Annotated in this window: 56 protein-coding genes and 1 pseudogene (2 of these 57 cut by a window edge); 30 read left to right on the top strand and 27 right to left on the bottom strand. The window is 69.7% G+C overall.

Going from position 1 to position 56548, the window contains the following annotated elements:
- From NB3_RS36605 to NB3_RS20055, 3 genes are all read left to right on the top strand, one after another.
- Positions 1-2631, top strand: the 3' portion of a protein-coding gene (locus NB3_RS36605; protein WP_157111894.1) for a cation-translocating P-type ATPase. The gene continues 1980 nt to the left of window position 1, outside the view; only the last 2631 of its 4611 coding nucleotides appear in the window; its start codon lies off the left edge, out of view; its stop codon occupies positions 2629-2631.
- A gap of 133 nt (positions 2632-2764) precedes the next feature.
- The gene (locus tag NB3_RS20060; RefSeq protein ID WP_067805519.1) at positions 2765-3325 is read left to right on the top strand and encodes a hemerythrin domain-containing protein; all 561 of its coding nucleotides are present in this window, start codon (positions 2765-2767) and stop codon (positions 3323-3325) included.
- A gap of 38 nt (positions 3326-3363) precedes the next feature.
- Positions 3364-4203: an SDR family oxidoreductase gene (locus NB3_RS20055; protein WP_067805516.1), complete on the top strand. Its 840-nt coding sequence runs from the start codon at positions 3364-3366 to the stop codon at positions 4201-4203.
- A gap of 66 nt (positions 4204-4269) precedes the next feature.
- On the opposite strand, the gene NB3_RS20050 is transcribed toward NB3_RS20055, so the two are convergent.
- From NB3_RS20050 to NB3_RS20045, 3 genes are read right to left on the bottom strand one after another with little or no spacing between them, the layout of a single operon-like run.
- On the bottom strand, positions 4270-4500 hold the full coding sequence (locus tag NB3_RS20050) for a DUF6480 family protein (protein WP_067805514.1): 231 nt from the start codon (positions 4498-4500) through the stop codon (positions 4270-4272).
- A 9-nt stretch (positions 4501-4509) separates the two neighbouring features.
- Complete coding sequence (locus NB3_RS35195) at positions 4510-4626, bottom strand: LPXTG cell wall anchor domain-containing protein (RefSeq protein ID WP_157111893.1); 117 nt, start codon at positions 4624-4626, stop codon at positions 4510-4512.
- A 58-nt stretch (positions 4627-4684) separates the two neighbouring features.
- Positions 4685-5065, bottom strand: coding sequence for an inorganic diphosphatase (locus NB3_RS20045; RefSeq protein ID WP_157111892.1), 381 nt, complete (start codon positions 5063-5065; stop codon positions 4685-4687).
- Positions 5066-5252: 187 nt separating this feature from the next.
- Between NB3_RS20045 and NB3_RS20040 the strand changes: the two genes are divergently transcribed.
- From NB3_RS20040 to NB3_RS20030, 3 genes are all read left to right on the top strand, one after another.
- Complete coding sequence (locus NB3_RS20040) at positions 5253-5876, top strand: antibiotic biosynthesis monooxygenase family protein (RefSeq protein WP_218020607.1); 624 nt, start codon at positions 5253-5255, stop codon at positions 5874-5876.
- 146 nt (positions 5877-6022) lie between these two features.
- Positions 6023-6802 (top strand): helix-turn-helix domain-containing protein, encoded by a 780-nt coding sequence (locus tag NB3_RS20035; protein ID WP_067805507.1) that lies wholly within the window; start codon positions 6023-6025, stop codon positions 6800-6802.
- Positions 6799-7650, top strand: coding sequence for a fructosamine kinase family protein (locus tag NB3_RS20030; RefSeq protein WP_067805505.1), 852 nt, complete (start codon positions 6799-6801; stop codon positions 7648-7650). The genes NB3_RS20035 and NB3_RS20030 overlap by 4 nt, the downstream gene beginning before the upstream one ends.
- Here NB3_RS20030 and NB3_RS20025 read toward each other — a convergent pair.
- Together NB3_RS20025 and NB3_RS20020 are read right to left on the bottom strand one after the other, a co-directional pair.
- On the bottom strand, positions 7640-8515 hold the full coding sequence (locus tag NB3_RS20025) for a TIGR03619 family F420-dependent LLM class oxidoreductase (RefSeq protein WP_067805500.1): 876 nt from the start codon (positions 8513-8515) through the stop codon (positions 7640-7642). The genes NB3_RS20030 and NB3_RS20025 overlap by 11 nt on opposite strands.
- A gap of 133 nt (positions 8516-8648) precedes the next feature.
- Positions 8649-9152: a VOC family protein gene (locus NB3_RS20020; RefSeq protein WP_067805496.1), complete on the bottom strand. Its 504-nt coding sequence runs from the start codon at positions 9150-9152 to the stop codon at positions 8649-8651.
- Positions 9153-9317: 165 nt separating this feature from the next.
- On the opposite strand from NB3_RS20020, the gene NB3_RS35850 reads away from it, so the two are divergent.
- Positions 9318-9956, top strand: coding sequence for a TetR family transcriptional regulator (locus NB3_RS35850; RefSeq protein WP_067805494.1), 639 nt, complete (start codon positions 9318-9320; stop codon positions 9954-9956).
- Between the two features lie 13 nt (positions 9957-9969).
- On the opposite strand, the gene NB3_RS20010 is transcribed toward NB3_RS35850, so the two are convergent.
- Positions 9970-10221 (bottom strand): hypothetical protein, encoded by a 252-nt coding sequence (locus tag NB3_RS20010; protein ID WP_067805489.1) that lies wholly within the window; start codon positions 10219-10221, stop codon positions 9970-9972.
- A 238-nt stretch (positions 10222-10459) separates the two neighbouring features.
- Between NB3_RS20010 and NB3_RS20005 the strand changes: the two genes are divergently transcribed.
- Positions 10460-10639, top strand: a complete 180-nt coding sequence (locus NB3_RS20005; protein ID WP_067805486.1) for a hypothetical protein — start codon at positions 10460-10462, stop codon at positions 10637-10639.
- Between the two features lie 100 nt (positions 10640-10739).
- Positions 10740-12038 (top strand): NtaA/DmoA family FMN-dependent monooxygenase, encoded by a 1299-nt coding sequence (locus NB3_RS20000; RefSeq protein WP_067805484.1) that lies wholly within the window; start codon positions 10740-10742, stop codon positions 12036-12038.
- Between the two features lie 23 nt (positions 12039-12061).
- Here the strand turns inward: NB3_RS20000 and NB3_RS19995 are convergent, their stop codons facing one another.
- Entirely contained in the window at positions 12062-12391 is a 330-nt protein-coding gene (locus NB3_RS19995) for a winged helix-turn-helix transcriptional regulator (RefSeq protein ID WP_244891988.1), read from the bottom strand.
- A 63-nt stretch (positions 12392-12454) separates the two neighbouring features.
- Between NB3_RS19995 and NB3_RS19990 the strand changes: the two genes are divergently transcribed.
- A complete protein-coding gene (locus tag NB3_RS19990; RefSeq protein WP_067805479.1) occupies positions 12455-12856 on the top strand; it encodes a VOC family protein in 402 nt (133 codons plus the stop codon).
- Here the strand turns inward: NB3_RS19990 and NB3_RS19985 are convergent.
- A complete protein-coding gene (locus tag NB3_RS19985) occupies positions 12846-13658 on the bottom strand; it encodes a hypothetical protein (protein WP_157111891.1) in 813 nt (270 codons plus the stop codon). The genes NB3_RS19990 and NB3_RS19985 overlap by 11 nt on opposite strands.
- 542 nt (positions 13659-14200) lie before the next feature.
- Positions 14201-15520, bottom strand: a complete 1320-nt coding sequence (locus NB3_RS19980; RefSeq protein WP_067805474.1) for a family 1 glycosylhydrolase — start codon at positions 15518-15520, stop codon at positions 14201-14203.
- A gap of 344 nt (positions 15521-15864) precedes the next feature.
- Between NB3_RS19980 and NB3_RS19975 the strand changes: the two genes are divergently transcribed.
- Positions 15865-16956 (top strand): hypothetical protein, encoded by a 1092-nt coding sequence (locus tag NB3_RS19975; RefSeq protein WP_067805472.1) that lies wholly within the window; start codon positions 15865-15867, stop codon positions 16954-16956.
- Positions 16957-17002: 46 nt separating this feature from the next.
- Here NB3_RS19975 and NB3_RS19970 read toward each other — a convergent pair whose 3' ends face one another.
- The 3 genes from NB3_RS19970 to NB3_RS19960 form a co-directional block, all read right to left on the bottom strand.
- On the bottom strand, positions 17003-18250 hold the full coding sequence (locus NB3_RS19970) for an esterase/lipase family protein (RefSeq protein WP_067805467.1): 1248 nt from the start codon (positions 18248-18250) through the stop codon (positions 17003-17005).
- Between the two features lie 38 nt (positions 18251-18288).
- Positions 18289-19287 (bottom strand): SMP-30/gluconolactonase/LRE family protein, encoded by a 999-nt coding sequence (locus NB3_RS19965; protein ID WP_244891987.1) that lies wholly within the window; start codon positions 19285-19287, stop codon positions 18289-18291.
- A 270-nt stretch (positions 19288-19557) separates the two neighbouring features.
- Positions 19558-20274, bottom strand: a complete 717-nt coding sequence (locus NB3_RS19960) for a metal-dependent hydrolase (protein WP_067805462.1) — start codon at positions 20272-20274, stop codon at positions 19558-19560.
- A 660-nt stretch (positions 20275-20934) separates the two neighbouring features.
- On the opposite strand from NB3_RS19960, the gene NB3_RS19955 reads away from it, so the two are divergent.
- The 4 genes from NB3_RS19955 (at position 20935) to NB3_RS19940 (ending at position 26323) form a co-directional block, all read left to right on the top strand.
- A complete protein-coding gene (locus NB3_RS19955; protein WP_067805648.1) occupies positions 20935-21975 on the top strand; it encodes a hypothetical protein in 1041 nt (346 codons plus the stop codon).
- Between the two features lie 566 nt (positions 21976-22541).
- On the top strand, positions 22542-23129 hold the full coding sequence (gene yczE / locus NB3_RS19950) for a membrane protein YczE (RefSeq protein WP_244891991.1): 588 nt from the start codon (positions 22542-22544) through the stop codon (positions 23127-23129).
- A gap of 356 nt (positions 23130-23485) precedes the next feature.
- Entirely contained in the window at positions 23486-24043 is a 558-nt protein-coding gene (locus NB3_RS19945) for a GNAT family N-acetyltransferase (protein ID WP_067805642.1), read from the top strand.
- A 66-nt stretch (positions 24044-24109) separates the two neighbouring features.
- Positions 24110-26323 (top strand): molybdopterin oxidoreductase family protein, encoded by a 2214-nt coding sequence (locus NB3_RS19940; RefSeq protein WP_067805459.1) that lies wholly within the window; start codon positions 24110-24112, stop codon positions 26321-26323.
- Positions 26324-26501: 178 nt separating this feature from the next.
- Here NB3_RS19940 and NB3_RS19935 read toward each other — a convergent pair whose 3' ends face one another.
- Entirely contained in the window at positions 26502-27113 is a 612-nt protein-coding gene (locus NB3_RS19935; RefSeq protein WP_244891986.1) for a TetR/AcrR family transcriptional regulator, read from the bottom strand.
- A 138-nt stretch (positions 27114-27251) separates the two neighbouring features.
- Here NB3_RS19935 and NB3_RS19930 point away from each other — a divergent pair, with 138 nt between their 5' ends.
- On the top strand, positions 27252-28385 hold the full coding sequence (locus NB3_RS19930; RefSeq protein ID WP_067805453.1) for an FAD-dependent oxidoreductase: 1134 nt from the start codon (positions 27252-27254) through the stop codon (positions 28383-28385).
- Between the two features lie 31 nt (positions 28386-28416).
- Here the strand turns inward: NB3_RS19930 and NB3_RS36600 are convergent, their stop codons facing one another.
- Both NB3_RS36600 and NB3_RS19920 read right to left on the bottom strand, forming a co-directional pair.
- Positions 28417-29388, bottom strand: a complete 972-nt coding sequence (locus NB3_RS36600) for an enoyl-CoA hydratase/isomerase family protein (protein ID WP_067805449.1) — start codon at positions 29386-29388, stop codon at positions 28417-28419.
- Between the two features lie 163 nt (positions 29389-29551).
- Positions 29552-30454, bottom strand: a complete 903-nt coding sequence (locus NB3_RS19920; protein WP_067805447.1) for an alpha/beta fold hydrolase — start codon at positions 30452-30454, stop codon at positions 29552-29554.
- A gap of 128 nt (positions 30455-30582) precedes the next feature.
- On the opposite strand from NB3_RS19920, the gene NB3_RS19915 reads away from it, so the two are divergent.
- Positions 30583-32439, top strand: coding sequence for a Na+/H+ antiporter (locus NB3_RS19915; RefSeq protein WP_067805444.1), 1857 nt, complete (start codon positions 30583-30585; stop codon positions 32437-32439).
- 1 nt (position 32440) lies between these two features.
- Here the strand turns inward: NB3_RS19915 and NB3_RS19910 are convergent, their stop codons facing one another.
- Positions 32441-32989 carry a TetR/AcrR family transcriptional regulator gene (locus tag NB3_RS19910; RefSeq protein ID WP_067805441.1) on the bottom strand — a complete coding sequence of 183 codons (549 nt, stop codon included), beginning with the start codon at positions 32987-32989 and terminating at the stop codon, positions 32441-32443.
- A gap of 175 nt (positions 32990-33164) precedes the next feature.
- On the opposite strand from NB3_RS19910, the pseudogene NB3_RS36850 reads away from it, so the two are divergent.
- Positions 33165-33353 (top strand): annotated as a pseudogene (locus tag NB3_RS36850) (TetR family transcriptional regulator); the annotation flags it as partial.
- A 104-nt stretch (positions 33354-33457) separates the two neighbouring features.
- Here NB3_RS36850 and NB3_RS19905 read toward each other — a convergent pair.
- The 6 genes from NB3_RS19905 to NB3_RS19880 form a co-directional block, all read right to left on the bottom strand.
- Complete coding sequence (locus tag NB3_RS19905; RefSeq protein ID WP_157111889.1) at positions 33458-34519, bottom strand: MBL fold metallo-hydrolase; 1062 nt, start codon at positions 34517-34519, stop codon at positions 33458-33460.
- Positions 34520-34562: 43 nt separating this feature from the next.
- Positions 34563-35801 carry a cysteine--1-D-myo-inosityl 2-amino-2-deoxy-alpha-D-glucopyranoside ligase gene (gene mshC, locus NB3_RS19900; RefSeq protein ID WP_067805439.1) on the bottom strand — a complete coding sequence of 413 codons (1239 nt, stop codon included), beginning with the start codon at positions 35799-35801 and terminating at the stop codon, positions 34563-34565.
- Between the two features lie 196 nt (positions 35802-35997).
- Positions 35998-36807 (bottom strand): SCO1664 family protein, encoded by an 810-nt coding sequence (locus NB3_RS19895; RefSeq protein WP_067805435.1) that lies wholly within the window; start codon positions 36805-36807, stop codon positions 35998-36000.
- A 4-nt stretch (positions 36808-36811) separates the two neighbouring features.
- On the bottom strand, positions 36812-37396 hold the full coding sequence (locus NB3_RS19890; protein WP_039798216.1) for a DUF3090 domain-containing protein: 585 nt from the start codon (positions 37394-37396) through the stop codon (positions 36812-36814).
- 71 nt (positions 37397-37467) lie between these two features.
- Positions 37468-38226: a histidine phosphatase family protein gene (locus NB3_RS19885; protein ID WP_067805432.1), complete on the bottom strand. Its 759-nt coding sequence runs from the start codon at positions 38224-38226 to the stop codon at positions 37468-37470.
- Positions 38227-38242: 16 nt separating this feature from the next.
- Positions 38243-39172, bottom strand: coding sequence for an undecaprenyl-diphosphate phosphatase (locus NB3_RS19880; protein ID WP_067805429.1), 930 nt, complete (start codon positions 39170-39172; stop codon positions 38243-38245).
- Between the two features lie 271 nt (positions 39173-39443).
- Between NB3_RS19880 and NB3_RS19875 the strand changes: the two genes are divergently transcribed.
- The 4 genes from NB3_RS19875 to NB3_RS19860 all read left to right on the top strand — a co-directional run bounded on the left by NB3_RS19875 (position 39444) and on the right by NB3_RS19860 (position 43471).
- Positions 39444-40403 (top strand): aldo/keto reductase, encoded by a 960-nt coding sequence (locus tag NB3_RS19875; protein WP_067805426.1) that lies wholly within the window; start codon positions 39444-39446, stop codon positions 40401-40403.
- 20 nt (positions 40404-40423) lie between these two features.
- Positions 40424-41476: a heme/hemin ABC transporter substrate-binding protein gene (locus NB3_RS19870; RefSeq protein WP_084823495.1), complete on the top strand. Its 1053-nt coding sequence runs from the start codon at positions 40424-40426 to the stop codon at positions 41474-41476.
- A complete protein-coding gene (locus tag NB3_RS19865) occupies positions 41473-42558 on the top strand; it encodes a FecCD family ABC transporter permease (protein WP_067805423.1) in 1086 nt (361 codons plus the stop codon). Before NB3_RS19870 ends, NB3_RS19865 begins: the two co-directional genes overlap by 4 nt.
- A 94-nt stretch (positions 42559-42652) precedes the next feature.
- Positions 42653-43471 carry a heme ABC transporter ATP-binding protein gene (locus NB3_RS19860; protein WP_067805633.1) on the top strand — a complete coding sequence of 273 codons (819 nt, stop codon included), beginning with the start codon at positions 42653-42655 and terminating at the stop codon, positions 43469-43471.
- A gap of 204 nt (positions 43472-43675) precedes the next feature.
- Here NB3_RS19860 and NB3_RS19855 read toward each other — a convergent pair whose 3' ends face one another.
- Positions 43676-44497 carry an SDR family NAD(P)-dependent oxidoreductase gene (locus NB3_RS19855; protein WP_067805420.1) on the bottom strand — a complete coding sequence of 274 codons (822 nt, stop codon included), beginning with the start codon at positions 44495-44497 and terminating at the stop codon, positions 43676-43678.
- A gap of 68 nt (positions 44498-44565) precedes the next feature.
- Between NB3_RS19855 and NB3_RS19850 the strand changes: the two genes are divergently transcribed.
- Positions 44566-45159, top strand: a complete 594-nt coding sequence (locus NB3_RS19850; protein ID WP_067805417.1) for a TetR/AcrR family transcriptional regulator — start codon at positions 44566-44568, stop codon at positions 45157-45159.
- 541 nt (positions 45160-45700) lie between these two features.
- A complete protein-coding gene (locus NB3_RS19845; protein WP_067805413.1) occupies positions 45701-46186 on the top strand; it encodes a hypothetical protein in 486 nt (161 codons plus the stop codon).
- Between the two features lie 398 nt (positions 46187-46584).
- Here the strand turns inward: NB3_RS19845 and NB3_RS19840 are convergent, their stop codons facing one another.
- Genes NB3_RS19840 through NB3_RS19830 form a run of 3 tightly spaced genes read right to left on the bottom strand, consistent with a single transcriptional unit; the run spans position 46585 to position 49586 of the window.
- Complete coding sequence (locus NB3_RS19840; protein WP_244891985.1) at positions 46585-48738, bottom strand: MMPL family transporter; 2154 nt, start codon at positions 48736-48738, stop codon at positions 46585-46587.
- On the bottom strand, positions 48690-49223 hold the full coding sequence (locus NB3_RS19835) for a WKL family lipoprotein (RefSeq protein WP_067805410.1): 534 nt from the start codon (positions 49221-49223) through the stop codon (positions 48690-48692). The genes NB3_RS19840 and NB3_RS19835 overlap by 49 nt, the downstream gene beginning before the upstream one ends.
- A 6-nt stretch (positions 49224-49229) precedes the next feature.
- Positions 49230-49586, bottom strand: coding sequence for a hypothetical protein (locus tag NB3_RS19830; RefSeq protein ID WP_067805407.1), 357 nt, complete (start codon positions 49584-49586; stop codon positions 49230-49232).
- Between the two features lie 154 nt (positions 49587-49740).
- Between NB3_RS19830 and NB3_RS19825 the strand changes: the two genes are divergently transcribed.
- Genes NB3_RS19825 through NB3_RS19815 form a run of 3 tightly spaced genes read left to right on the top strand, consistent with a single transcriptional unit; the run spans position 49741 to position 52134 of the window.
- A complete protein-coding gene (locus NB3_RS19825) occupies positions 49741-50754 on the top strand; it encodes a YncE family protein (protein WP_067805405.1) in 1014 nt (337 codons plus the stop codon).
- The gene (locus NB3_RS36695) at positions 50754-51053 is read left to right on the top strand and encodes a DUF5703 family protein (RefSeq protein ID WP_228827832.1); all 300 of its coding nucleotides are present in this window, start codon (positions 50754-50756) and stop codon (positions 51051-51053) included. The genes NB3_RS19825 and NB3_RS36695 overlap by 1 nt, the downstream gene beginning before the upstream one ends.
- A gap of 4 nt (positions 51054-51057) precedes the next feature.
- Positions 51058-52134, top strand: coding sequence for a quinone-dependent dihydroorotate dehydrogenase (locus NB3_RS19815; RefSeq protein WP_067805402.1), 1077 nt, complete (start codon positions 51058-51060; stop codon positions 52132-52134).
- 6 nt (positions 52135-52140) lie between these two features.
- On the opposite strand, the gene NB3_RS19810 is transcribed toward NB3_RS19815, so the two are convergent.
- The gene (locus NB3_RS19810) at positions 52141-52530 is read right to left on the bottom strand and encodes a hypothetical protein (RefSeq protein WP_067805399.1); all 390 of its coding nucleotides are present in this window, start codon (positions 52528-52530) and stop codon (positions 52141-52143) included.
- Positions 52531-53201: 671 nt separating this feature from the next.
- Between NB3_RS19810 and NB3_RS19805 the strand changes: the two genes are divergently transcribed.
- The 3 genes from NB3_RS19805 to NB3_RS19795 all read left to right on the top strand — a co-directional run.
- The gene (locus tag NB3_RS19805; RefSeq protein WP_244891984.1) at positions 53202-54746 is read left to right on the top strand and encodes a carbohydrate kinase family protein; all 1545 of its coding nucleotides are present in this window, start codon (positions 53202-53204) and stop codon (positions 54744-54746) included.
- The gene (locus tag NB3_RS19800) at positions 54743-55474 is read left to right on the top strand and encodes a GTP cyclohydrolase II (RefSeq protein ID WP_067805396.1); all 732 of its coding nucleotides are present in this window, start codon (positions 54743-54745) and stop codon (positions 55472-55474) included. Before NB3_RS19805 ends, NB3_RS19800 begins: the two co-directional genes overlap by 4 nt.
- Positions 55475-55666: 192 nt before the next feature.
- Positions 55667-56548: the start of an AMP-dependent synthetase/ligase gene (locus NB3_RS19795; protein WP_067805393.1), read on the top strand. 951 nt of this gene lie beyond the right edge of the window; only the first 882 of its 1833 coding nucleotides appear in the window; it begins with the start codon at positions 55667-55669; its stop codon lies beyond the right edge, outside the window.

Genomic DNA, 56548 nt, shown 5'->3' with positions numbered 1-56548 from the left:
TGCGGACGCACCGCGCCGCCCGCCACGCTCGCGCCGCTGCTGCCCTGGCATGCCCTCGAACCCGACGAGGTGCTCAGCCGGTTGCCGCGACCGGTCCCGGTGACCGAACGCGCTCGGCCCGGCGGGGTCACCCGCATCCCCGGCGTGCGCGTCGTCGCGTCGGCGGCGTCGTTCGCCGGTCAGCTGCGCCGCGAACTCGCCGACCCGCTCACTCCGATCCTGGGGGTCGGCGCGGTCGCCACCGCGGTGCTCGGCGCGCCCTCGGACGCGGTGCTGCTGTCGTCGGTGCTCGGCGTCAACGCGCTGGTCTCCGCCTGGCAGCGGCAGCGCGCCGAGAATGCGCTGCACCGGCTGTTCGAGGGGGAACAGCTCAGCGCCCGCGTGATCGATCGCGCCGAACTCGACACCGCCGAGCCACGCGAACACCATGTGCCCGCCGGTGTCCTCGCGCTCGGCGACGTGATCGTGCTGCGCGCCGGGGAGGTCGTCCCCGCCGACGCCAGGCTGCTGCGCGCCGACGACCTCGAAATGGACGAATCCGGCCTCACCGGCGAATCGATCACCGTCGAGAAACAGGTCGCGGCCACCCCGGGCCAGGCGCTGGCCGAGCGCGCCTGCATGGTCTTCGAAGGCAGCACCGTGGTCAACGGCACCGGGCGAGCCATCGTCGTCGCCGTCGGCGACGACACCCAGGCCGGCCGCGCCGCCGCCGGGGCCATCCCGCCGGAGAAGGGCGGCGTGCAAGCGCAGTTGCGCCGCCTGACCGACCGCGCCCTGCCGTTGACCTTGAGCGGCGGCGGCATCGTCACCGGACTGGGCATGCTGCGGGGCAGGCCGCTGCGCACCGCGATCGCCGACGGCGTCGCGGTCGCGGTCGCCGCGGTCCCCGAAGGTCTGCCGCTGGTGGCCACCGTCGCGCAGCTCGCCGCCGCCCGCAGGCTGTCGCGGCACGGCGTGCTGGTGCGCGCCAGCCGCACCGTGGAGGCGCTGGGCCGGGTGGACACCCTGTGCTTCGACAAGACCGGCACCCTCACCGAAGGCCGGCTGCGCCTGACCACCCTCGCCGATCTCGACGAGCAGTGGGCTCCGGACGCCGCCTGCGAGCACGCCCGCCGCCTGCTGCGCGCCGCGGCCCGCGCCTGCCCCGACCCCGCCGAGGGCCCACCCGCGCACGCCACCGACCGCGCGGTGGTCGAGGCGGCGGAGGCGCTGGGTGACGACCCCCGCCACTGGGATGCGATCGAGGAGATCCCGTTCGAATCCAACCGCGGCTACGCCGCCACCCTCGGCCACACCGCCCGCAAACTGCGGTTGATCGTGAAGGGCGCGCCCGAAGTGGTGCTGTCGCGCTGCACCGGCGTGCGGATCGACGACACCGACCGACCTTTCGACGAACGCATGCGCGAACGCGCCGAACAGGCGGTCCGCGGTCTCGCCGAGCAAGGGCTGCGGGTGTTGGTGGTGGCCCGCCGCGACCTGTCCGCCGCACCCGACGACGTCGAGGCGGCGGTCGCCGAACTCAGCCTGCTCGGGTTCATCGGCCTCGCCGACGCCCCGCGCCCGCAGACGGTGCCGCTGGTCACCGCGCTGCGGCGCAACGACATCAGCGTCCGCATGATCACCGGTGACCACCCGGTCACCGCGGCGGCGGTGGCCCGCCAGCTCGGCATCGAGGCGGGACAGGTGGTGACGGGCGCGGATCTGGACCGTCTCGACGAGACCGCGCGCGCGGAACTGATCGAACAGAGCACGGTCTTCGCCCGCGTGAGCCCGGAGCAGAAGGTGCGCATCGTGGCGGCGCTGCGCCGCGCAGGCCACGTGGTCGGCATGACCGGCGACGGCAGCAACGATGCCGCCGCGATCCGCACCGCCGACGTCGGAATCGGTTTGGCCGCACAGGGTTCGGTCGCCGCACGCAACGCCGCCGACATGGTGCTCACCCATCCCGACCCCTTGGTGCTGCTGCACGCCCTCGTCGAAGGCCGCGGCATGTGGCAGCGGGTCGGCGACGCCGTCGGCGTGCTGGTCGGCGGCAACGCCGGGGAGGTGGCCTTCACGCTCTACGGCACCGCCGTCAGCGGCCAGGCGCCGCTGGGCACCCGGCAGTTCCTGCTGGTGAACATGCTCACCGACATGTTCCCCGCGATGGCACTGGCCCTCTCGCGCGAAGGGGACGCGGTCGATCCGGACGACGCCGACGACCCGCAGGCCCAGGCGCAGCGGGCCGCCGAGCGGCTGGCCGAACTGCCGCCCGCGCGGCTGGGTCCCGACCTGCTGCGCACCCTCGGTGTCCGCGGTGTCGCCACGGCCACCAGCGCCTCGGTGGCCTGGACCCTGGGCCGGATGACCGGCACGCAGCGGCGCGCCGCCACCATCGGCCTGGTCGCGCTCATCGGCACCCAGCTGGGCCAGACGCTGGTCTCCGGCTACCGCAGCCCACTGGTGTGGGTCACCACGGCCGCCAGCGGCGCGGTGCTCGGCGCGATCGTGATGACGCCGGGACTGTGCGGATACTTCGGTTGCCGCCCGCTGGATCCGGTCGGCTGGGGGATCGCGACCACCTGCGCGACCACCGCGACCGCCGCCGCGGTGCTGCTGCCACGGCTGCTACCCCCGCGCGAAGCCCAGTAAGGGCGCGCTGATTGGCCTCCGGCTGCCCGGGTATCCGCCCGGCGACAGGGTCAGGCGACCCCGAGTGATCGCCCCGGGCCACGAAAGCGACAGCAAGGCAAGGCATTCCACAGCGACAGAAACGAGTGTTGCGATGACCGACCAGGATGTCGTCGACCTGCTCACCGCACAGCACGAGGAGATTCGCACCCTGCTGGCGCGACTGCAGGCCGGTCACGACGGGAGACAGGATCTGTTCACCGATCTGGTGCGCTTGCTGGCCGTGCACGAGAGCGCCGAGGAAGAGGTCGTGCATCCGGTCGCCGGACGCGCCCGTTTCGGCGCCGACGCCGACATCGTGCAGCCGCGGCTGGAGGAGGAGAACGCGGCCAAACGCGCGCTGGCCGACCTCTACGACCTCGGGGTGGACCATCCCGACTTCGACGCCCGGTTCACCCGCTTCGCCGACGCCGTGCGGGAGCACGCCGCCCACGAGGAGGCCGAGGAGTTCGCCCTGCTGCGTGCGCAGTTCTCCAGCAGCCAGCTGCAGCGGATGGCCGGGTCGCTGCGCGCCGCCGAGGCCGTGGCGCCGACCAGGCCGCACCCGCACGCGGGGGAGTCCGCGCTGGCGAATCTGGTGGCAGGCCCGCCGTTGGCGCTGTTCGACCGGGCCCGCGACGCGGTGCGCGACTGGCGGCAGCAGCAGGACACCTGACCCATCCCCAGCCCCGAACGGAGAAGGAGAGGACCGACATGGGGTTTCCCGAACAGCAGCAGAAAGTCCCCGGTATCCAGGCCAGGATGACTCCGGTACCGGACTGCGGTGAGGACAGCTACCGCGGCTCCGGCAAACTCACCGGCAAGGCCGCAGTGATCACCGGCGCCGACAGCGGCATCGGACGGGCGGTGGCGATCGCCTACGCGCGCGAAGGCGCCGACGTGCTGATCTCCTACCTCGACGAGGACGAGGACGCGAAGGAGGTCGCCGACCTGGTGACCCAGGCCGGACGCAAAGCCGTGCTCGTGCCCGGCGACCTGTCCGAGGCCGCGCACTGCCGCGCGGTCATCGATCGAGCGGTGCGGGAATTCGGCAAGATCGACGTCCTGGTCAGCAACGCCGCGTTCCAGATGACGCACGAGACCTTGGAAGAGATCAGCGACGAGGAGTTCGAGCACACCGTCAAGCTGAACATCAACGCCTACTTCTACCTGGTGAAGGCGGCGCTGCCGCACATGCCGCCGGGGTCATCGATCATCGGCAGCTCCTCGGTGAACTCCGACATGCCCTCACCCACCCTTGCTCCGTACGCGGCGACCAAGGCCGCCATCGCGAACTTCTCCGCCAGCCTCGCGCAGTTGCTGGGCGAGCGCGGGATCCGGGTCAACAGCGTCGCGCCGGGACCGATCTGGACTCCGCTGATCCCGTCCACCATGCCGGTGGAGAAGGTCACACAGTTCGGCGACGACACCCCGCTGGGCCGCGCGGGCCAACCGGCCGAACTGGCGCCCACCTACGTCATGCTGGCCTCCGACGACGGCAGCTACGTCTCCGGCGCTCGCATCGCCGTCACCGGGGGCAGGCCGATCCTGTGACCCGCGGCGCGCGATGACCCGCGGTCGGCCGATCCAGCGGATCGGCCGACCGTCGGTGGCGGCGGGTCACAGCATCGACACCACGAGCCCGACCGCGACGGCCACGAACAGCAGGATCACCAGTGCGCCGATGAGCATCGCCACCACGCCGGTGACCGGGAAGTGGTGCCGGGTGCTCGGCTCCGGCGCGGACAACCCGGAGGTCTGCGGCGTGTCCGGTGGTGTGGAGCCGGGGGCGACGCCGCCGCCGGGTTCCAGGTCAGGGGTTTTCGCGGGATCGGGATCCATCGCGCTCATAGCCGCTCCCTACTCGCCGTCGTTTCCGGGGACCTCGGGTGCGCCGGGCCGTTTACCGGACCTCTTGCGATACAGGATCACCGCGCCGACCAGCACCGCGAGTCCGAGAATCACCAACAGTTCCATGGCAGGGGCCTACCCGGTATCGCCCTGCCCAATCGAGCTGCGCGCGGGTGCGCGCCGGTCATCCGCCGATGATCACGTAGTGACCGGCGGTCTCCTGGAACTCGACCGCCTCGGCGATCGCCGTGTCGTCCGGCGCCGGGCTGCCGCTCGGGACGACGAGCAGTTTGTCGTCGTCGTCGTACCACCGGTGGATGATCCCGACGCAGCGTCCGCGGGCGAAGTCCAGCGGTTCGGACGGTCCGAGAAAGTACCCGTCCAGTTCCTGGCCGTCGGGAGCGCGGGTGAGCGGAACGTAACCGTAGTTGACCAGATAGCGGAACCCGCACCGCGGATGCCGGCTGCCGTACGGGCGGTCGATGACGAGATCCACTGTGCGGCCCAGGAATAGGCGCGCCAAGCGTAGCGACTCGGAATCCTCCACCTTGATCAGGTCGGTCACCGACTCAGGCTACGACCGTTCTCCGGCGCCGTCACGGGCGCGAACCGAAGCAGCGCTGACCGGACACCGGAGCGCCGGCGTAGCCGGGCGGTAACCGAGGCATTGCGTGCGGGCGTGGGCCGGAGGAAGGTGAGTATGTCCGGTGGCGCCACCGGGGCGCCACCCCGAGTAGGGCGGGAGGTGGCCCGTGTACGCACGTTCCAGCACAATCGCGGCCCAGCCGTCATCGATGGACGACGGGATCGCATATCTGCGCGATGAACTGATGCCGAATCTGCCGCAGCTGGAAGGATGGGTCGGACTGTCGTTGCTGGTGAACCGGTCGACGGGACGGTGCATCGCTTCGACCTCGTGGGAGTCGCAGCAGGCGTTGAATGCCAGCAGAGGACGCGTGCAGCAACTGCGCGACGGCCTGGCCCGGCAGCTCGGCGGCACGGTGGAGCGCGTCGAGGAATGGGACATCGCGGTGATGCACCGTGACCATCCGGCCGACGACACCGCGTGCGCGCGGTGCAGCTGGGTGCAGGTCGATCCGGCACAGGTCGAGCGCCTGATCGACACCTTCCGGATGGAAGTACTGCCGCAGATCGAGACGCTCGACGGATTCTGCAGCGCCAGCCTGTTCGTCGACCGGGACAGCGGCCGCGGAGTGGGCGCGATGGTCTGGGCGAGTCGCGAGGCGATGGACGCCACCCGCGAGCACAGCAATCGGATCAGGAGCGCGGCTACCCAGCGGGTGGGCGCCAATGTGCTCGAGGTCGGGGAGTTCGACTTGGCGTTCGCGCACCTGCGCGTTCCCGAAATGGCCTGACCGCACCCGAGACAGGGCCGGAGCAGCTCGGGCCGGGACCCCGCAGGAGGGCGACGACCCGGCGCGGCGGTGGAGGTTCGCAAGTATCAGCGGCCATTACCCGAGAGGTAATGGCCGCCCCGGTCGGCCGTTCGTAGGATCGGGTCGTGACTACCCCAACGGCAGGTGACCTGCTGCGACATTGGCGCTTGGAACGCAGGCTGAGCCAGCTGGAGCTGGCCGGACGGGCCGACACCTCGGCGCGGCATCTGAGCTTCATCGAAACCGGGCGCGCCACCCCGAGCCGCACCATGATCGTGCACCTGTCCGAACACCTGGAGATCCCGTTGCGCGAACGCAACCGCGTCCTGCTCGCGGCGGGCTACGCGCCCGCCTACGCGCAACCCGGTCTGGACACCCCGGCCATGGACGCCGTGCGCGGCGCCATGCGCCAGATCCTCGCCGGTCACGCGCCTTACCCTGCGCTGGCCATCGACCAGAACTGGACGATGATCGACGCCAACAGCGGCGTGGCCGTGCTCATCGCGGGAGTCGATCCGGCCCTGACGAAACCGCCGGTGAACGCGCTGCGGCTGAGCCTGCACCCCGACGGCATGGCAGGCCGCATCCGCAACCTGCCCGAGTGGCGCGGCCACATCTTCGCCCGCCTGTCCCGTCAGGCGGAGGTCACCGGCTCCAGGGACCTGGCCGACCTGCTCGAGGAACTGCGGTCCTACCCCGGCGGCGAAGTGGAACTGTCCGTCCCCGAACCCGACCAGGCGGTGGTCCCGCTGCGGATCGACCACGACGGCGCCGAGTTGTCGTTGCTCAGCGTCACCACGGTGTTCGGCACCCCGATGAACGTCACCGTCGCCGAACTGGCCATCGAGTCGTTCTTCCCCGCCGACGAGGACACCATGAAACGGCTCACCGCGGGCGCCAGGTGAGCAGCGCGGCCCAGCTGTCCGCGCTGCTCGCGGCGCCCGTGCGCGCCGTGACCGATCTCGGAGCCAGCCACGCGTGGACCCTGCACCGCGCCGAAACCGCCGACGGCCGAACGTTTTTCGTGAAAGCCTCGGCCGATCCGGCGCCCGTCTTCGTGGCCGAGGCGGCGGGCCTGTCCTGGCTGCGTGCCGCCGCGCCCGGCCCGGCCCAGGCCCTGCTGCCGGAGGTCGTGGCCGCCGACGACCGCACGCTGGTGCTGCCCTGGCTCGAGGAGACCGGTCCCAGTCCCGCGGCCGCCGAGCGCTTCGGCCGTGACCTGGCCGCGCTGCACGCCGCCGGCGCCGAGTCGTTCGGCGCGCCGTGGGAGGGCTGGATCGCACGCCTGCCGCTGCCCAACACCCCGGCCGACGGACCGTGGTCGCGCTGGTACGCCGAGCAGCGTCTCGCGCCCTACCTCGCTCGGGGGGCCGACTCGCTCGGCGCGGACGGCATCCGCCTGGTCGAGCGCGTCATCGATCGCATCGATGAGCTGGCAGGCCCCGCCGAACCACCGGCCCCCATCCACGGCGACCTGTGGTCGGGCAATATCGTCTGGACGCGCGAGCGGGCGATGCTCGTCGACCCCGCCGCGCACGCGGGCCACCGCGAGACCGATCTGGCCATGCTCGCCCTCTTCGGCGCACCGCACCTGGACCGCATCCGCGCCGCCTACCAGGAAACCCATTCGCTCGCCGACGGATGGCGCACCCGCACGCCGCTGCACCAGCTGCATCCACTGCTGGTGCACGTCGCGCTGTTCGGCGCGACCTACCGAGCGCGGACCCTCGCCGCGCTCGGCCTCACCCGTTGACCCTCGCGATGACCTTCTCCGCGAAGCGGGACAGGTTGGCGATCTTGGTCTCCAACGGCTCGGTGTCCTGCTCGGTGGTGTACGGCAGCCGGAACCCGACGATCACATCGGTGACCCCTTTGTCCTCGAGGCGTTTGATCCCGTCGACGGTGAATCCGTCCAGCGAGATGACGTGCACCTCGAAGTCCTCGCGGGTGCCGTACTCCGCGCGCAACGCGTCCAATTCGCCCAGCAGCCGGTCCAGTTCGGCGCCGTCGCCACCGGCGTGCATCCACCCGTCGCCGCGCTGCGCGGCCCGGCGCAACGCGGGCCTGCTGTGCCCGCCGACGAGGATCGGCACCGGCTCGGTCGGCACCGGGCTGATCTTGATCGGCGGGATGTCGTAGAACTGCCCGTGGTATTCGAAGTACCCACCGGCCGAGAGCCCGCGCACGATGTCGATGCACTCGTCCATCCGCGCGCCGCGCTTGTCGAACGGCACGCCCATGATCTCGAAGTCGTCCGGCCACGGGCTGATGCCGACACCGAGCCCGAACCGGTTGCCGCTGAGCGCGGCCACCGACGCGGCCTGCTTGGCCACCAGCACCGGCGGCCGGATCGGCAGCTTCAGCACGAACGGCGTGAAACGCAGCGTGGTGGTCACCGCCGCCATCGCCGCGCTGAGCACGAACGCCTCGACGAACGGTTTGTCCTCGAGGAATTCCCGGCTGCCGTCGGGGGTGTAGGGGTACTTCGCGTCGGATTCCTTCGGATACGCCACGCTGTCGGCCACCGCCATGGAGGTGTAGCCCGCTTCCTCGGCGGCCTTGGCAAGAGTTAGATAGTACGACGGATCGGTCATCGTCTCCGCGTAGGTGAAACGCATGGTGCTCGCCTTCCTGGCGCGTCGAGCGCGCCGCACGGGTCCCGGCGCCGGTAGGGCCGAGACGTGAGGGGAACCGGCGCAGGCGCCGCCGAACCGCCCTCGACGGTGCCGAGGACGGCGTAGCGTTCACCGCCTACCGCCATGGGTTGGTGAAGCCTTCCGGAATCAAGTGGTCGAACAGCGCCTTCATCTCGGGGGACAACCGCAGCAGTTCGACGTGCGAGCCGATCGGCCCGCCGTCGAGATAGGCGAACTCCATCCCGACGCCGTCGAACCTGCCGCGCGCGGTGATCTCGATACCCGCCGCGGCGGCTTCGGCCAGCGCGGCGTCGTAGTCATCGGGCACCCAGGCGGCGTGATGCAGTCCGGGGCCGCAACGGTCCACATGCTCGGCATACAGGCTCGCCCCGCCGCGCGGCTCGATCAATTCCACCTGCTGGCCGCCCGCATAGCCGAGCGCCACACCGATCGTGTAGTCGGCCGGTGCGCCGCGCAGTTCGGCGGCATCGGAACCGAAGTGGACCTCCGGGATGGTGAACCACTCGCCGACCCCGTACCGGGTGGTGAACACCTCGCAAGCCGACGCCAGATCCTCCACCACCCAGCACAGCTGGAAGATCGGACCGCTGGTGATCATCGGCGGCCCCCGAGCCCGATCGGCCCGCGCCACCCCCGGCGGGCGGCGACCACCGCGCCGCCGAGACCGGACCCGGCGCCGGTGACCACCGCCACATCATCCACGCCGTTCAATTAAGCATCTGTGTTTAACATCGTCAATACTCGTGTTCAGTACAGTGACCCTATGCCGAGCGACGAATCGCGCACCGCCCTGCTCGACGCCGCCGAACGCCTGATCGCCCAACGCGGCGCCGACGTGCCGCTGCGCGACATCGCCGCCGCCGCGGGCCAGCGCAACAACTCCGCCGTCCACTACTACTTCGACTCACGCACCGGACTCATCGAGGCCATCGTCGAACGGCGGATGAACTGGCTCGAACAGCGGCGCATGCAACTGCTCGCCGCCCACGAAGCCGACGGCCGCGCCAACGACGTGCACACCCTCGTCGCCATGCTCGCCACCCCGATCCTCGAATTGCTCGGCCACGACCGGGTGACCCATCTGGGCCGGTTCCTGGAAGTGGTGCGCACCCATCCCGTCGTCGCGGACCCGCACCGCCTCGCCGGGGCCGACCGCGCCGCGGTCCGCATCATCACCACCCGCCTCGACGCCGCCCTCACCGGCCTGCCACGGCGACTGCGCAGACAACGCCTGGAAACCATGGCCACCGTCATGTTCGCGTTGATCGCCGACTACGAGCGCACCCTGGAAGCGGGCGTGCGCACCCCGCATCCCGCGGACGCGGCGGAGATCGTCGACATGATCGTCGCCATGCTCACCGTGCCCGTCCCCGAGCACATCACCGCGGCGCCGGGGCACTGAAACCGGTACCCCTTCAACCCGGCGTCCGCTGTGCGCCGGGAACCGCGGCCAGCTGCCGATGCGCTTGTGGCGGCGCGATGTCCGGGAATCTGCGATGCAGCCGGTCGATATAGCCGCGCACCACGCACAATTCGCTGAACAGCTCGTGCCGCGCGGCGGGATCGCGGCGGTGAGCGGATTCGATATCCCGCGCCAACGTCCGGGCTCGCCGGGTCAACAACTCCACGAAGACCCGAGCCTGGGCGAGGTCGGCTTCTTGTTCCATTCGGCTGGCCGATCTGTCGTTCGATTCCACTGTCGGTCGCCCAGAGCTCCCCGTGCCGCGGTCCTCAGCCGATCGGAGCGAACATGATGCTAACCGAGCCCCGCTCTTTCGGGTGCCGAAATGGAACCGGCTACCGGCTACCGCGTGGCGACCGGCCCTGCCGCTCGCCGCCCGACCACCGCCCGGGGCGAAGCGGCGCGCCGGGCCACCGGACGCCACCGGCGCGTAGGGTGATCGCATGGGCGTGATCGGGGAGCTGTTTCCGGGCAAGAAGCTGACCCATGAGGGCAGCGAGGACAGCGACGGGCAGACCCACACACCGCGGTTCGACATCGATCTCGACACCGGAGTGGCGCGCCTGCCCCGCACCGACCGCACCAGCGCCGATGACCACACCGACGGTCCGGAAACCGCCTAGAAACGCCCCGCCCTTCGCCGCCCAAAAAGCACTCGCGCAGAAAACATCTCGCTGAGCGCAACCCGTTACGGCGGCGGTGCGCGCCGGTAGCGTCGCCGCAATGGGCAATGCTGGTGGGCGACGACGGCCCCTGAAGACGGTCACCGGAGTCAGCGGCGCGGTCAGCGTCTACGCGGCGGCCATCGATCCGTCCGCCACCACGATCGCGTCATCGATCGAGGTCGCGAAAATCGCCGAACAACACGGGTTCGACGCCCTTTTCGCCGCCGACCTGCTCAGTTTCGGCGCCCAAGGCGCGATCGGCGCGCAGGAACCGCTGATCTTCCTGTCCGCGTTGAGCGCCGTCACCTCGCACGTCGGGCTCATCGCGACGGTGACCACCACCTTCCACCACCCCTACAACCTCGCCCGGCTCTTCGGCACCCTCGACCACATCAGCAACGGCCGCGCGGCCTGGAACGCGGTGACCTCCTCGGTGGGGGAGGAGAACTACGGCGACCAGGAACTGCCGAGCCCAGAAGACCGATACGCCCGCGCCACCGAATCCCTCGAAGTGGTCAACGCCCTGTTCGACAGCTGGCAGCCCGGCGCGCTGACCCCCGACGGGCACGGCGGCGCGATCCTGGACGCCACCCGCGTGCGGCCCATCGAGCACGCGGGCCGGTACTTCACCGTCCGCGGGCCGCTGAACATCCCGCCCCTGCCGCAGCGCAGACCCGTGCAATTCCAGGCCGGGCAATCCGCGGGCGGCATCGAACTGGGCGCACGGTTCGCCGAAGTCGTGTTCACCTCACTACCCACCCTCGAAGACGCCGTCACCTACACCAAACGCATCCGCGCCCGCGCGAGCGAACTCGGCCGCGCCGACGGCCTGCCGTTGATCATGAGCTCCTTCCACGCCACCTACGGCGCCACCGAAGCCGAAGCCGAGCGCCTCGTGCGCGAACAAGCCGAGGCGACCGACTTCGAGGCCGGACGCGCCGCCCTCGCCGACATGCTCGGCGGCGGCATCGACCTGTCCGGCCTGCCACTGGACAAGCCCCTCCCGGAAAGCCTGCTGCCCGAGGTGACATCCGTGCACCGCAGACGCGGCCGCGTGGAGATCTTCAGCAACTTCGCACGGTCGGGAAAGACACTGCGCGAGCTGATCATCGCCGCCAAGGACACCGGCCACTGGGCCGCCGCAGGAACCCCGGAACAACTCGCCGACGCCATCGAGGAACGCTACAACGCGGGCGTGCTCGACGTGATCTCCCTCGGCGGGCTCGCCGACGAACGCACCCGCGACTTCGTCGTCAACGGACTGCTGCCGGAACTACGCCGCCGCGGCATCGTCGGTTCCGACTACGTCGGGGCGACCTTCCGCGACAACCTCGAACTGCCCCCGCTACCGGACTGACCCGGGCGGCCGCGCCGCCACCCTCACATCAGCTCCGCGAGATGGGCGCGCGACCACGCGCACATACCGTGCACCAGCCGCAGCAACTCGCCTCCAGCCGCGGTCAGGGAATACTCCACCCGCGGATTGGCCGTCCGATGATCGCGGCGCGCGACCAAGCCCTCACGTTCCAGCGCACGCAAGGTCTCGGCCAGCATCTTGTAGCTGATGCCATCCATCGACCGATGCAACTCGCCGAAACGGCGTTCCCCGTCACCGATCTGCTCGAGCACCCGCAACGCCCACTTCGTCGACAGCGCCGCGAAGACACGCAGGGCGACCGCCCTGGCCTGCTGCTCCTCGGTCTCGCTCACCCTGACCACTCACTTTCAAGTGCGTACTGCCGGTCACGCCGATCCCCACCTAGCGTCGCAGATGTGCGCATCCTGAAAACCTATGCCAGAGTCCTCGTCTCCGACCTCGACACCGCGCTGCCGATCTACGAACGGCTGGCCGGCGCCAAGGCCGACCTCCGTTTCGGCTTCGAACGCGCCGAACTCGCCGCCGTCGGCGACTTCCTGCTCATCGCGGGCGATCCCGACGACGTCGAGCGGTACCGCGGCACGGTAGGCCCGGTGATCGTCGACGACCTCGACACCCTGCTGCGAACGGTGACCGAACACGGGGCGGAGCTGATCGGTGGGCCGTTCACCAGCGCCACCGGCACGTTCGTATACGTCCGCCACGCCGACGGCGCCCAACTGGAATACGTGCAGTGGTCGCCCGAGACGCGAGCGCTCGTCCTGGGACCGGACCGGCCGTCCGCCGCTAGCGCGTGAGGACCGGCGTCGAGGTCTCCGACCGATGCCCGGCGGACTCGCGTCGCGGGGGATTGGTATTCCGCACCCACGTGACATTGGCGACCAAGTCGTCGTCGAAGACCAGTTCGTCCCACAGCAACCGCTCGGCGGCGTCCGGCGCGGGCTGCGCCACCGGACGCGGCGCCGTGGTGACGGCCGCGGGCCGCACGGCCTCGGCATCCCGCGCGGGCTCGGCGGGCAGCGGCGTCACCAGCCAAGTCAGGGCTCGCATCGGGCTCAAGCCGTAGCGCCGAGTGCCCTGCGCGATCGCGGCCACCGCGGCCGCGCAGCTCAGCACCCCGGCGAGCAACGCCATCTCGGTCAGTCCAGCGCTGGCCATGCGCCGCTCACCCGGACCGGAAGCACCGCCGAATTCGCCGAGAAACCGGTGCACCAATCCCGCGCCCAGACCTTCACCCGGATCGATCAGTATCCGCAATTCCGGCCCCCTGGCATCCAGATACATCAGGGCGATCAGCACCACCACCGCCGCGGTCACGCTGGAGCCGATCACCAGCACGGCGAGCGCGCGGGTGCGCAACCGGATCTGCGCCAGCGCGGCGAACACGGTGACGAGCATCGCCGCCGCGGCCAGCAGACCCCACGCGCCGCTGATGTTCACATCACGGAACTTCGACACCGACCACTCGTCGAAACCGTTGGTGACGCCGGTGACCCGGCCGAACGCATCGGAGCGGGCCTCACCTCCCGCGCCCGACGCCGAAAGCCACGGCTGGAACAACAAGGCGAAGCCGACCGCGCTCACGACCGCGGCGAACAAGAAGCCCCAATCCACACCCCGTGGTGGCCTCGCCCCGCGTCCGGCGCCTCCGGAGCCACGGCTCCGACGGTCTCGCGCTTCGCTTACCTGCCAAGGGGTTGGTTGTACCATTGCTCCAGTTTCGCCGGTGCCGCAGGAATAATGCTGCCGCCCAGAGCAATAACAGTGGAATTGCCCCGGGACGGTGAATATCGCGGCACATCAATGAGATGTAATTCGATCGGGCGTCATCGGCCATCGACGGAAATCACCGTAAGCACCTGCGCCACAGCAGGCAAGCGTGATCGATGTCGAACACATCACCGCAGCTCCGACGGCCTACCAGCCGAGTGTGACCCAACCGATGAGTAACATTTCACGCACGTCGTTGAACTCGTCATACGCAGATCCGCCGCGACGAGCACGAAACCCTGCGCTCCCGATTGCTGTGACACGCTTAACAACCTGATACTGGGACCTCGGTCACAAATTCCCCGCCACCGCCACGGCGGCAAATCCGCACCGGCACAGACAACTTCACGCCACCCCGGCACCCATCCGCGCTAGGCCGGATCCTCCCCGACGCAGGTCTCCGCCGCATCGATGTGCACACACGGCACCGGAGCCCGCATCGGCCGATACGCAGGCTCGACACCACCCGCGCGGATCAGCCGGGCATACGCGTCGACCCCATCGGTCGGACGGCGCGCCAACGTCGGATCGGTCAGCACATCCACCGTGTAGAGCCCGAACCGCGGCGCGTAGGAGCCCCACTCGTAGTTGTCGGTCAGACTCCAATAGTTGTAACCGATCACATTCATGCCATCGGCCTTCGCCCGCTGCAACCAATACACCGTGTCCCGCAGATGATCGGCGCGGGTGTACCCATCCGAGCGCACCTGCCCGTTGTCCGTCGGAAGCCCGTTCTCCACCACATACAGGGGACGGCCGGGAAACTGGCGCGCGTAATGCCGCAACGCGTAGTAGATACCCTCCGGATGCACCGGCAGCTCCCACATCGGCGACCCACCCTCCGCGCCACCCTGTGCCGACTCCCCGGTCTGCGGCAACGGAGCGAAGTAATAGTCCAGCCCGATGAAATCCAGCTTCGCCGAAATCCGGTCCACGATAGGCTGATTCACCTCCGTCTCCGCGCCCGCCACATAACCCAGATTGCTCGTCACCTGAGCATCCGGCCGATAACCGTGGATGACGTCGTAGATCTCGTTGTGCGCCCGCGCGATCCGATCCAGCATCACCGGCGCCTCGTCCACACCGATCCCGCCCGTGCGCAACTCCGTGCCCACATACGCCACCGGCTCGTTGAACGTCACCCACAGCGGATCGTGCGAGGCATACCGGCGCACCACCTCCCGCATGTTCGCCAGCCAATCCTCCACCATGCCCGGGTTGCGCCACCCGCCCCGATCCACCGCCCACCCCGGATACACCCAGTGATCCAGCGTCAGCATCGGCCGCATCCCCGCCGCGACGATCCGGGCGATCACATCGTCGTAGAACCCGAACGCCGCCTCATCCCACGCATACGGCGCCGGTTGCAGCCGCGCCCACTCCAGACCCACCCGGTAGACCCGCACACCCAGCCGCGCCGCCAGATCGATATCGGTGCGATAGCGACGGGCGAAGTCCACCGAATCCAGATACGGGTGCTCGGTCCCACCCGCCTCGACGAAACGCGACCAGTTGCTGTCCGGTGCATGACCTTCCGACTGAAATCCCGACGACGCCACACCCCACAAGAAGTCGCGACCGAACACGGGCAGCTCCCGGCCCGGCTGAGCAGCCGAAACCCCCGAGGCCATCAGCATCGCCGCAGCGGCCGACAACGCGGCGAACCCGCGCCGGTGAGTGCGTGTACGCATCGCGGTAGCGTAACTGAGAGATTGCTGAGGTCTCCGGCAAGCATCAGCGTGTCGCAGATCCCACCATGGTCACGATCACCCCATCCGCGCCCGCCGCGCCCGCCGCCCGCACCCTCACCCATCGCAGCCGACCACGCCGCGAAACCCACCCAGGTCCCCGCCACACCGCACGACGTCACCACCCGCGGACCGAACCCGCGACGGTCGGCACACACGCAACCGGTCTCACCGGCATCCCGAGTCGGAATCCATCCACCCAGCGCGTCCCCGGGAAACGCCGCACAACATCACAAGCGAATCAATTGACCGAGCACATCCGCCGCCGATCGACCAGACTTGCCCAGGTGACCAGATACGCATTCGATCCCGACCGCGCCGCCCTCGTCGCCACCTGGGCGACCGGACGAGGCGACCTCGCCCAGACGGTGGCCACCCTGCCCCCGCAGGTGACCAGGGACCAGGCAACCGATCTGGCGTCGAACCTCACCACCCTCTCGCGGTTCCAATGGCGCACCTACACCCACCCCGCCAGTGCCGCGGGCGACCCCGACGTCCCCAACAGCGAAGCATGGCGCCGCGCCGAGGAACGCCGCAACTTCAAAGAAGTCGAAGCGGGCCTGCGCAGCCCCCACCTGCCCACCGACGAAGGACTGCTCGTCTCCTACAGCGGCGTCGTCGAATCCGCCCACCGCATCGGACGCACCCTCCACGACATCGACGACGCCGCCCTCCTCGAAACCGTCGCCGCCGAAGTACGCACCGAACAGGAAGCCATCGAATCCGCCGAACGCGGCGACCTCTCCGGCCGCGCCCGCCAAGCCGTCGAACTGTCCCGCCCCGACGTCTCCCCGGCCCAGGTCCACGCCGCCGACGCACTCCTACGCGCCGACCCGCTCGGCAGCATCGAACTGTTCACCGAACTCGACCCGGCCTCCGCCTCCGTCGCCGCGGCACACTGGCTCTACGCCGCCGCCGAAGTCGCCGGCGAGACCGCGAACGTCCCGACCACCGATGTCGTCGCCGAAGCCGACGACATCGAAGCGCTCCAAGTCGAGACCCCCACCCTCGTACTCGAACGACTCGCCCAGGGCGACACCCCCACCGAAGTCGTCCTCGACCTGATCGCCGAAGCGGTGGCCGTCCACGAAGGCCGCGTCCCGGCCCCGTGGAGCCTCGTCGCCCGCGTCGCCGAGATCGAAGCCCAAGCCCACCGGTTCGGCGTCGACGCCGAGACCCGCGAAGCGATGCTCACCGGCTTCCGCATCAGCCGCCTCGACCCCGCCCGCCCCGCCCTCGACCTCCTGGAAGACCTCCTCGACGGTATCCGCGGCTGCCTGCTGCTCTACGCCGCCCACACCGAGCACGACGACCCCGAAACCCACTTCGCCGAAGACGTCCGTCTCGAAGCCGACGCCGACCCCGAAGACCTCCTCTGAACACGGGGGCGGGGTACGGCAACGCCCTGTCCCGCCCACAGGGAATTCACCGCGAAACCTCGTCGGACCGCACCGATTCCGATGCCAGCCAGCCACGCAGTGCGCGGTAGACCGCCGCATGATTGAGCAACGTGAAGTGATGCGCCGACGACAGATGCATCCCCTTGTCGACGTCGAACCCGACACGCCGGGCCCGAGCGCGGCCGGAACCACTCGCGGTGAGCACCAGCCCGTCACCGATCACACGCCCCACCGGATGCCGCGCACTGCGCGTCACGGTCGCGGTGACGAAATAGTGGTCCACATCCGGCAACAGCGGAACCTCGCGCAGCACCCGGCGACGCAGCGCGTCGGCGTCCAACCCACGCCAATCCTCATCCACCAGCGAACCGTCCCGAAGATCCCGGATACCCGCGCTCCGGCGCCGCAACAGCCGCCCGAACGGACGAGTCTCCGGAAACCGCACCAGCGCCGCCGACGCGTAATGCACCACCTGCTCCAGCGGCGCGCCCATATGCGGCGAACCCAAGCACACCACTTGGCGCACCCGCCGCACCCACGACAACCCGGCTTCACTCGCCACAAAGCACGCGCCACGGGCGACCAACCCGCCCATCGAATGACCCACCAGCGACACCCGCTCGACCGGCACCGGCCACCCATCGATCAAGCCCTGCATCAATTCGCTGAACTGTGCCGCGTTCTCCGAGATGTGCAGGCCGGAGTTGTACCGAACCTGTAGCGACGTACATCCCAGATCGGACTCCAGCCGCTCGGCATAGGTCGGCCCGCCACCCAGGCGCCACGCGTGCTCGGTCTCCACCAAGCCGTGCAGGAACACCACCACATGCGCACCCGGCCGTCGGACGCGCGCACCCACCAGTTCCGCGGGCGCGGGAGCGCCATCGATCCGAAACGTCATCGGACCGGCCAGAATCGGCCGCGTCCGCTCGAGATCGTCACCGATCAAGCCCTGCAACGCGGCCAGCAACCCCGAACCGTACACCGTGCGTGACGGCGCGACGCCGGGCAGATCCGCCGTCCGTTCCGCGACCATGCCCGCTGCCACGGCGGACCCGCTGACCACGCGGTAGACACTCTCGGCGATCGCATCGTGCATCAGCTCCACCGGAGCCGCCGCAGGCCCCACACCCCACCGCACCGCGGCGAACACGCGGCGCGCGATCGCCTGGTGCACGGCCGCGATCCCATCGACCGCGCCGCCGAGCTCGTCACCGGCCAGCCGGGCCAGTGCCCTGACCTCCGCTTGCCGCTGGGGCACACTATTCGTCACCAGTCGAGTGTACAAGTGTGCACTGAAAAAGGTGAACCCTACGGCACCCGCGACACGGCCACCGCTCGCTCGGTGAGACTGCCCAGATACAACACACCGTCCTGCTCGACCACGCCGGTCACCATCGAATAGTCGGTGCCCTCGACCTGAAGGTCGTGCACGACATTGCCGTCGAAATCGACCGCCAATACCCACACCGTCCGCGCAGGCTTCGGCTGCACCCACTTCGGCAGCGTCCACACGATCCGCCGCAGAATGCCCGGCAAGGGAAGCAGCCGATCCAGCAACGGATTGCGCGGCGAAGGAAGCGTGATCCAGATCAGGCCGTCACTGCCGAGGCCGAGATTGTCCGGGAACCCGGGTAGGTTCTCGATCAACCGCTCCTGCGTGCCCGCCTTCGGGCCGGTGAGCCAATAGCGGGTGAGGCGGTAACCGCCGGTCTCCGCGACGACCACACTGGAGCGATCCGGCGCCAGGACGACGCCGTTGGCGAATTGCAGATCGTCGATGAGCGTCTCCACCTTGCCCGAGGGGTCCCGGCGGAACAGGCGCCCGGTGCCGGAGTGCTCCAGGATGTCGCCCATGTACTCGTCGAGCGAGTATCGGCGTGACGACGCGGAGAAGTAGATCGTGCCGTCGCTGTCGCGCACCACATTGCTGGCGAACCGGAGTCGTTCACCGTCGATCTCATCGACCAGAACGGTCAGCGCGCCCTCGGTGTTCAGCTCCAGCAGTCCCCGCTCGAAGTCGCAGATCAGCACGCGACCGTCGGCGTCGGCGTGCAGGCCGAGGGGGCGACCTCCGGTGTTCGCGAGCTCGCGGACCTCGCCGGTCGCTGGATCGATGCTGAGGATGGCACCGCCCTCGACGCCCGCGAGGATCCTTCCATCGGGGGAGAGGACGACATCTTCCGGGCCCGCGCCGGGCAACTCGAGGCGCCGGATCTCGGGAAGGGTTGGGGCACTGCGGGTTTGCCGCGCTCGGGCGGGGGAGGGTGGCGGAGTCCAGCGCTGCGGCTTCATGGTCGAGGCGAGCATGGCATCAGGGTAGCCGCGGAAGTGCGGAGTTCCGGGAAAACGATGCCTGCTTGGCGACCATCTCGAGCGATATAAGATATGGATACGTAGATATGCGCATCTAACTATGCAGATCCAACCTGCCCACAAACCGCGGACACATTTCAACCGAAGAAGCAAGGAGGGGAGGGACCCCGACTTATGCGGAACCAGTTGTCGCCTGCCGCTGCCCAGGCTTCCGAGGGGGCGCATCCTCGCCGGATCGAAACCTGGGCAGTGGCGGCGATGATCTCAGGGCTGGTGCGTGATGGTGTACCACAGGATGGCCAGCGTACCGGCCGTGAACAATGGCGCCACGATGAAGGTTTCGACCTTGTTGCCGGTGCGTTCGATGACCGGAAAACTGACTCGCACGCCGAACGGCCAGAACAAGCGGCAACCGCGCTCGGTAAGGCAATCGCCGAGCAGGTGGGCCAGCGCACCCAGGCCGACCGCGAACGGCAGCCACACCGGCTTGTCGGCGATCCAATGCTCCATCGCGAACGTGCCCGCGGACGCGAGCACGACGATCGGTCCCCATGCCTTGAAGTTGTTGCCGGACGGGCACAGATGTAGCGCGCGCACGGCCAGGGCCAGCAGGAAGAACACCAGGCCGAGGGTGAACCAGCGGCCGAGCCAGTGCTCGCCGGCCCAGGTGCCGTAGGCGACGGCCGCGACGAACGCCAAGGAATGGGTGGCGCCGCGGTGGCCGCCGGCGACCCACGAGATGAGCTTGCACGCGGTGTGCGTGATCGGACCCAAAGCGTGCGAGATGGTTCCGTCCGGATGGTCCGCATCGGGGAGCAGTGCGGCGCCGGCCGTGAGGAAGACCCCCAGCAGCAGATCGACGGTGCCGAGATGGCCGGTCGCATCCTGGAGAGCCGGAAACGTCAAGATCGTGACCGGAAGCGTCGCCGCTGCCGCCGACCAAGCCAGCGCGCCACTGGTCGCATGTGAATGTCCAAGCACGATTCGAACGTTAGTTCACCTTCGTATCGGTTCGCGAATGCGACTGGGCGAGGGCGGAACCAGGTCGGGAGCGACACCGTCGACGTGTTCTGCGAGACGGGGTAGGGGAGTGCTGAGGAAAGTCGGTGTGGAAATCGTGGCACGACAACGATGATGGTCCGACTCGGCGCTGATCACACGCGCGCTTCTTTGTTCGGGTCGGCGTCGTCGGCTGGCGCGGCAGTTCGGGGACGTGACGTGCGGAATGAAGATTGCGATACGTTTTTATGCGTATGTATACATCTATCCGTCATCAGGCGAAGTCACGGACCAACCTGACCGAAATCCAAAGCAGCACAGACACCGGGGGTTGCCTCTTCGCGAGGGGTGCAGGTGAAAAGGCAGCGTCGGAGGACGTCGACGATGGCAACCGTCGCCGCGAAATGGCGTGATTGTCGTTGCGCGATACCGGCAAGGCCGACAGGTGATGCGGGTCGCCAGTGAACGATCGCTGAAGGTTTCCCAGGCGTGGGGGACCTTGCTCCGTAATCTGCGTCTACGCTGCATCGCGTAGCGCGAACTGATCGATTGCTTTCTGCCGCAGCGGACCACCGTCCGGTTGTGCGGCAAATGTCTGGTGTCGGTCGTGCGGGCGGTGGTAGGCGATCTGAGGAGGTTGTGGTGGGTGTGGGTCGTGGAGTCCATCTGTGCGGCAGTGTCCCGCTGGCGGATGCGCGGACGGTCTTCTCCGAGGCGTCGCGGCGGATCGGGCAGCATTTGAAGCGCGTGCCTGACGGTGAGACCGGGGTACGGGACAACTGGGTGGTGTGGCAGCTGCCGAAGATGCAGGCACATCCGGACCTGGAAACCGTTCCGCCGCCCAGCCCGGAGTACGGGCCGAGCGAACGGGTGCAGCCCAAACCCGGCGTCGAGGCGGCGTCGATCGATTTCGGTCCTCTGGGTTACGCGGAGGCGGCGCTGGAATCCTGGGAGGTCTTCCGGCAGCTGCGCGAGGATGGCACCATTCCGGCGGGTATCCGGTTCCAGGTGAGTTTGCCGACACCCATCGCGGTGATCGGAGCGTTCGTCGCAGGCCCGCAAGGGGAGTTGGAACGCAGGTACGAGGCGCGGCTGCTGGACGAACTCGCCGCGATCCTCGCCGGGATTCCTGCCGAAGACCTTGCGGTGCAATGGGATGCCGCTGTCGAGTTCGCCATTTTCGAGGGCATCTTCCCGTCCTGGTTCGGCGCCGACTATCCGACGCAGCTCGAAGGAGTAGGGGAGCGACTGGTCCGGTTGGGCGCCGCGGTGCCCGAATCGGTGGAACTTGGCTATCACCTTTGTTACGGCGATTTCGGTCATCGTCACTTCGCCGAACCCGCCGATACCGGCAAGCTGGCGGCGGTGGCGGGCCGCGTCCTGGCCGGTCTGGACCGGCGGGTCGACTGGATCCATCTGCCGGTGCCGCGTTCCCGCACGGACGCCGACTATTTCAAGCCCCTCGCCGATCTCGCTCTTCCGCCGGAGACGGACCTGTACCTCGGCCTGGTGCACGCCACCGACGGCCGCGCCGGCGCGATCGAACGCATCGAGGCGGCCCGCACGGCGGTCGCCGAGTTCGGCATCGCCACCGAGTGCGGCATGGGCCGCCGCTCATCCGATCAGATTCCCGCGTTGTTCGACCTGCACGCGGAACTGGCGACCATGCTGTCTCGAGTCTGAAACCTCGGCGCCGGGCCATCTCCGAGGTTGGGCCCGGCGCCGGGGGGGGCGCACGATAATTCGCCTGCCATCGATGTGAGGGATGAGCGCGCGCGAGTCGGAGGAGGTGGTGCGGGCCTCTACTTGACATAATGTCAATTATCGGTGGAAATCGGGAGCGGCTCGTCGCGGCTGTTTCTGCCCGTTCAGCGTTGCTCTCGCGCGAGTTGTGGGCGTCCCGATGTGTCGGGGCTCGCCTACGTTTGCCACGCGCTGGGTCTGGTGTCGCGTTCGGATGGCTGGGTCCTGGCGTATTTGTCTGCTTGATGGAAATTTTTCGGTTTTCATCGGCTTGCTGGGACGATCTTGCGAATTCCCTAGATTGACCTCCTCTCAACTAGCGTCCCGGATCGATGAAAACGTCACAGTGACACTTCAGTGCGCACCCGAAAGTGTCGGTGGATTGCGTTGTGTCCAGTGATCGGTGATTGGCTCTGGTTGTGGTGGCCAGTTGCGGGCACGCTGGGGTGGTGCTGGTTCGTCGGTTGGTCGCGTTGTATGTCGGATTGTGGTTGTACGGGTTCTCGATGGCGGTGATGGTGCGGGCCGGGCTCGGGTTGGATCCGTGGGATGTGTTTCATCAGGGTGTGGCGCGGCATGTGCCGATCAGTTTCGGTGCCGTCACGGCGCTGACCGGTGTCGCGGTGTTGTTGGCCTGGATTCCGCTGCGGCAGTTGCCCGGGCTGGGCACGGTGAGCAATGTCGTGGTGATCGCGGTGTCGGTCGACGCCGGGTTGGCGTGGTTGCCGTCGTGGGATGCGCTCGGGGTGCGGGTGGGTGCCATGGCGGCCGCGGTCGCGCTGAACGCTGTGGCCAGTGTGCTGTACATCGGGGCGGGCATGGGTCCGGGTCCGCGGGATGGATTGATGACTGGACTGGTTCGTCGGACCGGTCGATCGGTGTGGGTGGTGCGCACGGCGATCGAGCTGACGGTGTTGACGACGGGGTTCGTCCTCGGTGGTAGCGCCGGCGTCGGAACGCTGGTGTATGCCTTCGGGATCGGCCCGCTGATCCATCTGATGATCCCCGCGGTGAACCGGTTCCTGCCGGGGTTCGCGGCGCCGAAGCCGGCGCCTGCCGTCGGCGGTGAGGCGGTGGGAGTCCCGGCCGCGTAGCGAGACGGGGCGCGACTCCCCTACTCCAGGGGGCGCCGCCCCCTCTAATCGTCACAGTGACAGTTACGGGCGACGGCAACCCGCGCACGGGACGGTCGATTCCGCACGCCCGCCATCGGTTCAGTGGTCGAGTCCTGAGTGCGCCGGTGCCGAGCGACCGCGCCGAACCGGGCACGGTGTAGCCGCCGCACGGTCTGAGACGGTTGACAGCATGCCTGTCTTGGCGGCGTCTCGCTGCGCGGGCGGTGCGGTTGCGTGCGAATCCGCTTGCGGGTAGGCGTCATCGGGCACTTCGGCGACGAATTCTGTGGCGGCGGATGGTGGGTGCGGGTGACAATCCGGATGTGTCCGCTCTGATGCCCGACGTGGTCGCCGCCGAAGTGTTCGCCGCGGGAGTTCAGCCCACCCTGCGGGGCGCGGCTGTGTTGTTGCGGCCGTGGGCGAATGCGGATGCGGCGGTGATTCGTGCTGTCTATCAGGATCCGGATATTCAACGCTGGCATGTTCGCGATGTGGTCTCCGAGGCCGAGGCGCGGGAGTTGATCGCGCGCTGGCGGGCAGGGTGGCGTGAGGGTGACGGCCCGCAGTGGGCGGTTGTCGTGGAGGGTGTGGTGGCGGGGCGTGTCGGGTTGCGGAATATGTCGCCTGCCGATGGCGTGGCGGGAATCGCGTACTGGACCGCGCCGGGGTGGCGGGGCCGCGGGGTGACGCCCGCCGCGGTCGAGACGGTGACCGAGTGGGCGTTCGGGGTGGGTTTTCATCGGCTGGAGGTGTCGCATTCGGTGCGTAATCAGCCCTCGTGCCGGGCGGCGGTGAAGGCGGGGTTCGTCCCGGAAGGTGTGAAGCGCAGTGCGGGGTTGCACGCGGATGGCTGGCACGACATGCACGTGCATGTCCGCATTCGTCCGATATAGAGCCCTGTACGGAACGAGCTGTCCCAGATAGCCTGTGGGAAGCGATCCGGCAGAAGGTGAATTTTCATGAGTGCTAACACCATTGCCCGCCAGTGCACGTTGTGTGAGGCGCACTGCGGGATTCTCGTCACGGTCGACGGTGATCAGGTGACGCGGATCGAGGGCAATCCGCAGGACGTGCTGTCGAAGGGCTACATCTGCCCGAAGGCGACGGCGATGGGCGGGTTGCACCACGACCCGGATCGGTTGCGGACGCCGGTGCGGCGGGTGGGTTCGTCGTTCGAGCCGATCGGCTGGGAGGAGGCGTTCGAGGAGATCGGGCGGCGGTTGCGGAAGGTGCGTCGCGAGCACGGGAACAGTGCCGTGGGGATGTATCTGGGGAATCCGGCCGCGCACAGTTCGTCGGTGCTGTACGCGGTGCTGCTGCGGTCGGTGCTGATGACGCGGAACTTCTTCTCGGCGTCGTCGATCGATCAGTTCCCGCAGGAGTTCGTGGCGTGGCGGATGTTCGGCTCGAATGTGCTGATGCCGGTGACCGATATCGATCGGACCGATCGCCTGGTGATCCTGGGGGCGAATCCGGCGGTGTCGAACGGGTCGGTCACGACCATGCCGAACGCGAAGCAGCGGATCCGGGACGTGCGGCGGCGTGGCGGGAAGGTCGTGGTGATCGATCCGCGGTGGACGGAGACGGCGCGGCTGGCCGATCAGCACGTGGCGGTGGCTGCGGGTGGGGATGTGTATCTGCTGCTGGCGATGCTGCATGTGCTGGTGGCCGAGGATCTGTGTGACGAGAAGGCGATTCGGGCCTCCAGCACGGGCTGGGAGTTGCTGCGGTCGCTGGTGGCCGAGGCGTCTCCGGAGGCGATGGCGCAGTACGCCGGGGTGGACGCGGGGACGATTCGCGGGCTCGCCCGGGAGCACGCGGCGGCGTCCTCGGCGGTGCTGTACGCGCGGATCGGGGTGTGTCAGCAGGTGACGGGCACGTTGACGCATTGGTTGGTGAACACGATCAACGCGGTGACCGGCAATTTGGATCGGGCCGGTGGTCAGATGTTCGCGACGCCGCCGATCGATGCGGTGCGGTACGGGAAGTATCTGCCGGTGGGGTACGGGGCGTGGACCGACAGTTCCGGGACCTACAAGTCGTTTCGGTCGGAGTTGCCGGTGGCGGCGCTGGCGGAGGAGATGCTGACCGAGGGGCCGGGCCGTATTCGCGCGATGATCACGTATGCGGGCAATCCGGTGCTGTCGACGCCGCAGCGGGGCCGGTTGGGTGCGGCGCTGGATTCGCTGGATTTCTATGTGGCGGTGGATATGTACGTCACGGAGACGACGCGGCATGCCGACATCATCCTGCCGCCGATTTCGCCGTTGGAGCGGGAGGACGTCAACATCCTGTTCCCGGTGTTCAGTGTGCGCAACAATCTGCGTTTCGACGCGCGGGTGTTCGAGCCGCCTGCCGATGGGTTGGAGGATTGGCAGATCATGGCGCGGTTGGTGACCGAGGTGGTGCCGTTGCCGGCGCGCCGGTTCACCGGGCGGGTGGTGAACGCGTTGTTCGATCGGGTGAGTCCGTTGCGGATCGCTTCGCTCGGTGTCGCGGCGGGTCCGTACGGGGTGTTGCGGCGTGGCCGTAAGGGTTTGACGGTGGGTAAGGTGCGTGCGGCCGCGGGTGGGGTCGATCTGGGGCCGTTGCGGCCGCGGCTGCGGTCGTTGCTGGGGACGAAGGATCGGAAGGTGCATCTGGCGCCGGAGGATTTCGTGGCGGCCGCGCGGCAGGTGCTGGCGGACGCGCGCGCGGGTAAGGCGGTGACCGCGCCGTCGGACGGCTACGACTTGAAGTTGATCGGTCGCCGTCATCTGCGCAGCAACAACTCGTGGTTGCACAATGTGCCGTCGATGGTGAAGGGGCGGGATCGGTGCACCGCGCTGATGCATCCGGAGGATGCGGCCGCGCGGGGGTTGCGGGACGGCGAGCCGGTGACGGTGCGTTCGCGGACCGGGTCGATCGTGGTGCCGTTGGAGGTGAGCGACGACATCCGGGCCGGGACGGTGGCGATTCCGCACGGGTGGGGGCATCAGGAGCCAGGTGTCGGGTGGACGGTGGCGGCGTCGTTGCCGGGCGCGAACGTGAATTTGCTGCACGATCCGGCGTTGACGGACACGTTCTCGGGGACGGCGGCGGTGAACAACACCTGGGTGACGGTGACGCGGGCGGCCGTCGACGCGCGGGAGCGCGCCGGTGTCGGCGAGCGGGAGCCCGCGCCGACGGCTTGACGGCGGCGGCTCGTCCTGTCGCCAGGCGGAATGGGTGCGGGAGCCGCGGTGTTGCCAGGTCTCCGCACGGGCGCGCAGGTAGTGCACGCTGTGCGGATACCGTCAGGGCGTGGGGTCCGGAGCGTGCAGGCGTGCAGCGTCGAGCCACGGGCGGGTGTCCGGTTTTCTCGGCTGTGGGTCAGGTCGGGATGCGGGCTTCGATGCCGTCGAGGAGGAAGTCCAGGCCGGTCTGGAAGGTCTGGTCGGCGTCGAGGTGGGCGGCGTCGCGGATGACCGTGGCCAGGGCGGGGTATCGGCCGGTGGCGAAGGCCCGTTCCAGATACGGTCCGTAGGCGGCCTGCCACTGTTTTTCGTCCATTCCGGTGGCCCGCTCCGCGCGCCGTTCGGCGATCTCGCGGCGCACCGCGCCGATGACGTAGGCGTCGACGGCGGTGACCACCGGCATGACGATGTCCACGTCGACGCCGTCGAGCGCGGCGATGACCGCTTCTCCCCTGGCCAGCGCGTTCGGTCCTAGCTGGGGTCGCCCACCGAGCAGGTCGGCGAGCCATTCGTGCTGGTGGACGGCTTGCCGGGTGGTTTCGGCGACCGAACGCAGCACTTCGCGCCTGCTGTTTCCGGTCGGCCGGATCTCGGCGTAGACGGCGTCGACCATCAGGTCGAGCAACTCGTCTTTGGTGGCGATGTAGCCGTACAGGCGCATCGGCCCGACGTCCAGGGCGGCGGCGACCTTGCGCAGCGACACCGCTTCGAGGCCGTCGGCGTCGGCCAGCCGGATCGCCGCGCGCACGATCCGCTCCCGGCTCAATGGGGCGGGTACGGGTCGATTCGGTGGCTCGGGTCTCTCCCACACCAACATGCCGCTGACATTACATCGCACCCGCCGATACACTGTATCGAAACAGTACGGTGTATCGGAGAGGTAATCATGACCATCGCCATCATCGGAGCCGGCCTCGGCGGCCTGGCCCTCGCTCGTGTGCTGCACGTCAACGGCATCGACGCCGTCGTGTACGAACGCGAGCCCGCGCGCGACGCCCGCGGTCAGGGCGGCATGCTCGACATCCATTCCGGGACCGGGCAGCGCGCGCTGCGCGAGGCGGGCCTGATCGAGCAGTTCCACGCGATCGCCCGCGGCGAAGGGCAGGACATGCGCCTTCTGGAACCCGACGGCACCTTGCTGCTGCAGGAGGACACCCCCGACGACGCCCCGCTCGAGCGCCCCGAGGTCGACCGCGCCGATCTGCGTGCGCTGCTGCTGGATTCCCTGCCCGAGGGTGTGGTGCGCTGGGGACGGGCGTTCGAATCCGCCGACAACGGTGTGCTGCGCTTCGCCGATGGCAGCACCGCGACCTGTGAGCTGCTGGTCGGCGCGGACGGCGCGCAGTCGCGAGTTCGCCCGCTGCTCACCGACGCCCGCCCGGCGCATATCGGCCAGAACGTCGTCGAGCTCGGTATCCCCGACATCGACCGCACCCACCCCGATCTCGCGGCGATGGTCGGACGAGGCAACTACTGGGTGCTGGGCAACGGTCTGTCGCTGGCGGCGCAGCGCAACGGCGACGGCCGCGTTCGCATCGGCCTCAGCTTCTACAACACCGGCGAGGACTGGTTCGCCACCAGCGGAATCCCGTTCGAGGACCCGGCCGCGGCTCGGGCGCGGCTGATCGAGTTGCTTTCCGGCTGGCACGAGCGGTTCATCGCACTGATCGCGGCCTGTGACGATGCGGTCGTGCCGCGGTCGATCACCACGCTGCCGGTCGGGCTGACCTGGCCGTCGACGCCGGGGGTGACGTTGCTCGGCGATGCCGCGCACCTGATGCCGCCGGTGGGCGAGGGCGCCAACATGGCGCTGCTCGACGGCGCGCTGCTCGGCCTGGCGCTGGCCGCGCACCCGGACGACTTCCCCGCCGCTGTCGCGGAATACGAGCACGAGATGTTCGAACGCACCAGCGCCGCCGCCCGGCAGTGCGCTGCCATCCAGGAAATGCTGATGGCCCCGGACGCCAGCCGCAGAATCCTCGCGTTCTTCCAACCCGGCTCGGATGCCGCCGACAGCTGAGGACGCTGTCGCGTCGGTGCTGCGGGCTGCGCTATCCGCTCACCTGGTCGACGCGAGTGCCGTCGAGCCAGGGCTGCGGATCGGCGAGGAACGGGGTGTCGTCGAGACGTTCGAGGTCTTCGAAGAAGGCTTTCGTGGTGCGCGCGGCCGCGGCCGTGGTGCCGACGGAGACGAAGGCGGCTTGTTCGGCGTCCAGGCCGCGGGAGAGGGTTTTGTCGGCGCCGAAGTAGACGGCGCGTTTGAGTTCGGCGACGACGAGCGGGTTGCGCGCGGCCAGCCGTGCCGCGGTGGCCTGGGTTTCGGCGAGCAGGTCCGGCGCGGGGACCACCCGGTGCAGCAGGCCCAGACGCAGCGCTTGCCGAACGGTGAAGGGTGCGCCTTCGAGGGTGATCTCGATGGCTTTGGCGGCGCCGAGCAGGCGGGTGAGGCGTTGGGTGGCGCCGCCGCCGGGGATGAGGTTGGCCAGTGTCTCGATCTGGCCCAGGCGCACGTGGTCGGCGTCGGCGGCGTAGCGCAGGTCGCAGGCGAGGGCGATCTCGTGGCCGCCGCCGAGCGCGGGTCCGTTGATGGCGGCGAGATAGGCGACGCCGGAGCGGTTCATCCGCAGGGTGGTGCGTTTCCAGCGGTAGCCCCAGACCAGGCCCGCGCCGAGTCCTCCGCCGTGGCGTTCGACCAGGGCGGTCGCGCCGGGGACGTGCAGCACGGCCGCGGCGGCGCGCAGGAAGGGTGCCGCGGCGCGGGCGGGGACGAAGGGGCGCGGTTTGTCGATCATGCCGCCGAGGGCGGCGGGGTCGGCGTGGGTGAGGAAGCGGCCGGGCAGTCCCCCGGTGAGCACGACCGCGCCGACGGTGTCGTCGGTGTCGGCCGCGGCGGTGAGGATGTCGAGGTCGCGGACGACCGCGGTGGTGACGAAGTTCCACGGGGGTGCGACGACCCGCGCGGTGAGCACGCGCCCGGTCTGGTGGAGTTCGATGGTCTCGAGCGAGAGGTCTGCGGCGGACATCGGCGGCTCCTGGGGTGCGTCATTGTCGGCGGTCGGGCCGTGGGAGTGGTTCCGCGCGACGGTGTTTCGGCGGCGGCCCGCTGGCGTGGCGTGGTCTCCACCCTAGTGCCGCGGCGGTGTCCCGATGTTCCGGACCGGCTGCCCCGCCGGTCCGGAACGCGGGTCAGGCGGTGGGCTTGTGGACGCGGGTGTCGTGGAATTCCAGCAGTGCCTCGAGGGTCTGCTCGGGTGCTTCCAGTTGCGGGTAGTGGCCGATGCGCGGCAGTTCGACGACGTCGGGGTCGGTGATCAGTTCGCGGTAGCGGCGCACCATGTGGCCGCCGGAGACCGGGTCGGTGAGGCCGTCGAGCAGCCGGATCGGGACGCGGGCCTGCTGCAGGGCGCCCACCCAGCGCTGCCGTTGCCTGCGTCGTTCGCCCATGTAGCGGATCAGCTTGTGGCCGTTGCGTTTTCCGTGTTTGCTGCACCACAGCAGCCAGAACTGGTGCAGTTCGACGTCGGTGGGTTTGGTGTCGGGTCCGAACACCGCGGCCAGGCTGCGGTGGAAGGTGCGTTCGCTGCCGAGCACGCCGACGAGCGGGCCGAGCGGGCCCGCCAGCAGCCGCTGCACCGGGCGGGGGCGGTGGGCTTCGGGGAACAGGCCGCCGTTGAGCAGGAACACCGATTCGATCACCAGGGATTCGTCGCCGCCGGCGCGGCGTTCGGCGTCGCGGGCCAGTAGTTCCTGGGCGACGCTGTCGCCGTAGTCGTGGGCGAGGATGTGGAATCGGCTGACGCCTTGTTCGCGCAGCAGGGTTTCGTGGATGTCGGCTTGGTCGGTGATGCGGTAGTCGTAGTGGCGGGGTTTGGCCGACCAGCCGAAGCCGATCATGTCCGCGGCGATGACGCGGGCGAATCGTTCGCACAGGCCGGGCCAGACGCGGTGCCAGTCCCAGGACGCGGTGGGGAATCCGTGGATGCACACCAGCGTCCCGTCGGGACCCGCGCCTGCGTCGCGCCAGAAGATCTGGTGACCGCGATGTGTGTGGCGTCGTCCGTTCGCCCGCCAGGACGCGAACTCCTCCATGGTCTACCTCCTTGTCGTCGACAAGCATGGCGCGTGGACGCGCCGGGCACAGTAGTTCCGGTCGGCCGTGCACGTGTCATCTACCGCGCGGGCCGTTAGCCGATCGTGCGCTCTGCGAGAATTCCACCGTGCATGTCGCGATCGGCCTGGTTGTTCTCGTCGCGTCGGCGGCCGCGTTGGCGGCGCTGGCGCGTCGGTTCGGGATCTCCGAACCGCTGGTGTTGACGGTGGGCGGGGTGGCGGCGTCGTATCTGCCGTTCCTGCCGGAGATCCATTTGGAGCCGGAGATCATTCTGCTCGGTTTTCTGCCTCCATTGCTGTATACCGCCGCGATCCGCACGTCGTTGGTGGATTTCCGGGCGAATGTGCGCACGATCGGGTTGTTGTCGGTCGGTTTGGTGTTGTTCACGACGTTCGCCGTGGCGGTGGTGGTGTGGTGGCTGCTGCCGGTGCCGTTCGCGGTCGCGGTGGCGTTGGGCGCGGTGGTGGCTCCGCCGGACGCGGTGGCCGCGACGGCGGTGGCGCGGCGGATCGGGATGCCGCGGCGGATCGTGACGATCCTGGAGGACGAATCGCTGTTCAACGACGCGACCGCGCTGGTGGCGTTGCGGACGGCGCTGGCGGCGATGGCGGGCACGGTGTCGGTGTGGGCGGCCGGGGCCGATTTCGCGCTGGCGGCCGGTGGCGGCGCCGCGGTGGGGGTGGGGGTGGCCTACCTGCTGGCGATGCTGCGGCGGCGGATCACCGATCCGGTGATGGACACGACATTGTCGTTCCTGGCGCCGTTCGCGGCGTATCTTCCCGCCGAGGGCATTCACGCCTCGGGGGTGATCGCGGTGGTCGTGTGCGGGATGATCCTGGGGCACAACGCGCCGGTGTGGCAGAGCGCCGCGTCGCGGATCGCCGAGCGCATCAATTGGCGCACGATCCAGTTCATCCTGGAGAGCGCGGTGTTCGTGCTGATCGGGTTGCAGGTGCGCGGCATCGTGGAGGGTGCGTGGCACAGCGAGCTCGATCACGCGACGCTGCTGTGGTCGGCGGTGGCGGTGCTGGCGGCGACGATGCTGGCGCGTCCGGTGTGGGTGTTCGGGTCGGCGTTGCTGTCGCGCAGTCTCGGTGGCGGCGAGGCGGTGCCGGTGCGTCATCTGGTGGTGGTGTCGTGGGCGGGGATGCGCGGGGTGGTGACGTTGGCGGCGGTGTTGCTGCTGCCGCAGGACACGCCGTTGCTCGCGGTGCTGCGCCTGCTGGCGCTGGTGGTGGTGGCGGGGACGTTGCTGGTGCAGGGCACGTCGCTGCCGTGGCTGGTGCGGTGGCTGCGGTTGCGTGCGCCCAGCCGCGCGGAGGACGCCTTGCAGAAGGCCAACCTGCTACAGCAGGCCACCGCGGCCGGTCTGGCCGCGCTCGAACGGGAGGTCACGCCGGACACCCCGCAGGGGGTGGTGCAGACGTTGCGTGATCGTGTGCTGTGGAAGAGCAACGCCGCCTGGGAGCGGTTGGGGCGGGCGGAGTCGGAGTTGGTGACGCCCACCGCGGAATACCGGCGGCTGCGGTTGGCGATGTTGCAGGCCGAACGCGCGACCGTGTTGCGTGTGCGCGATTCCGGCGCTGTCGATTACGAGATCCTGCAGCATGTGCTGGGGCAGCTGGATCTCGAGGAGTCGATCATCGATCGCTACGACGAGACCGAGGAAGAGCGGATCGAGCCGCTGGCCGCGGCGGGAACCGACGACGCCTGCGCGCATCTGCGCGACGCGCCGCTGGTGCGCACCCACGGCGGGCCGGACGAATGCGCCGAATGCCTCGCCGAGGGCCTGGCGTGGGTGCATCTGCGGATGTGTCTGGCGTGCGGGCACGTCGCCTGCTGCGATTCCTCTCCGGGCAATCACGCCACCAAGCATCACGCCGCCAGCGGGCATCCGGTGATGCGCAGTGTGGAGCCGGGTGAGGCGTGGCGCTGGTGCTATGTCGACGAGCTGCTGGGGTAGCTCAGCGCTGGGCGTGGGAGTAGATCAGGCGCGCGTATTCGGCCAGCAGCTGGTCCAGTGAGAGGTTCTCCCCGCCCGCGGCGATCTGCTGGTAGCCGACGAGCATCGCCATGCCCAGCGAGGTGACCACCGCGGCGGTGTCGTTGTCGCCGACGACTCCTTTGACCGCCTTGTGCACGGTGCGCCTGCGGGATTCGTCGACGCGCTTGAGTGCGAGGTTGACCGATTCGTCGTTGGCCGCCCAGGCGCGGATGGCGGCTTCGGCGGCGTGGTGCAGACCGGAGGCGAGGTCGGACATGGCGCGGATGTCGTCGTCGGGATTGCCCTGGTTGAACGGCATGGTGCCCAGGATGCGCACCTGGCGGTTCTCCCAGTGCTCGAGCAGGGCGTCGACGAATCCTTGCCAGCTGCCGAAGTGGTGGTAGAACGAGCCGCTGGTGACGCCGAGCTGCCGGCACAGGACGCCGATGTTGAGACCTTTGAAGCCGAGTTCGGCGAGCACTTCCAGGCCGGTGTCGAAGTACTGCTCCTTGGTGACCACTCGTGACATGCGGGCGCCGTTCTGTTCGTTCGGTCAGGGGGGAGGGACCGAACAGTACCCCATCGTAGGGTCGCCTGGAGGGCGCACGGGAAGTACCGTCGCGTACGCCGAGAAGACACTTCGGTACCTGTTACCTGCTGAGATACCTAGCGCGCATGGGTGCGGCCGCGGGACACCGCGCGGCATGCCACGCCCCCGGATCCACGACCCCGGCACCGTGCTCGATGCCGCGGAATCGCTGGCCGTTCGCTGCGGCCCCGCCGCTGTCACGACGCACGCGGTCGCCGCCGCCACCGGCGTGTCCAACGGCGCCATCTACCACACCTTCGGATCGCGCGCCGAGCTACTCGGCCGCACCTGGTTGCGCGCCGCTTCCTGGACCTGCAGACCGCGCTCCCGGAAGGACCCGCCATGCCCACGCTCGACTACCACGACAAGATCGCCGTCCTCGAGCTCGCCGCGACGGCGCGGGAGCGCTCACAACTGGAAAGTGAGCCGCTGCGGGTGCACGTAGTCGGCCGGGTCGTGCATGACGCGCAGTTGCGGGCGCCGCGGCGCGGGGATGCGTTCGAGTTCCGCGCGCAGCGCTGCGTCGTAGGTCGCCGCGCTCGCGGTGAGTCCGGGCAGCCAGTTGTCGTGATGGCTCGGCACGAACAGCCCGGGGCTCAAAGCCTGGATGTAGGTGCGGGGATCGCGCAGGCCGTTGCTGATCTGGTTGTAGCCCTGCACCGCGCCGATCTGCACATCGGTGGCCGGTAGCGCGGCGAGGGTGTCGAACACCTGCGGGGCGCGTTCGGTGAGCGGTCCGGTGGAGTCGTGCCACACCAGAGCGAAGCCCGGCACCCGGAACTGATACAGCAGCACCCCGCCTTCGGGATCGCGCAGGCGCGGCAGGCTTTGCAGCAGGCCGCCGGGTGTCGGCGGGTGGGTGAGCACGACGCCTGGTTCGGGGCGGGGAAAGAAGCGGGGTGATCCGTCGACGGGATCGGGTGGGGTGCGTGCGGAGTGCAGGTGCCGCACGACGCTCACCTGCACCGCGCCCACGGTGCAGTCTTCGCGGGCGCCGATCGCGGTGTCCGCGTCACCGTGCGCGGCGGTGGGGAACGCCGGGTCCTCGACCTGGGCGGCGATGTTCGCGCAATGCTCGGCGGTGCCGTGCACGACCGCGCCGCCGGCCGCGGCGATGCGGCCGGCGGCGGCGGCGTGATCGAAGTGGCCGTGGCCGATGAAGATCGCCGCAGGCGCCAGGTCCACCAGATCCTGCGGGGTGGCCGGGACGTAGCCGGTGCTGGTCAGCCGTGGCACCCACGCGTCGAGCAGCAGCACCGAACCGCCCATGGCCAGGGCGTAGGTGGTGCAGCCGACCCAGGACAGCACGACCCGGTCGGTGCGCAGGGCGCCCGTCGCCGGGTCGACGGTGTCGGCGCCGAAGAAGCGGGCGCGCGCGGCGATCGTCCGCGGATCGGCGGGACCGGCCGCCGGGCGCAAGCGGCCGACGCGGAGAGATTTCAGCAGCCCGAGGCCGGGAAGGTTACACACCTGCGTACCCCATCACGAGCGGGTGATGCGGGCAAGGGGTCGGCTACAGGCGGATGCCCAGCAGCGCGTCGACGGCGGTGGCGATCAGCGCGGGCGCGTCGGCGTCCTGGCCGCCGTAGTCCAGCGCCTGACGCGCCCAGCTGTCGATCGCGTCGAGCGCCTTGGGGGTGTCCAGATCGTCGGCCAGATGCTGGCGCAGGCGTGCGACGGTGTCGGTGGCCGAAGGGCCCGCGGGCGCTGCGGCGGCCTCGCGCCACAGATGCAGTCGCCGCTGCGCCTGCTCGAGCAGGGCGTCGGTCCACATGCGGTCCTGGCGGTAGTGGCCGGCCAGCAGGCCGAGGCGGATAGCGCCCGGATCGACGCCGTCGCGGCGCAGCGCGGACACCAGCACGAGGTTGCCGCGCGACTTGGACATCTTCTCCCCGTCCAGCCCGATCAGCCCGGCGTGCACGTAGTGGCGGGCGAAGCGGCGCCCGGCGATGAGGGACTCGGCATGCGCGGCGGAGTACTCGTGGTGGGGGTAGATCAGATCACTGCCGCCGCCCTGGATGTCGAATTCCGGGCCGATACGGTTCAACGCGATCGCCGAACACTCGATGTGCCAGCCGGGCCGCCCAGGGCCGAACGGGGCGGGCCAGGACGGCTCGCCCGGACGCGCCGAACGCCACAGCAGCGCGTCGATGGGGTCGCGTTTGCCGGGACGGCCGGGGTCGCCGCCGCGTTCGGCGAACAGCCGCTCCATGGTGGCGCGGTCGTAGCCGGATTCGTAGCCGAACTGCTCGGTGGCGTCGGCGCGGAAGTAGATGTCGGGGTATTCGGCGTCGTCGACGACGTAGGCGGCGCCGGAAGCCAGCAGTTTCTGCACGAATTCGACGACCTCGTCGACGGATTCGACGGCGCCGATGTAGTCGCGGGGCGGCACGATCCGCAGCGCGGCCATGTCCTCGCGGAACAGGTCGGTCTCCGCCGCGCCCAGGTCGCGCCAGTCGACGCCGTCGCGGGCGGCGCGTTCGAACAGCGGGTCGTCGACGTCGGTGACGTTCTGCACGTAGTGCACGTCGTGGCCCGCGTCGCGCCACAGCCGGTTGACCAGGTCGAAGGTCAGGTAGGTCGCGGCGTGCCCGAGGTGGGTGGCGTCGTAGGGGGTGATGCCGCAGACGTACATGGTGGCGGTGGGACCGGCGGTGACCGGGCGCACCAGACGGTCTGCGGTGTCGTACAACCGCAACGGCGGTCCTGCTCCGGGGACGGTGGGGAGGGCGGTATCGGACCAGGACTGCATGCTTACGAGGGTAAAGGTGTGGTGCGGCTCATCCTTCCCCGGGCCGGTGGCCCACACCGCCCGCGCGCCGCGCCCGCCCGCCGCCACCTGCGTCTTCCAGCAAATCGTGGGATGTCAATAATTACGGTTTCGCTGAATCAGCTGTCGGCGCCGCGGGCAGGGCCGGTGACGGTGTCGTTCACGCCGGAAGGCACCGTCAGAAGGCGGGCCACGGAATGGGCCGCGAGGTGCGCGGCAGCGGCATCACCGGGTCGTCGAGCAGCCGCTGGGTGCGCTCGATCAACGCGTCGATCTCGGTGTCGGTGATGTGCGCGCCGAGCGTGTCGGCGAACGCGCCCGGCAGTTGCTTGGCGAACGCGGTGATGTCGGCGATCAACCCGTCGTCGATGGGCTGCCCGGCCCAGCCCCACAGCACGGTGCGCAGTTTGTGGTCGGTGTGCAGGCAGATGCCGTGGTCGACGCCGTAGACCTGCCCGTCCACCCCTTCCAGGGCGTGGCCGCCTTTGCGGTCGGCGTTGTTGAGCAGGACGTCCAGCACTGCCACCCGGTGCAGTCGCGGATCGTCGGCGTGGATCAGTGACACTTCGTTGCCCAGGTCGTCCTGCGCGCGCAGCACCTCGCGGAAGCCGTCGGGCACCGCGCCGGCCGGGCACAGGTCGATCAGGTCGAGGCGGTCGCCGCGGTCGGTGTGGTTGTCGGCGCCCTCCACCCAGCGCTGCACCATGCCGGGGCCGAAAGGGCCGTCGCGCAAAATGGTTTCGGGAATCACGCCCCAGCCGATCGCCTCGGAGATCAGGTAGGAGGCCACCTCGCGCCCGGCGAGAGTGCCGTCGGGGAAATCCCACAGCGGTCGTTCGCCGCGGATGGGTTTGTAGACCACCCGCAACGGTGCCTCGCCGGTGGCGGTGTCGTTCACCTCGCAGACCAGGGTGACGTTGCTGGCGGTGTTCACCCGCCCGATCACGGTCAGTTCGCCGCTGTGGAATCCGTCCCCGGTCTCGGCCACCGATTCACTCCTCTAGTTCGGCCGCGCCGAAGATGTCACCGCGTTTGTAGCCGTTGGTGCGCACGCACATGTGCCCGCGCGCCGACAGCGGCTCACCGCACAGCGGGCACGGCGGGCGGCCCGCGGCGATCACGCGGGTGGAGCGCAGCGCGAATTCGCGGGCCTGGATCGGGGTGAGGAACACCCGCACCGCGTCGGGGCCCTCCTCGGTGTCGTCGAGCACCACCGACTCGTCGACCTCGGTCTCGGTGATCGCCAGCAGCTCGACCACCACCGCGCCCGCGTCGGCGTCCCAGCCCAGGCCCATGGTGCCGACGCGGAATTCGGCGTCGATCGGGGTGACCAGGGGCGCGTTGTCGCTGACGTCCTCGGCCTGCGGGGGCACTTCGGCGCCGAAGCGGCGCGCGACCTCGTCCAGCAGCAGACCCATCCGGTCGGCGAGTACTTTGACCTGCTGCTTTTCCAGCAGCACGCTGACCACGCGCGGTTCCTGCACGGCCTGCAGGTAGAACGCGCGATCGCCCGGCTCACCGACGGTCCCGGCGACGAAACGATCGGGGGTGCGGAATACATGGATTGCGCGTGACACATGCACCTCCTGATATGACCCTGATCGACTACCCGCGGCGCGGGGATTGACTACGACGACCGCTCGGTTGTCTACAAGGAATCTCGACGCTCCGCATTCCCATTATCCGCACTCGCGTTGTTGCCGAGTTCGCCACCGGGGACTGGTCCGGAGACTTCGCCTCCCGGCGCGGGCCCGGCCGCGGCCTGTCGTTGCCCGCCTGCGCCCGCCAGGGCCGACAGGTCGGCGCCGGTGTCGTTGAGCCGCCACACGAAGGGGGCGGTGGGGGTGTAGCGCACGACGCTGAGCGAGGCGGGTTCGACGACGATGCGCTGGAAGCCGTCGAGGTGGATGCCGAGGGCGTCGGCGAGCACGGACTTGATCACGTCACCGTGGGTGCACGCCACCCACAGCGCGTCGTGGCCGTGTTGTTCGGCCAGGGCGCGGTCGTGCTCGCGGATCGCGGCGACCGCGCGGGCCTGTACCTGCGCCAGCCCTTCCCCGCCGGGGAACACCGCGCCGGAGGCGTGCCGTTGCACGACCTTCCACAGCGGCTCCTCCAGCAGTTCGGCGATGGGGCGGCCGGTCCACTCGCCGTAGTCCACCTCGAGCAGCCGGTCGTCGAATACCGGTTCCAGCCCGAACTTTTCCGCCAGCGGTGCGACCGTGCGCTGGCAGCGCAGCAGCGGGGAGTGCACGATGCGTTCGATCGGCAGCCCGGCCAGTCGTTCGGCCACGGCCCTCGCCTGCTCCTCGCCGCGCTCGGTGAGCTCGACGCCGGTGCTGCGACCGGCCAGGGTGCGGGCGGTGTTCGACGTCGACACACCGTGCCGCAACAGGATCACCGTCATGCGGTCAGCCTAGCGATCATGTCGCCGAGATCACCCCGCCCGCCAGCAGACCCAGCAGGATCGCGCCCAGCGCGATGCGGTAGCCCACGAACCAGTACAGCGAATGCCGCGCCACGAAACGCAGCAGCCACGCCACCGACGCGTAGCCGACCGCGAACGCCAGCACGGTGGCCACCAGCAGTTGCGGCCCACTGGCGTTGAGGCCCTCACCAGCGGGTTCGAACGCGTCCGGGAGGCTGAACAGGCCCGAGGCGGTCACGGCGGGGATGGCCAGCAGGAACGAAAACCGTACGGCCGCTTCGCGCTCCAACCCCAGGAACAGGCCCGCGGTGGAGGTGGCGCCGGAGCGGGAGACGCCGGGGACCAGTGCCAGGCACTGCGCGAAACCCATCGCCAGCCCGTCGCGGGTGGTCAGTTGCTCGATCGGGCGTTCCTTGCGGCCGAAGTGCTCACCGGCGGCGATGACCAGGGCGAAGAAGATCAGCATGAACGACACCAGCCACAGATTGCGGGCGCCGGTGCGGATCTCGTCTTTGAACAAGAACCCCAGCACACCGATCGGGATGGTGGCGATGATCACATACCAGCCGATGCGGTAGTCGAGTTCGCGCTGGGCCTGCTGGTCGAAAACGCGGGTGTGGTCGGCGGTGATGACCGGAAGTCTCGTGGTGGGCTGATCGTGCAGCGGCACCTGCTGGCGACCGCGCGCGGTGAGCTGCTCGCGCAGGCCCGCGAACCAGGCCAGCACGATGCGCCAGATGTCCTTGGCGAAGTACACCAGCACCGCCGCCTCGGTGCCCAGCTGGGTGACCGCGGTGAACGAGGCGCCCGCGTCGTCGCCGAAGAAGACCGACGACACGATGCGCAGGTGCGCCGAGGAGGAGATCGGCAGGAATTCCGTCAGTCCCTGCACCAGTCCCAGCACCAAGGCCTGCACCCAGGTCATCGACTCGCCTACCACGAAGCTTCCTCCACTTCCGCGTGAATACGCGTTTTCACCTGGGCATCGGTGCGGCGGCCGGTGGTTTGCCGCCCGGAACCGGCCCCAATCACGCAGCGACAGTACAGTGTCGAGGCCACGTCGGCGTGCCCGGCCGCCGGGCTGCTGTGGTCGCGGGTGCGCCCGCGCACCGAAGCGCGACCCACTGCGCTGGTGGGCGCCGAGTCGCGTGTCCACACTCTAGGCTTGGCGCCGTGACGAATGCGCGGACACGGTGATGGAACAGCGGACGGTGGGCCGCAGCGGCCTGCGGGTGTCGCGGATGGGCCTGGCGACCCATACCTGGGGTGCGCACACCGACGCCGAGAACGCCGCGGGGCAGCTGATGGCGTTCGTCGAGGCGGGCGGCACGCTGGTGGACACCTCCCCCGTCTACGCGGGCGGCGCCGCGCAGCGGATCCTGGCCGAGTTGCTCGGCGATCTGGTCTCGCGTGACGAACTGGTGCTCAGTGGATGCGCCGGGGTCGCGCCGTGGGGATTCGCCGCGGCCGGTGTGCCGGAGTCGGCGCAGGTCACGGTGGACACCTCGCGGCGGGCGCTGCTGCGGCAGCTGGATCGCACGCTGCTGGAGTTGGGCACCGACCATCTCGACATCTGGAATGTCGCGGTGTGGGATCCGCGGACGCCGCTGGAGGAGGTGGCCTCGACGTTGGAGCAGGTGGTGCGGTCTGGGCGGGTGCGGTACGCGGGGGTGCGCGGGTTCGGGGCCTGGCAGCTGGCCAGCTTGGCCGCGGTGGCGCCGGTGACCGCGGCGCAGACACCGTATTCGCTGCTGGCGCGGGGGGCGGAGAGCGATGTCGTGCCCGCGGCGCGGTTCCATGGCGTGGGGGTGATCGCTTCGGCGCCGTTGGCGGGCGGCATCCTGACCGGCAAGTATCGCGACGGTGTTCCGGCCGATTCGCGTGGCGCCGACGAGGCGACCGCGGCGGAGATCCGCAGTGGTCTCGACGAGCGCGCGACCCGGGTGGTGGATGCGCTGGTGACCGCCGCGGACGGGTTGGGCACCTCGCCGCTGGCGGTGGCGCTGGCCTGGATCCGGGACCGGCCCGGCGTCGCGAGCATGATCGTCGGCGCCCGCGACATCGGGCAGCTCACCGGCGTGCTGGCCGCCGAGACCCTGGAGTTGCCGCGCGCGATCGCCGCGGCCCTGGACGACGTCAGTGCACGCGCGGAGTGACACAGATTAGCCTTGCCTGCATGAGCACTGCAGCGACCGGGGGCGGGCGTGGGAACCGAGTCCGATGGCGGCGTGCCCTGCCGGTGTTGTTCGCGGTGAGCTTGCTGGCGGCGGCGGTCGGTTGTGGCGGCGACGCCGGGTCCTCGCACGGCGGGCACGGGCCCGCGACGGCGACGCTGAGCGATCTGGATCCGGTGCCGATCGGGCCGGAGCCGACGCCCGCGCTGCCGGTGACGGTGCGGTCGTTCGACGGCGCGCAGGTCACCGTCACCGATGCCTCCCGCATCATCGCCGTCGACCGTTACGGCACCCTGGCCCAGATCGTGTACGCGCTGGGGCTGGGGCCCAAGCTGGTGGGCCGCAGCACCTCGGCGGCGTTTCCGGCGGTGCGGGACGTGCCGAACGTGGCGGGGGGCAACGGGTCGCTGAACGTGGAGTCGGTGCTGGCGATGCGGCCGTCGGTGTTCTTGACCGACACCACCAGCGCCGCGCCCGCGGTGCGTGAGCAGCTGCGTGCGGCAGGGGTCACGGTCGTCTACTTCGATCCCGAACGCACGATGGACGGGGTGGTGCCGCAGATCGAGGCGGTCGCGGCCGCGCTGGGAGTGCCGCAGCGGGGACAGGCGCTGGCGCAGCGCACCCGCGACGAGATCGCCGCCGCCAGCGCCGCGGTGCCCGCCGCCGACCCGCCGCTGACCATCGCGTTCCTGTATCTGCGTTCGACGGCGATCACGATGCTCGCCGGGCCGGGGTCGGGTGCGGACGCGTTGATCGCGGCGCTGCACGCGCGGGACGCGGGCGCGGTGGCCGGGGTGAAGGAGCCGTTCACCGCGATCACCAGTGAGGCGATGATCGGTGCGGCGCCGGATGTGCTGCTGGTGATGTCGGACGGGTTGAAGTCGGTCGGCGGTGTGGAGGGGCTGCAGAAGGTGCCGGGGATCGCGCAGACCCCGGCGGGGCGCGACCGGCGGGTGGTGGACATGTCGGATGCGGTGCTGTTGAGTTTCGGGCCCAACACCGGGCGGGTGATCGCGGCGTTGAGCGCGGCGGTGTACGGCACCGGGCACGCATGAGCGTTTCGGAGACGGAAACGGCGGTGCCGCCGTTGCCGAAGTCGCGGGCGCGTTCGCGGGTGCTGGTGGTGTTCGTGGTCGCGGTGGCCGGGCTGGTGGCGCTGGCGGTGGCGTCGGCGGCGATCGGGCAGGTGCCGACGACGCCCGCCGAAGTGGCGGGCAGCGTACTGCACCGGATCGGACTGGATCTCGGGCCGATGCCCGCGCATCCCTCCGGTGAGGTGACGTTGTGGCAGGTGCGGTTCCCGCGGGTGGTGCTGGCGATGCTGGTCGGTGCGGCGCTGGCGACAGCGGGTGCGTTGTTGCAGGGTGTGTTCGCCAACCCGCTGGCCGAGCCCGGCGTGATCGGGGTGTCGGCGGGCGCCGCGGTCGGTGCGGGCACGGTGATCGTGGTGGGTGGGGCGTTCGTGGCGGCGTGGTCGGTGGCCGCGGCGGCGTTCGTGGCGGGGTTGGCGACGACGTTGCTGGTGTATCTGCTGGCGCGTTCGGGTGGCCGCACGGAGGTCGTCACGCTGGTGCTGACCGGTGTGGCGATCAACGCGTTCGCGGGCGGGTTGATCGCGCTGCTGCTGTTCGTGGCCTCCCCCGCGGCGCGGGATCAGATCGTGTTCTGGCAGTTGGGGTCGCTCAACGGCGCCACCTGGGAGTCGGTGGGGGTGGTGGCGCCGCTGACCGCGGTCGGTGTGGCGGCGGCGGTGCTGCTGGCGCCGCGGCTGGATCTGCTGGCGCTCGGGGAGTCGGCGGCCCGTCATCTGGGTGTCGACGTGGAGCGGCTGCGGCGCAACGTGATCGTCGTGGTGGCGATCCTCGCCACCGCCGGTGTCGCTTTCACCGGCATCATCCTGTTCGTCGGGCTGATCGTCCCGCATCTGGTGCGGATGCTCGTCGGCCCCGCCCACCGGATCCTGATCCCGCTCAGCGCCGTCGTCGGCGCGGTGGTGCTGCTGGCCGCCGACGTCACCGCACGCTCCCTGGTCGACAACGCCGACCTCCCCCTCGGCATGCTGACCTCCCTGCTCGGCGGACCCGTCTTCTTCTACCTGCTGCGCCGCACCCGCGCCCGCGCCGGAGGCTGGGCATGAGCGGGTCTTCACCAGTGGCACACGGCTGCGGGAAACGCCGAGAAGAGTCCTCGACGGTGTGCCACTCGACGGGAGTCGCGGGGTGAAGGTGCGGATGGTGCACGAAGTGCCGGGGTGGCCGGTGCGGGGGGACGTGACCGTGCGCGCGTCGGGGGTGGGTGTGGAGCGGCGCGGAGGTGGGCAGGCGCGGCGGGTGCTCGACGGCGTGGATTTCGAGGCGGTCGCGGGGCAGGTGGTGGCGCTCGTCGGGCCCAACGGCGCGGGTAAGTCGACGCTGCTGGCGGTGCTGGCCGGGGAGCTGGCGCCGAGTGCGGGGACGGTGGAACTGGACGGGCAGCCGTTGGCGCACTGGACGACGTTGGACATGGCGCGGCGGCGGGCGGTGCTGCCGCAGACCCACACCGTCGGGTTCCCGTTCACCGCGCGGGAGGTGGTCGCGATGGGCCGCGCGCCGTGGGTGCGCACCGAACGCCGCGAACACGACGAGCGACAGATCGCCGCCGCGATGGCCGCCACCGACGTCGCGCATCTGGCCACACGCTCCTTCCCGACCCTGTCCGGTGGTGAACGCGCCCGGGTGGCGTTGGCGCGGGTGCTGGCGCAGCACACCGCCACCCTGCTGCTGGACGAGCCGACCGCCGCCTTGGATCTGGGCCACCAGGAGGCGGTGCTGCGCTTGGCCGCCGACCGCGCCGCCGACGGCGCGGCGGTGGTCGTCGTGTTGCACGATCTCGGTGTCGCCGCCGCCTACGCCGATCGCGTCGCGGTGCTGGACTCCGGCCGCATCGCCGCGGACGGCCCACCGCGCGAGGTGCTCACCACCGAACTGCTCACCCGGGTCTACCAGCACCCGGTCGAAGTGCTCGACCACCCGGTCACCGGCGCCCAGCTGGTGCTGCCGGTGCGCCGCTGACCGCATCGACCCGCCACGGCGCGCTCGTCGTGTACCCGATGTTCTCGCCGCGGTCGTGTGCTCCTGCTCGCCCGCGTATCGAGATACTCGAGCCCACCGCAGCGCCCATCCGACCGGCCTCGGCGCCAGTCGTCGGCCGCCGCCGGTTCGCACGCCGCGGACGACGACTGCTCCTGCTCGGGCGTGGGCGAGCCTGGCCGACGTTCAGGCGACCGCCTGCGGCAGGGTGGCGAGTTGGTCGGTCAGTTTGGCGCGGATCGCGGTGACGGCGTCCAGGCCCAGCGGCAGCCGTAACGGCGGTGCGGGGGATTCGACGGCGGCGATGATCTGCTGGGCCGCATGGGAGGGGTCGCCGTACACGCTGGGATCGAGCCGGCTCAGGCGCTCGCGCGCCGCCTCGACACTGACGGCGTATTCGGGATGCTGCACGGGGGTGATATCCAGTGCGGCAACGAAATTCGTGCCGAACATGCCGGGCTCGACGATCGTGACTCCGATGCCGAGGTGGGCGACCTCCTTGGCCAGGCCCTCGTTCATGCCCTCGACGCTGAACTTCGTCGCCGCGTAGAGACCGAGACCCGGTGAGGGAGCCGCGACACCGGCCACCGACGAGATCTGCACGATATGGCCGCGTTTGCGCGCACGCAGGACCGGCAGGCAGGCGCGGATCACATTCAGCGATCCGAACACATTCGTCTCGAAGGCCCGCCGCACCGCGCTGTCGGGGATCTCCTCCAGCGCGCCGAAGATCCCGTAGCCCGCGTTGTTCACCACGACATCCAGGCGGCCGAACGTCTCCACCGCCTGCCCCACCACTGCCCGCGCCTGCTCCCCATCGGTGACATCCAGTGGCAGGACCAGGACACGACCGGGATGGGCTGCCGCCAATTCCTGGAGGGGCTGCGCGCGCTCGGGTTCGCGCGCCGTCGCGACCACCCGGCCACCGTCGGCGGCCACTGCCCGGCTTATCGCGTAGCCGAATCCGGACGACGCACCGGTGACCAGCCATACTCGATCGATGTCCATTACAAGCTCCTCACCAGGCAATATTTACGATACTGATCGTATAGTATCTAAATTGGTACGATATCGCCATGGCAGAGCCGAGTAATGCGCGGGGGCCGGGACGACCACGCAGCGAGCGATCACGCCGAGCGGTGCTCACCGCCGCACGGGAACTGTTGACCGACCGCGGGCTGCCCGGGCTGAGCATGGACGACATCGCCGCACGGGCCGGTGTCAGCAAGAACACCATCTACCGGTGGTGGCCGACCAAGGCGGCGGTGTTGATGGATGCCTTCACCGACGCGTTCGCCGACCGGATCGAGGCTCCCGACGACGGCGATGCCCCGACCCGGCTGCGGACCCAGATCCGGCGCGTGGCGCAGTTGATGAACACGCCACAAGCCCGTCGCCCGTTCGTCGCTCTGGTCGCAGCCGCCCAGCACGACCCCGAACTCGCCACCGCACTACGCGAACGGTTCATCGACAGCCGACGCGCCGACGTGAGCCGCCTCGTCGCCGCCGGGATCGCCGAGGGCCGGTTCCCCGCCGATCTCGACACCGACGTCGTCATCGACCTGATCTACGGGGCCCTCTACTACCGGCTACTCGTCAGCGGCGCGCAGATCGACCCGGCATACGCAGACCGGCTCGTTCGTACGCTGGATCCAGTCCTGCGGACCTGAACACCCAGCCTGCCGATGCCGATGCATTGCGCGACAGATGTTCTCGACACCGCTCCGGAACGTTGCGCCACACCTGGGCACATGCGGCAGCCTCGGCAACAGACACGCGGTGCCGGCCTCCCCTTGCCAGTTGGGGTTCCGGTAGTAATCGCGCGAAAAGCAACGGATATGCCGTAGTCCGCTCGCTGGTAGGCCACGGTTTTCGCGTTCGTGGTGCGGTGGCGGGGGGTTGGTGCTCGGCTTGGCTGCCGATGAGGGTGATCGGCGTGCTGGAGGTTGGGGTTCGTGGCAACGCGGGTGTTCGCGGACGAGGAGTTGGAGCATCTGCGGGGGTTCCCGGAGGTCAGCCGTGAGGAGTTGTTCCGGTTCGCTTACCCGGGGCCTCGCGCAAACCCCTGTGGTGTCATTTATAGGACTCGTGCATCACTGCTGTGTGGCGTGGTCTAGGCTGCTGTCCGCTCGACGGATCTTTTCCACCACCTGCCGACACCGAAAGGCGCACATAGTGGTTCGTGGAAGACTTTTCGCTTCGATACTCGCGTTGACCGCCGCTGTACTGGTCAACGCGGCCGGGCCGGCCAGCGCAACGACCAGCATATGGATCGGGAGAGCGTTCCCAGACGCACACGGCGACTACAGCTGGTGGGTCGTCGCCGAGATCACCTACGTCTGCGAACCCGGCCAGGCCAACGCCCTGTGGGTCAAGGTCGAGTCCGAACGGTTCACAAGCCCGGAAGGCCAACCCGTCCGTATGAAAGACGAGGCCCTGGATCGGGTGACCTGTGACGGCGAATCGCGGCAGACGAAGGTCAGGGTGCCATTGGGCTACGACTACGGCGAGGGCCCGAATCGCGCAGATGCTCACGACGGCGACGGCAATGAACTCATGACGTATTACTACGATGACCGTGCGGTCGAGATCACCGCCGCGTTCGCCTACCTGCCGCCTGACGCCGAGGACATGAGCCAGGTCGAGATCCATAAGGACACCACCGAGAACCGGACCCTGACTCTGGCCCAGGAATAGTCCTCGGCCCGCCCCGGGCCGCGCCGGACCGCTGCGCCGCGTGCGAGCCTGGAACGCGAGAACCGGCCAGATATCCGCTGGCCGGTTCTCGTTGTGTTCGGCAGCCTGAGGCGTTGAGCTAGCAGAACCAGGGTGCTCCAAGCCATGCGCGAGCTGACCTCGATCCTGAGGCCGGGAGCCGACCGTCGCCGCTGACCAGCAGCTCCGCCATATCCGTTGGTTTCGGCGGTTACTACCGGAACCCCGAGTTCGTCCGCAGGGGCGGCGGTCTCGTGCGACATCGAATCACGCAAGTTGCGTCCGCCGATTGCCCAGCGCCCGAGTCCGATCATTCGGTCACCGTCCCGCGAGGTCGACCCCCGCCTGTCGCACGCCGGTACCCACGGCGACTGCGGGGCCTACCGCCAGATCAGCTTCAGCACCGCAGGTGTCAGCAGCATGCGGATGACGGTGGCGTCCAGGATCAGGGCGGCGATCATGCCGTAGGCGATGTATTTCATCAGCACCAGATCCGAGAAGCCGAAGGCGCCGGTGACCACGATGAGGATGGCGGCTGCGGAGGTGATGACGCCGCCGGTGTGGGCGATGCCGTAGCGGATGGCCTCGGGGGCGTCCGCGCCGGCGGCGCGCGCTTCGGACACGCGTGACAGCAGGAACACCTCGTAGTCGGTGGACAGTCCGAACACCACCGTCACGATCAGCGCCAGCACCGCGAACATCAGCGGTCCCGGCGTGAAGTGGAAGACCCCCGCGCCGTGCCCCTCGACGAAGATCCAGGTCAGCACACCGAGGGTGGACACGAGGCTGAGCGCGCTCATGACCACGGCTTTCAGCGCGAGCACCAGCGAGCGGAACGCCGCGTACATCAGCGCGAGCGCGGCGGCGACCAGGATGGCCAGCAGCATCGGCAGGCCGTCGAGCAGGCCGTTGATGCTGTCGCGTTCCAGGGCGGGCACGCCGGCGACCATCACCCGCACGCCGGGTGGGTCGGCGATGGCGCGCAGCGCCGCGATCACCCGGTCGGCGTCGCGTTTGTCGGCCAGCCCGGCGGCGAGCACGTTGATGCCGTCCTTGGTGGGTGCGGCGGGTTCGAAGCGGCCGGTGAGGCCGGGGATCTGGTTGGCGGCGTAACGGATGTCGCTCAGTTGCCGCGCGTCGGCGCCGACCACCACCAGTTTCAGCGGTTCGGTGCGGAAGCTGGGAAACAGGGTGTCGAAACGTTCCTGCGCCACTCGCGCCGGGTTGTCGTCGGACAGATAGCGTTCGCTCAGGCCACCGAATTCGATGTGGCGCATGGGGATGCTCAGCGCGAGCAGGGCCAGCACGATCGGCACGGCCACCGCCAGGGGGCGGCGCATCGCCCACAGCGCCAGCCGGGAGAAGAAGCCCGCGTCGATCTGGGCTTCGGTTTTGGTGCGGGAGAAGCGTTTCCATCCCAGGAAGTCGATGCGGCGCCCGGCGATGCTCAACGCCGCGGGCAGGGCGGTCACCGACAGCAGCGCCGCCAGCAGCACCGAGCTGATGCCGCCCAGCGGCACCGAGCGCAGCACCCCGTTGGGGAAGATGAACAGTGCGCCGAGGCTGACGGCGATGATCGCCGCGGAGAACAGCACGGTGCGTCCCGCGGTGGCCACGGTGCGGGCGGTGGCCTCTTCGACGGTGTGGCCCGCGGCGAGTTCCTCGCGGAAGCGGGTGACGGTGAACAGGCCGTAGTCGATCGCCAAGCCCAGGCTGACCAGGGTCATCACGGCGCTGGCGAAGACGTTGACGTCGAGCAGGCCGGTCAGCGCCCGCAGCGCGCCCTGGGTGCCGAGGATGGTCATGCCGCCGATGAGGATCGGCAGCAGCGCGCCGATCACGCCGCCGAACACGAAATACAGCAGGATCGCCACCAGCGGCAGGGCGATCATCTCCGCGCGTTTGATGTCGCGTTGCATACCGGTGTTGATGCCTTCGACGATCGGCTGCAATCCGGCCAGTTGCACGGTGGTGCCGCCGGGGCCGCCGCCGGGGCGTCCGGCGCCGAGGTGGTCTTTGATCGCGTCGTAGTTCTGCACCGTGGCGGTGCCCGAGCCGCGCAGGCCGACGCTGGCGAAGGCGTGGGTGTGGGTGGCGTCGGTGGCCTGGGCGGAAAACGGGCTGTCCCAGTAGCTGTCGATCTTCTGGATGCGGTCGGGGTAGGCGGCCAGCAGTCCGGCCAACTGCTGGGTGACCGGGCCGCGGACGGCGGGGTCGTCGACGGTGGCGCCGTCGGGTGCGGTGTAGAGCAGGATCAGGTCGCTGTCGGTGTCGCGGCCGAAGGTGCGGTCGGCCAGTTCGGCGGCGGCGACCGATTCGCTGCTCTCGTCGAACCAGCCCTCCTGGGTCAGGCGCCCGGCCAGGTCGCGGCCGTACCAGCCGGAAACGAGCACGAACAGCACGAAGAAGGCGAGCACGAGGTAGCGGTTGCGGTGGACCCACCGCCCCCACCGCAGTGATCCGGAACGGCGCATCGCGTCGCGGGTCAGCCGCAGGCCGGGGTGCGGTAGTCGGCCGAGCGCAGGATGCCGCACAGGTCGGTGCGCGAGATCTTCCACTTGCCGTCGATGAGCACGAAGTGCACGACGGTGGTGCGGACCGCGGCGCCGGTGCCGTCCTTGTCCAGCCGCATGGTGGCGGTGAGGGTGCCGTCGTGGTTGTCGAACACCGGGTCGGTGACCCCGTAGACGGCGCGCGGGTTGTCCTGCAGCGCCTTGTACATGTCGGGGATGGCCTGGCGGAAGGAGTCCCCGTCCTCGATGAGGGCGGTGCGTTCGCTGTCGGGCAGCGCCGGGTCGAGTGCCCGCTTGATCTGGGCGTCGAGGTCGGCGGCGGTGGGCAGCGGCGGGTGCGCGGCGCTGGAGGACGCCGCGATCGAGGACGACAGCGACGCGTTGGCCGAGGAGCGGGCGACGTCGACGGCGGCTTCGTCGGTTCCGGTGTCGCACGCGGCGGCGGCCGCGGCGAGCAGCAGGCCGGCCGCGGTGAGCGCGGCGCGGGTGAATCGTGTGTGGGTCATCACTTCCTACATACCTTCGATGACGGAGCTGATCCGTCCCAGCAGGGCACGCACGGTCGTGACGTCCCGTTCCGCGGCGGCGTCGATCGTCGCGGTGTCGGGGATCATATCCCGCACGAAGGCGGCGACACTGCGTTCGTCGTCGAGGTCGATGTCGGTGACCGTGGCTTCGGCGGTGGCGAGCACGTCTTCCGGGCCGGGTACGGCGTCGCCGAGATCGCGGCGGTAGATCTCCAGTGTCAGGGTGGCGCGGACGGTGCGGAACGCGAAGGGGTGGCCGTCGGCGGTGGTCCCGAAGCCGTGCGCGTACGGGCCGACGGTGATGTCGTCGAGGACGAATCCCGACGTGTGGTCGGCTTTCAACCCGGATCTCCCTGTATCGGACTGTGTGGTCTCCACCGTAGCGCCCGCCGCCGACATTCTGCTCGAGCCGCCACCCCGGTCGGCCTGCCGGGTGCCGCATCATGGTCAGATGGTGAGGTTGCGGAAGATTCGTCGGTAGTAAGGAGTTCGCTGGATGCGCCCTCGCGGCTGGCTCGTCTCGGTGTTCGCGGGTGCGGCGGTGCTGGTGCTGCTGGCCGGATGCTCCTCCGGCTCCGGCGGTCCCGAGCTGCCCACCAGGGAGCCGGCCACCCCCGCTGTCGCGCCCGCGCCCGCGGCGCCGCCCGTGGGTCGGGTGCTGGCGGCCGGTCCGCTGGCCGAGTTGCGAGCCGACGCGGGCGGCAGGTTGCTGGCCGGTCTGGACGGTGCGGTGCTGACCGTGTTCGATCCGGACGCCGCCGAGCCGGTGGTGCGCACGGTGATGTTGCCGGAGCGCGCGAGCGGTCTGGCGCCGGGCAGGCCGGGTGAGATGCTGGCGGCCGCGCCGGGCCGGGTGCTGCGGGTGGACCTCGCCTCCGGGGCGGTGGCCGCGGTGGCCGTCGACGGCGACGCGCGGGCGGTGCTCGCACGCGCCGACGGCGGACTGCTGGTCGGTACCGCCGACGGACGGGTGCTGGAGCTGGCGGGTGACGGTGCGGTGACCCGCACGGTGTCCGGGCTGGTGTCGGCCGACGTGCTGGCCGAAGCCGACGGCAAGCTGACCGTGCTGGACCGGCGGCAGACCGCGATTTTCGAGCTGGAGGCGGGCAGGCAGCGGCCGGGGCTGGCGTTGCGCGCCGGTGACGGGGCCACGCAGCTGATCGGCGACACGCGCGGCCGGTTCGTGGTGACCGACACCGCGGGCGGTGAACTGCTGGTCTACACCGCGGGACCGCTCGTGTTGCGGCAGCGTTTCCCGGTAGGATCTTCGCCTTACGCACTTGCCTACGACCAGCGGTCGGACACCGTGTGGGTGACGTGCACGCAGCGCAACGAGGTGGTCGGATTCGACCTGTCGACTGGTATACCGAAGGAAGTGGGCCGCTACGCCACCGTCAGGCAACCGAACTCGGTGGCAGTCGAGCAACGCACCGGTGATCTGTTCGTGGGGTCCGCGACCGGCGACGGTCTGCAACGGATCGGTGCGGACGATCGGAAGAGAGGGCACTGATGGCTCGGACACCACACGCGGACGAGGATTCCGCGGCAGCTACCGAACCGGCAGCACATCGGGGGCGCGGGCGCGCGCTGCCCGCGGGCTGGGAGACCACCAGCGACGACTACGAGTACGTGCCGTTGCGGCTGCCGCCGGATGTCACGCGGGTCACCGCGTCCATGCGGCTGGCGATCCAGGCGGAGTTCGGCGGGTGGGAGCTGTCGCGGGTTCGCGCCTACACCGACGGCAGCAGGCGGGTGCTGCTGCGGCGGCGAAAATCCGCACTACTACCCCAGCCCGAACCCGGAATGTGAGCCGATGTACGCCCTGCTACTCCGACTGATGTTCCTGGTCGCGCCGGAACGCATCCACCACGTCGTCTTCGCCGCGATGCGGTTCGCGGCCTGGTGCGCGCCGCTGCGCTGGGCGATGGGCAAGATCCTCGTCACCCGTGATCCGATCCTGCGCACCGAGGCGTTCGGGGTCGAGTTCCCCGCGCCGCTGGGTTTGGCCGCCGGTTTCGACAAGAACGCCGACGGTGTGGACGCGTGGGCGCCGCTGGGGTTCGGTTTCGCCGAGATCGGCACCGTGACCGCGCAGCCGCAGCCGGGTAACCCGGCGCCGCGACTGTTCCGGCTGCCCGCCGACCGCGCTCTGATCAACCGGATGGGTTTCAACAACCACGGCGCCGCCGCGGCCGCCGAACGGCTGCGGGCGCGCCGCGGCGGGGTGCCGATCGGCGCGAACATCGGCAAGACGAAGATCGTGGTGCCCGAGGCCGCGGCCGCGGACTACGCCGCCAGCGCCGCGCTGCTGGGACCGCTGGCCGATTTCGTCGTGGTCAACGTCAGCTCTCCCAACACCCCGGGTTTGCGGGATCTGCAGGCGGTGGAATCGCTGCGGCCGCTGCTGGCGGCGGTGCTGGACAGTGTGCGGGTGCCGGTGCTGGTGAAGATCGCGCCGGATCTGTCCGACGAGGACATCGACGCGGTCGCCGATCTGGCCGTGGAACTCGGCTTGGCGGGGATCGTGGCCACCAACACCACCATCCGCCGTGACGGTCTGCGCACCGACGCCGCGCAGGTGGACGCCATGGGCGCGGGTGGGTTGTCCGGTCCTCCGGTCGCCGACCGTTCGCTCGAGGTGCTGCGGCGGCTGTACCGGCGGGTGGGTGATCAGCTGGTGCTGATCTCGGTCGGTGGCATCGAGACCGTCGACCAGGCGTGGGAACGGGTGCTGGCCGGGGCGACGCTGTTGCAGGGCTACACCGGTTTCATCTACGGCGGGCCGTTCTGGATGCGCAGAATCCATCGGGGGTTGGCGCAGCGGTTGCGCGCCGGGGGTTACCGCAGTCTCGGCGAGGCCGTGGGGGCCGAGCACAAAGCGCACGCCTGAAGCAGGTCAGCCGTGCACGAACGGCGGTTCGGGGATGCGGGCGCGCGCTGGCCGGGACCGCGGAGCGTGCCCCGGCGGCGCCGGATCTCCCTTGGGCCGCAGTTCCTGCCCCAGCCGGGCGGCCATGCGTTTGGCGAGCAGGATCACCGCGTGGTCGCGCAGGATGCCCAGTTCGTCGGCGTAGGCCTCGGCGCGGGCCTGGGTCGTGCGGTCGTGGACCACGTGCGGGTCGCTGAGCAGTTCGTCCAGGGACATCCCGGCCAGTGCCTGGCCGCGGGTCAGCCGCCGGTCCGGTAGCCAGCTCAGCCGCCAGCTGTCGGGAGCGTCGGTGTCGCGGTAGGCCGATTCTGGGGTTATGTCACTGGTCATCGTCCATTCGGTGGTGTGGATGGTCATCGCGGTCTCCGGTGCGACGGGTGGAGTGAGGCAGACTCCAGGGTGCTGAGATGGATGCGGCACGAATGCCTCCTGTCGTGCATCCGCCGGCGCGGCGCGGTGGATGCGCCGCATCGTGGTGTTCCGCCGCTGCGGCGGGCGTGGTGGCGTGTGCCCTGGGGCGCAGGTGTCCGCTGTCGGGCCGGGTGGTCCAGGGGGTGGCTCGCCGGTGTAGGGCGTCGGGCGAATGGGGTGGCGTCGCGCGCCGAGCGTGGCGTGCGGGACGGAATCGGCGAGGTGGCGGGTGCCACGGCCGTGGGGTCCGGGCGACGGGGCCGAGAGCGGCCGGGGAACCGAGAGGCCGGGTCCGCTACGGCGGGTGGCGGGCCTACCGGTGTGCCGCCGCGAAGCGGATGTCGGCCGGTGTGTCGCCGCGGGAAGTGTCCGGTGGCTCGTTCAGTCCCTCACCGGCTCGGGCACCAGTTCGGTGTCGGATCCGGCGGGGCGGTGTCGCCGCCGCCGCGGCTGCCGTTTCTGAAGAATCACTCTCATCACCAGCCCTCCCGATGTCTGGTGGTGCGATGGGGATCGCCACATCCAGTGTGGCATTTGCCGTTCCCCGCGCGCAATTGCCGTTGTAATTTGGTAATTGACAATTTGCCCGCTGGCTAAACCCGATTTGCGTGGCCAACATGCGCACGACCACCGGTGTCGCGCCGTTAGAGGAGGGTGGCATCGCCATGGTCCCGCAGGATTCGGGAATGGTTGCCGTTCGCAATATCCTCACCCGCTTGTGCAAACGCTCCGGCCTGAGTCCGGATCGCTTGCGCAGCACCGAAATCGACGTGCTACCGCTGCTGGATCTGCTGGCGGTGCGGCAGTACGCGCGGCGTGCGGGCATCGACCGGGAAGAGGCGGTGCTGCCGCTGGTGCGCGATCTGGCGCTGCGCTTGGAGCCCACCCACCGGCTCGTCGTCGACGCGGAGCTGTCGCTGGGGCTGCTGCGCGAAAACCCGCCCGCCGGAGTGGATCCCGCCCGGCTCTACGCCCCGGATCTGGGTGAGCGTCGCGAATACCTCGCCGAGCGGTGGGCGCGGCTGCACGAAGCGCTTGGGGCGCAACCGGTTCCCGGCGCGCTGACGGTGCGCTCGCTGCGCGGCGCTCCCGAGCGGCGGGCGTTCACCGAGCTGGCCGCGCAGCTGACCACGGCGTCGGTGTTCGACGGCGCGCACGTCGTCGACTTCGGCAATTCCTCGGAAACCACTGTGGCAGAACCTGCTCCGGTGGACGGCCGCGGTGTGGTCACGGTGATCGGCGACGCGGTCATCGACCACATGTATGTGGTCGACGGCATCCCCGGCTCCGGTGCGACCGCGCGCGGCAGCTACCGCGAGCATCCCGGCGGCAAGGGCCTCACCCGCGCCGTCGCGGCGGCGCGGCTGGGACTGCGGGTGCGGCTGATCTCGGCGGTCGGCGACGACGACGCGGGCGATCGCGTCCTGGAATACCTGCGCAGCGAACGTGTCGAGACCGAACTGGTCAAAGTGGTGCCCTACGCCCCCACACCGGTGACCGCGGTGATCGTGGCCCGCACCGGCGCGGCCAGCACGATCGGCTGCAAGGACGAGCGAATCCGGTTGAGCGCCCAGGAATTACGCAGCGAGGCGATCCGTGCGGCGATCGCGTCCTCGGATGCGCTGCTGCTGACCTTCGAGCAACCCACCGGCGTCATCGAGCAGATCATGGGACAGCTGCGCGCGCTGCCGCGGCGGCCGCTGGTGGTGCTGCATCCGGCGCCGCGGCTGGATCGTCCGCAGTACCTGTATCAGCATCTGGGGGCGGTGGACTACCTCGTCGGCGGCGACGGGGACCTGCGGGCTCTGGCGATGGCAGGCGACGGCGCGGAGGGGCACCAGACCGCGACGCGGCTGCGCGCGCTGGGCGCCGGGGCGGTGTGCGCGATCCAGGATTTCCGGTGCGAGGTGTGGTCCGACCAGCTCAGCGCGCGATTCCACCCGTTCCCGACGGCGCTGCAGGACTCGGTGGGCGCTCACGCTGCCTTCTCCGCGGCCCTGGTATATCGTCTCGTTTCGACGCGCCGCCCCGCCGAACACAACGACTACGTCTGGGCGACCGCCGCGATGGTGGCGACGCAATCGATCGGGGACGTCCCCGCGGCGATGCCACTGGTGAGTGAGGTCGAGCGAATCTACAAACTCGCTACGGAGGAGCATTGACCAACGTTGTGGATCCTGCCGACACCGAGCATCGGTTCCGTCGCAACGGGCAAGATCTGCGAGTTCGGGTGGTGGAGTTGGACGCCGACGGCGAGAGTGGGCATCTGTTGCTGTTCGGTGTGGTGGCCGACGGCTGCCTGGTGCGGGTGCACTCGCGCTGTCTGTACGGGGAGGCGCTGCGGTCGCAGGACTGCGACTGCGGACCGGAACTGGACAAGGCGCTGGATCTGATCCAGGCCGCCGGCTCGGGGGTGCTGGTCTATCTGGAACAGGAGGGCCGCGGCGCGGGCCTGATCGCCAAAGCGCTGGGCTACCGGGAAAGTGAGCGCTCCGGCGCGGACACCTTCACCAGCTACGAAACCCTCGGCTACCCCGCCGACGGGCGCACCTACGTGGCCACCGCCCGTGCGCTGGCCGACCTCGGACTGCGTTCGGTGCAGCTATTGACCAACAATCCCGCGAAGGTCGAGGCCCTGCGGCAAGCGGGTCTGCTGGTCACCCCCGTGCCGCTGCGCACGCGAGCGCTCAGCGGACGTGCCCGCGAGTACCTCGAGGCCAAGCGCACCCGGCGTAAGCACTGGATCCCGACCGACGCCGCACCGTGGGCGTTCGACGAGCACGACGGCGATCGCGCGGGCGAGCCGCGCGCCGTGGACGCGGTCGTGCTGGCACCCGGCGACAGCCCCCGTCCCCGTCCCGGCCCCGCGCCGGATCTAATTGGTGCCTGAAGGATTGTTGAAGTTTGCCCCACCCGGCTTCCCACATGTGGCTACCATGAGTGAGCCGCGCCACATGTGGCGCGCCGGCTCGTGAGAGACTGACAGCGCGTTCTTCGCGCCATGCCAGGAGATCCGAGTCCCGGATCGGGCGTCGGCGCAGGCCGGCGCCCGGTTCACGCCAGCGCTATCGGGAACAGGGATATGACGACAACAGAAATCGGATACGCGCACCAGTCGGGCAAAACGGTGTACACCGTTCCCGCCGCATTCCAGGAGACCGCGCGGCTGCGCCCCGACCAGATCGCCTTGCGCAAGGTGGGTGGCACGCAGCAGTACACCTGGCGCGAGTACGCCGAACGGGTGCGCTCGATCGCCGCGGGCCTGGCCGGTCTCGGCGTCGGCCACGGCGACACCGTCGGCATCATGCTGACCAACCGTCCCGAGTTCAATCTCGTCGACACCGCCGCCCTGCACCTGGGCGCCACCCCGTTCTCCATCTACAACACCAGCTCCCCCGAGCAGATCGCCCATCTGTTCACCAACGCGGGCAACAAAGTCGTCGTCACCGAGCAGGTCTTCCTCGACCGGATCACCGCGGCCGGGGTGCCGGTCGAGCACATCCTCATGGTCGACGGGCCCGCCGAGGGCACCGTCACCGTCGAACAGGTGGAGGCCGCGCCCGCCGCCGATTTCGACTTCGACGCCGCCTGGCAGGCCGTCGGCCCCGACGACCTGGCCACCCTGATCTACACCTCCGGCACCACCGGGCCGTCCAAGGGCGTGGAGATCACCCACCGCAACGTGCTCGCCCAGATCATCGCCCTGGTCAACGGCCCGCTGCAGGTGGGGCTGGACGACCGTGCGGTGTCCTACCTGCCCGCCGCGCACGTCGCCGACCGCATCTCCGGGCACGCGATCAACCTGCTCACCGGCATCCAGATCACCACCGTCCCCGACCCGCGCGAAGTCGCCGCCGCCCTGCCCGACGCGCGCCCGACCATCTTCTTCGGCGTCCCGCGGGTCTGGCAGAAGATCAAGGCCGGTGTCGAGGGCAAACTCGCCGAAGAACCGAGCCCGGTCAAG

It is taken from the genome of Nocardia beijingensis NBRC 16342 (assembly GCF_001612785.1).
In the GTDB taxonomy this organism is placed as follows: domain Bacteria; phylum Actinomycetota; class Actinomycetes; order Mycobacteriales; family Mycobacteriaceae; genus Nocardia; species Nocardia beijingensis.
The sequence above is the reverse complement of the archived record's forward strand: the minus strand, read 5'-3'. Positions and strand labels throughout refer to the sequence as shown.

Coding starts and splice junctions, on each gene's coding strand:
- NB3_RS20060 (WP_067805519.1), top strand. CDS start 2,765: ATGACCGACCAGGATGTCGTCGACCTGCTCACCGCACAGCACGAGGAG.
- NB3_RS20055 (WP_067805516.1), top strand. CDS start 3,364: ATGGGGTTTCCCGAACAGCAGCAGAAAGTCCCCGGTATCCAGGCCAGG.
- NB3_RS20050 (WP_067805514.1), bottom strand. CDS start 4,500: ATGAGCGCGATGGATCCCGATCCCGCGAAAACCCCTGACCTGGAACCC.
- NB3_RS35195 (WP_157111893.1), bottom strand. CDS start 4,626: ATGGAACTGTTGGTGATTCTCGGACTCGCGGTGCTGGTCGGCGCGGTG.
- NB3_RS20025 (WP_067805500.1), bottom strand. CDS start 8,515: ATGCGTTTCACCTACGCGGAGACGATGACCGATCCGTCGTACTATCTA.
- NB3_RS20020 (WP_067805496.1), bottom strand. CDS start 9,152: ATGATCACCAGCGGTCCGATCTTCCAGCTGTGCTGGGTGGTGGAGGAT.
- NB3_RS35850 (WP_067805494.1), top strand. CDS start 9,318: ATGCCGAGCGACGAATCGCGCACCGCCCTGCTCGACGCCGCCGAACGC.
- NB3_RS20010 (WP_067805489.1), bottom strand. CDS start 10,221: ATGGAACAAGAAGCCGACCTCGCCCAGGCTCGGGTCTTCGTGGAGTTG.
- NB3_RS20005 (WP_067805486.1), top strand. CDS start 10,460: ATGGGCGTGATCGGGGAGCTGTTTCCGGGCAAGAAGCTGACCCATGAG.
- NB3_RS20000 (WP_067805484.1), top strand. CDS start 10,740: ATGGGCAATGCTGGTGGGCGACGACGGCCCCTGAAGACGGTCACCGGA.
- NB3_RS19980 (WP_067805474.1), bottom strand. CDS start 15,520: ATGCGTACACGCACTCACCGGCGCGGGTTCGCCGCGTTGTCGGCCGCT.
- NB3_RS19965 (WP_244891987.1), bottom strand. CDS start 19,287: ATGCTCGCCTCGACCATGAAGCCGCAGCGCTGGACTCCGCCACCCTCC.
- yczE (WP_244891991.1), top strand. CDS start 22,542: ATGGCGGTGATGGTGCGGGCCGGGCTCGGGTTGGATCCGTGGGATGTG.
- NB3_RS19945 (WP_067805642.1), top strand. CDS start 23,486: ATGCCCGACGTGGTCGCCGCCGAAGTGTTCGCCGCGGGAGTTCAGCCC.
- NB3_RS19940 (WP_067805459.1), top strand. CDS start 24,110: ATGAGTGCTAACACCATTGCCCGCCAGTGCACGTTGTGTGAGGCGCAC.
- NB3_RS19930 (WP_067805453.1), top strand. CDS start 27,252: ATGACCATCGCCATCATCGGAGCCGGCCTCGGCGGCCTGGCCCTCGCT.
- NB3_RS36600 (WP_067805449.1), bottom strand. CDS start 29,388: ATGTCCGCCGCAGACCTCTCGCTCGAGACCATCGAACTCCACCAGACC.
- NB3_RS19920 (WP_067805447.1), bottom strand. CDS start 30,454: ATGGAGGAGTTCGCGTCCTGGCGGGCGAACGGACGACGCCACACACAT.
- NB3_RS19910 (WP_067805441.1), bottom strand. CDS start 32,989: ATGTCACGAGTGGTCACCAAGGAGCAGTACTTCGACACCGGCCTGGAA.
- mshC (WP_067805439.1), bottom strand. CDS start 35,801: ATGCAGTCCTGGTCCGATACCGCCCTCCCCACCGTCCCCGGAGCAGGA.
- NB3_RS19885 (WP_067805432.1), bottom strand. CDS start 38,226: ATGACGGTGATCCTGTTGCGGCACGGTGTGTCGACGTCGAACACCGCC.
- NB3_RS19880 (WP_067805429.1), bottom strand. CDS start 39,172: ATGACCTGGGTGCAGGCCTTGGTGCTGGGACTGGTGCAGGGACTGACG.
- NB3_RS19875 (WP_067805426.1), top strand. CDS start 39,444: ATGGAACAGCGGACGGTGGGCCGCAGCGGCCTGCGGGTGTCGCGGATG.
- NB3_RS19870 (WP_084823495.1), top strand. CDS start 40,424: ATGAGCACTGCAGCGACCGGGGGCGGGCGTGGGAACCGAGTCCGATGG.
- NB3_RS19865 (WP_067805423.1), top strand. CDS start 41,473: ATGAGCGTTTCGGAGACGGAAACGGCGGTGCCGCCGTTGCCGAAGTCG.
- NB3_RS19860 (WP_067805633.1), top strand. CDS start 42,653: ATGGTGCACGAAGTGCCGGGGTGGCCGGTGCGGGGGGACGTGACCGTG.
- NB3_RS19855 (WP_067805420.1), bottom strand. CDS start 44,497: ATGGACATCGATCGAGTATGGCTGGTCACCGGTGCGTCGTCCGGATTC.
- NB3_RS19850 (WP_067805417.1), top strand. CDS start 44,566: ATGGCAGAGCCGAGTAATGCGCGGGGGCCGGGACGACCACGCAGCGAG.
- NB3_RS19835 (WP_067805410.1), bottom strand. CDS start 49,223: ATGACCCACACACGATTCACCCGCGCCGCGCTCACCGCGGCCGGCCTG.
- NB3_RS19825 (WP_067805405.1), top strand. CDS start 49,741: ATGCGCCCTCGCGGCTGGCTCGTCTCGGTGTTCGCGGGTGCGGCGGTG.
- NB3_RS36695 (WP_228827832.1), top strand. CDS start 50,754: ATGGCTCGGACACCACACGCGGACGAGGATTCCGCGGCAGCTACCGAA.
- NB3_RS19815 (WP_067805402.1), top strand. CDS start 51,058: ATGTACGCCCTGCTACTCCGACTGATGTTCCTGGTCGCGCCGGAACGC.
- NB3_RS19810 (WP_067805399.1), bottom strand. CDS start 52,530: ATGACCATCCACACCACCGAATGGACGATGACCAGTGACATAACCCCA.
- NB3_RS19805 (WP_244891984.1), top strand. CDS start 53,202: ATGCGCACGACCACCGGTGTCGCGCCGTTAGAGGAGGGTGGCATCGCC.